47 protein-coding genes (2 of these 47 cut by a window edge) are annotated in these 57,671 nt (G+C 65.4%); 14 read left to right on the plus strand and 33 right to left on the minus strand.

What is annotated here, in order from left to right; genetic code table 11:
* The 12 genes from MO486_RS14255 to MO486_RS14310 form a co-directional block, all read right to left on the minus strand.
* On the minus strand, positions 1-862 hold the 5' portion of the coding sequence (locus MO486_RS14255; protein ID WP_242909122.1) for a glycoside hydrolase family 47 protein. The gene continues 515 nt to the left of window position 1, outside the view; the window shows 862 of its 1,377 coding nt (coding positions 1-862); the start codon lies at positions 860-862; the stop codon falls past the left edge of the window.
* A complete protein-coding gene (locus tag MO486_RS14260; protein ID WP_242909124.1) occupies positions 859-3,477 on the minus strand; it encodes a glycoside hydrolase family 2 protein in 2,619 nt (872 codons plus the stop codon). The genes MO486_RS14255 and MO486_RS14260 overlap by 4 nt, the downstream gene beginning before the upstream one ends.
* Before the next feature lie 5 nt (positions 3,478-3,482).
* Positions 3,483-4,691 carry an AGE family epimerase/isomerase gene (locus tag MO486_RS14265; RefSeq protein ID WP_242909126.1) on the minus strand — a complete coding sequence of 403 codons (1,209 nt, stop codon included), beginning with the start codon at positions 4,689-4,691 and terminating at the stop codon, positions 3,483-3,485.
* A gap of 19 nt (positions 4,692-4,710) precedes the next feature.
* Positions 4,711-5,709: a carbohydrate kinase gene (locus MO486_RS14270; RefSeq protein WP_242909128.1), complete on the minus strand. Its 999-nt coding sequence runs from the start codon at positions 5,707-5,709 to the stop codon at positions 4,711-4,713.
* A gap of 41 nt (positions 5,710-5,750) precedes the next feature.
* Positions 5,751-7,022: a sugar MFS transporter gene (locus tag MO486_RS14275; RefSeq protein WP_242909130.1), complete on the minus strand. Its 1,272-nt coding sequence runs from the start codon at positions 7,020-7,022 to the stop codon at positions 5,751-5,753.
* A 61-nt stretch (positions 7,023-7,083) separates the two neighbouring features.
* Complete coding sequence (locus MO486_RS14280) at positions 7,084-8,118, minus strand: LacI family DNA-binding transcriptional regulator (protein WP_242909133.1); 1,035 nt, start codon at positions 8,116-8,118, stop codon at positions 7,084-7,086.
* A 105-nt stretch (positions 8,119-8,223) separates the two neighbouring features.
* Positions 8,224-10,629 (minus strand): GH92 family glycosyl hydrolase, encoded by a 2,406-nt coding sequence (locus MO486_RS14285; RefSeq protein WP_242909480.1) that lies wholly within the window; start codon positions 10,627-10,629, stop codon positions 8,224-8,226.
* A gap of 91 nt (positions 10,630-10,720) precedes the next feature.
* Positions 10,721-12,934, minus strand: coding sequence for a family 20 glycosylhydrolase (locus MO486_RS14290; protein WP_242909135.1), 2,214 nt, complete (start codon positions 12,932-12,934; stop codon positions 10,721-10,723).
* A 148-nt stretch (positions 12,935-13,082) separates the two neighbouring features.
* Positions 13,083-16,049 carry a TonB-dependent receptor gene (locus MO486_RS14295; RefSeq protein WP_242909137.1) on the minus strand — a complete coding sequence of 989 codons (2,967 nt, stop codon included), beginning with the start codon at positions 16,047-16,049 and terminating at the stop codon, positions 13,083-13,085.
* Between the two features lie 245 nt (positions 16,050-16,294).
* Positions 16,295-17,449, minus strand: a complete 1,155-nt coding sequence (nagA, locus tag MO486_RS14300; RefSeq protein ID WP_242909139.1) for an N-acetylglucosamine-6-phosphate deacetylase — start codon at positions 17,447-17,449, stop codon at positions 16,295-16,297.
* Positions 17,449-18,495: an SIS domain-containing protein gene (locus MO486_RS14305; RefSeq protein ID WP_242909141.1), complete on the minus strand. Its 1,047-nt coding sequence runs from the start codon at positions 18,493-18,495 to the stop codon at positions 17,449-17,451. The genes nagA and MO486_RS14305 overlap by 1 nt, the downstream gene beginning before the upstream one ends.
* A gap of 6 nt (positions 18,496-18,501) precedes the next feature.
* Positions 18,502-19,251 (minus strand): GntR family transcriptional regulator, encoded by a 750-nt coding sequence (locus MO486_RS14310; protein WP_242909143.1) that lies wholly within the window; start codon positions 19,249-19,251, stop codon positions 18,502-18,504.
* Between the two features lie 143 nt (positions 19,252-19,394).
* Between MO486_RS14310 and zwf the strand changes: the two genes are divergently transcribed.
* Genes zwf through MO486_RS14335 form a run of 5 tightly spaced genes read left to right on the plus strand, consistent with a single transcriptional unit; the run spans position 19,395 to position 24,909 of the window.
* Positions 19,395-20,876 carry a glucose-6-phosphate dehydrogenase gene (gene zwf / locus MO486_RS14315; RefSeq protein ID WP_242909145.1) on the plus strand — a complete coding sequence of 494 codons (1,482 nt, stop codon included), beginning with the start codon at positions 19,395-19,397 and terminating at the stop codon, positions 20,874-20,876.
* Complete coding sequence (gene pgl / locus MO486_RS14320) at positions 20,873-21,598, plus strand: 6-phosphogluconolactonase (protein WP_242909148.1); 726 nt, start codon at positions 20,873-20,875, stop codon at positions 21,596-21,598. The genes zwf and pgl overlap by 4 nt, the downstream gene beginning before the upstream one ends.
* A gap of 26 nt (positions 21,599-21,624) precedes the next feature.
* Positions 21,625-23,451: a phosphogluconate dehydratase gene (edd, locus tag MO486_RS14325; protein ID WP_242909166.1), complete on the plus strand. Its 1,827-nt coding sequence runs from the start codon at positions 21,625-21,627 to the stop codon at positions 23,449-23,451.
* Positions 23,448-24,095: a bifunctional 4-hydroxy-2-oxoglutarate aldolase/2-dehydro-3-deoxy-phosphogluconate aldolase gene (locus MO486_RS14330; RefSeq protein WP_305037378.1), complete on the plus strand. Its 648-nt coding sequence runs from the start codon at positions 23,448-23,450 to the stop codon at positions 24,093-24,095. The genes edd and MO486_RS14330 overlap by 4 nt, the downstream gene beginning before the upstream one ends.
* A gap of 52 nt (positions 24,096-24,147) precedes the next feature.
* The gene (locus MO486_RS14335) at positions 24,148-24,909 is read left to right on the plus strand and encodes a FadR/GntR family transcriptional regulator (protein ID WP_242909168.1); all 762 of its coding nucleotides are present in this window, start codon (positions 24,148-24,150) and stop codon (positions 24,907-24,909) included.
* 100 nt (positions 24,910-25,009) lie between these two features.
* Here the strand turns inward: MO486_RS14335 and MO486_RS14340 are convergent, their stop codons facing one another.
* From MO486_RS14340 to MO486_RS14395, 12 genes are all read right to left on the minus strand, one after another.
* On the minus strand, positions 25,010-26,155 hold the full coding sequence (locus MO486_RS14340; RefSeq protein ID WP_242909170.1) for an alpha-hydroxy acid oxidase: 1,146 nt from the start codon (positions 26,153-26,155) through the stop codon (positions 25,010-25,012).
* 8 nt (positions 26,156-26,163) lie between these two features.
* Entirely contained in the window at positions 26,164-27,393 is a 1,230-nt protein-coding gene (locus MO486_RS14345) for a sugar MFS transporter (protein WP_242909172.1), read from the minus strand.
* A gap of 25 nt (positions 27,394-27,418) precedes the next feature.
* A complete protein-coding gene (locus MO486_RS14350) occupies positions 27,419-27,772 on the minus strand; it encodes an L-rhamnose mutarotase (RefSeq protein ID WP_242909173.1) in 354 nt (117 codons plus the stop codon).
* 10 nt (positions 27,773-27,782) lie between these two features.
* Positions 27,783-28,559 carry an SDR family oxidoreductase gene (locus MO486_RS14355; protein ID WP_242909175.1) on the minus strand — a complete coding sequence of 259 codons (777 nt, stop codon included), beginning with the start codon at positions 28,557-28,559 and terminating at the stop codon, positions 27,783-27,785.
* A 13-nt stretch (positions 28,560-28,572) separates the two neighbouring features.
* A complete protein-coding gene (locus MO486_RS14360) occupies positions 28,573-29,433 on the minus strand; it encodes an amidohydrolase family protein (RefSeq protein WP_242909177.1) in 861 nt (286 codons plus the stop codon).
* Positions 29,430-30,707 carry an L-fuconate dehydratase gene (locus MO486_RS14365; protein WP_242909179.1) on the minus strand — a complete coding sequence of 426 codons (1,278 nt, stop codon included), beginning with the start codon at positions 30,705-30,707 and terminating at the stop codon, positions 29,430-29,432. Before MO486_RS14365 ends, MO486_RS14360 begins: the two co-directional genes overlap by 4 nt.
* Complete coding sequence (locus MO486_RS14370; RefSeq protein ID WP_242909181.1) at positions 30,704-31,552, minus strand: fumarylacetoacetate hydrolase family protein; 849 nt, start codon at positions 31,550-31,552, stop codon at positions 30,704-30,706. Before MO486_RS14370 ends, MO486_RS14365 begins: the two co-directional genes overlap by 4 nt.
* A 12-nt stretch (positions 31,553-31,564) precedes the next feature.
* Positions 31,565-32,305, minus strand: coding sequence for an SDR family oxidoreductase (locus tag MO486_RS14375; protein WP_242909183.1), 741 nt, complete (start codon positions 32,303-32,305; stop codon positions 31,565-31,567).
* Between the two features lie 156 nt (positions 32,306-32,461).
* Complete coding sequence (locus MO486_RS14380) at positions 32,462-33,898, minus strand: alpha-L-fucosidase (RefSeq protein ID WP_242909185.1); 1,437 nt, start codon at positions 33,896-33,898, stop codon at positions 32,462-32,464.
* Entirely contained in the window at positions 33,899-35,230 is a 1,332-nt protein-coding gene (locus tag MO486_RS14385; protein WP_242909187.1) for an alpha-L-fucosidase, read from the minus strand. It abuts the gene before it with no gap.
* A 9-nt stretch (positions 35,231-35,239) separates the two neighbouring features.
* Positions 35,240-35,977: a copper homeostasis protein CutC gene (locus MO486_RS14390; RefSeq protein ID WP_242909189.1), complete on the minus strand. Its 738-nt coding sequence runs from the start codon at positions 35,975-35,977 to the stop codon at positions 35,240-35,242.
* On the minus strand, positions 35,974-36,999 hold the full coding sequence (locus MO486_RS14395; protein ID WP_242909191.1) for a N(4)-(beta-N-acetylglucosaminyl)-L-asparaginase: 1,026 nt from the start codon (positions 36,997-36,999) through the stop codon (positions 35,974-35,976). Before MO486_RS14395 ends, MO486_RS14390 begins: the two co-directional genes overlap by 4 nt.
* A gap of 239 nt (positions 37,000-37,238) precedes the next feature.
* Between MO486_RS14395 and MO486_RS14400 the strand changes: the two genes are divergently transcribed.
* Entirely contained in the window at positions 37,239-38,453 is a 1,215-nt protein-coding gene (locus MO486_RS14400; protein WP_242909483.1) for a sugar MFS transporter, read from the plus strand.
* A 42-nt stretch (positions 38,454-38,495) separates the two neighbouring features.
* Here MO486_RS14400 and MO486_RS14405 read toward each other — a convergent pair whose 3' ends face one another.
* The 4 genes from MO486_RS14405 to MO486_RS14420 form a co-directional block, all read right to left on the minus strand.
* Positions 38,496-40,793, minus strand: a complete 2,298-nt coding sequence (locus tag MO486_RS14405) for a family 20 glycosylhydrolase (RefSeq protein ID WP_242909193.1) — start codon at positions 40,791-40,793, stop codon at positions 38,496-38,498.
* Positions 40,794-40,818: 25 nt separating this feature from the next.
* Positions 40,819-41,820, minus strand: a complete 1,002-nt coding sequence (locus tag MO486_RS14410; protein ID WP_242909195.1) for a glucokinase — start codon at positions 41,818-41,820, stop codon at positions 40,819-40,821.
* A 265-nt stretch (positions 41,821-42,085) separates the two neighbouring features.
* Positions 42,086-44,959 (minus strand): TonB-dependent receptor, encoded by a 2,874-nt coding sequence (locus MO486_RS14415; RefSeq protein ID WP_242909197.1) that lies wholly within the window; start codon positions 44,957-44,959, stop codon positions 42,086-42,088.
* Positions 44,956-46,173 carry a glucokinase gene (locus tag MO486_RS14420; protein WP_242909199.1) on the minus strand — a complete coding sequence of 406 codons (1,218 nt, stop codon included), beginning with the start codon at positions 46,171-46,173 and terminating at the stop codon, positions 44,956-44,958. The genes MO486_RS14415 and MO486_RS14420 overlap by 4 nt, the downstream gene beginning before the upstream one ends.
* A 327-nt stretch (positions 46,174-46,500) precedes the next feature.
* On the opposite strand from MO486_RS14420, the gene MO486_RS14425 reads away from it, so the two are divergent.
* The 4 genes from MO486_RS14425 to MO486_RS14440 all read left to right on the plus strand — a co-directional run bounded on the left by MO486_RS14425 (position 46,501) and on the right by MO486_RS14440 (position 50,471).
* Entirely contained in the window at positions 46,501-47,802 is a 1,302-nt protein-coding gene (locus MO486_RS14425; protein ID WP_242909484.1) for a sugar MFS transporter, read from the plus strand.
* 113 nt (positions 47,803-47,915) lie between these two features.
* Positions 47,916-48,950: a LacI family DNA-binding transcriptional regulator gene (locus tag MO486_RS14430; protein ID WP_242909201.1), complete on the plus strand. Its 1,035-nt coding sequence runs from the start codon at positions 47,916-47,918 to the stop codon at positions 48,948-48,950.
* A gap of 207 nt (positions 48,951-49,157) precedes the next feature.
* Positions 49,158-49,712: an Ax21 family protein gene (locus MO486_RS14435; RefSeq protein ID WP_242909203.1), complete on the plus strand. Its 555-nt coding sequence runs from the start codon at positions 49,158-49,160 to the stop codon at positions 49,710-49,712.
* Between the two features lie 180 nt (positions 49,713-49,892).
* Positions 49,893-50,471: an outer membrane beta-barrel protein gene (locus tag MO486_RS14440; protein WP_242909205.1), complete on the plus strand. Its 579-nt coding sequence runs from the start codon at positions 49,893-49,895 to the stop codon at positions 50,469-50,471.
* Between the two features lie 68 nt (positions 50,472-50,539).
* Here the strand turns inward: MO486_RS14440 and MO486_RS14445 are convergent, their stop codons facing one another.
* The 5 genes from MO486_RS14445 to MO486_RS14465 all read right to left on the minus strand — a co-directional run bounded on the left by MO486_RS14445 (position 50,540) and on the right by MO486_RS14465 (position 53,925).
* Positions 50,540-51,562, minus strand: a complete 1,023-nt coding sequence (locus tag MO486_RS14445) for an NAD(P)H-dependent glycerol-3-phosphate dehydrogenase (protein ID WP_242909485.1) — start codon at positions 51,560-51,562, stop codon at positions 50,540-50,542.
* 38 nt (positions 51,563-51,600) lie between these two features.
* A complete protein-coding gene (gene secB, locus MO486_RS14450; protein WP_242909207.1) occupies positions 51,601-52,110 on the minus strand; it encodes a protein-export chaperone SecB in 510 nt (169 codons plus the stop codon).
* A gap of 150 nt (positions 52,111-52,260) precedes the next feature.
* Positions 52,261-52,698, minus strand: coding sequence for a rhodanese-like domain-containing protein (locus MO486_RS14455; protein WP_242909209.1), 438 nt, complete (start codon positions 52,696-52,698; stop codon positions 52,261-52,263).
* A 322-nt stretch (positions 52,699-53,020) separates the two neighbouring features.
* Positions 53,021-53,434, minus strand: coding sequence for a hypothetical protein (locus tag MO486_RS14460; RefSeq protein WP_242909211.1), 414 nt, complete (start codon positions 53,432-53,434; stop codon positions 53,021-53,023).
* 32 nt (positions 53,435-53,466) lie between these two features.
* Complete coding sequence (locus tag MO486_RS14465; RefSeq protein WP_242909213.1) at positions 53,467-53,925, minus strand: YiiD C-terminal domain-containing protein; 459 nt, start codon at positions 53,923-53,925, stop codon at positions 53,467-53,469.
* 107 nt (positions 53,926-54,032) lie between these two features.
* On the opposite strand from MO486_RS14465, the gene MO486_RS14470 reads away from it, so the two are divergent.
* The 4 genes in view from MO486_RS14470 to MO486_RS14485 are tightly spaced (at most 24 nt apart) and all read left to right on the plus strand, a layout consistent with a single transcriptional unit that may run on beyond the window.
* Positions 54,033-54,833, plus strand: a complete 801-nt coding sequence (locus tag MO486_RS14470; protein WP_242909215.1) for a uroporphyrinogen-III synthase — start codon at positions 54,033-54,035, stop codon at positions 54,831-54,833.
* 6 nt (positions 54,834-54,839) lie between these two features.
* Complete coding sequence (locus MO486_RS14475; RefSeq protein ID WP_242909217.1) at positions 54,840-55,841, plus strand: hypothetical protein; 1,002 nt, start codon at positions 54,840-54,842, stop codon at positions 55,839-55,841.
* Between the two features lie 13 nt (positions 55,842-55,854).
* Positions 55,855-57,105: a heme biosynthesis HemY N-terminal domain-containing protein gene (locus tag MO486_RS14480; protein ID WP_242909219.1), complete on the plus strand. Its 1,251-nt coding sequence runs from the start codon at positions 55,855-55,857 to the stop codon at positions 57,103-57,105.
* A 24-nt stretch (positions 57,106-57,129) separates the two neighbouring features.
* Positions 57,130-57,671: the 5' portion of a hypothetical protein gene (locus MO486_RS14485; RefSeq protein WP_242909221.1), read on the plus strand. It continues 547 nt past the right edge of the window; 542 of the gene's 1,089 nt are visible here — the first part of the coding sequence; its start codon is at positions 57,130-57,132; the stop codon falls past the right edge of the window.

The raw sequence follows: 57,671 nt of genomic DNA on the forward strand, positions 1-57,671 counted from the left end.
CGCGCACTTCATCGGCGAGGTGTTTGTTGACCGCGGCGATGCCGTCTTCCCACATCCACTTGCAGTCTTCGTCACCGAACAGGCGCCAGCACTTGTAGAGGTATTCGTAATAGGAGTCGATGCCGCCGCCGATGTGGCTGTCGCGATCGGTCCACTCGCCGGTCTCCACGTTGATGCCCGCACCGACCAGGCCGAGCTTCGAACGACGGTTGTAGGTTTCCACCAACGCGCGCTTGGCCTTGTCGAAATAGACCGGCTTGCCGGTGAGCTTGCCCAGCATGCCGAACTCGAGCAGCAGCGTGCCGGTTTCGGCTGGATTGCTGACGGCGCCGCGCACCGCGCCGGTGCGCAGGTTGACATGCGTGTACGGCAAGCCGGTTTTGGATTCGAACACCGGTAGCAGGCGCTGGCCGAGATCGTCTGCGAGCTTGAGCAGGCGCTCATCGCCAGTCAGCTGGTAGCCCGAGAGCAGGCCACCGAGCAGGCGGATGGTGACTTCGAAATTCTGCACGTAGATGTCGTGGTTGAACGACAACTCGGTGGCGATCAGTTCGCGGGCTTCTTTCGCTTCCTCGTCCAGGCCCATCAGGATCAGGGTGTCGAGCGCATCCACCGGCGTCATCAGCAACGAATGTGCGTACCAGTCACGCGGCGCCTTGCTCAGCGGCTTGAGCGCGTCGTGCCCCTTGGCGTAGCGCATGTAGCCGCGCCAGGCGTGGCGGGTTTCTTCCTTGACGCGGGCAGCGAGTTTGGTGGCCTGCGCATCGGTGATTGCATCGCGCTTGGCGGTATCGCGGTTGGCGGCGTGGGCCGATGGCAGCGCAAGCGCCAGCAGCAGACAACATGTCGTCAATAGTTTCATTGGTTTTGCCTGGAAGTGAGCGAACGCAGGGTGAGTTGTTGTTGCAAGTCGTCGAGGTTGGCCTTCGATACCAGTCGTAGCGACACAGTTTCACCGGGCAACAACGACAACGCGTTGTCCGAGAGTCCGACATCGAGCTCACCGAAATCGATCCACACCGCGCGTGCCAGCTTGTCGGCGTGCAGATCGAGGCGATAGCCGTCGACGTCGCGCTGCAGTTCGGCGTGCAGGCCGGGGTCGGGCAAGGCGAGTGCTTTTGCAGCGTCGAAGTAAACGATCCGACGCGAGACGGGTGTGTCGTCGACCAGCAGTTCGAACACCGCGGCCGTGCGTACGCGATCGGCACCACGCAACAACTCGGCGTCGGCGTAATTCGCCACGGCCGTCGCGGTGAGCGGCGCCAGCGTGACCGGCTTGCGTTCGTCGCGAAGCACCTTGCCGTCGAAGTCGATCACGCGCAGGCGCAGCTCGCCGGAAACCGATGCCGTCCGGTCGGAGACCAGCGTGACTTCGGTTTTCGCGTCCTTGCGCAGTGCGGCCACCGCGAGCGGCGCGAAGAACCGTCGCGCGTGGAAGTGCAGCGGCTTCCAGCGCCCGTAGTAGTCGATGCTCGCCCACGACGCGCCGGGCCACACGTCGTTGAGCTGCCAGTACAGCGAACCCATCGTGCGCGGACGCGAGGCGCGATGATGCAACGAAGCCAGTTCGATGCCTTCGGCCTGCATCACCTGACTGAGATAGACGAAGTCGGCGAAATCCTTCGGCTCGCCATAGCCTTCGCGGATGTACTGCAGCACGCGCGCGTTGCCGTCGCCGGCCATGAATTTCTGGTGCGCGCGGATCACCGGCGACTCGATGCCCTGCTCCGCCTTCGTCGCGAAGCTGTCGATCGTGCGCAGCGACGGCCAACCCTGCAGGCCGAATTCGGACACGAAGCGTGGCGTCTCGGCGAGGTACGCCTCGATCGGCTTGGACTCGGCCCACACGCCCCAATCGTGCTTGTCGCCATTGTTGGAATCGTTGGCGGGGCCGTCGAGATCGTTGCTCGGCGAACTCGACCAGTACGGCACGCCGCCGCCTTCCCGCACCACGACATCGCGCAGGTCGTGGCCGAACAGCTGCACGTAGCCATCCCACACTTGCTTCGCGAACGCCGGATCGGCTGCGGTCAGCGCCTTGCCCTGGCCCCAGTTCTTCCACGCGGTCTCTTCTTCGTTGTTGCCGCACCACAGGACCAGGCTGGGGTGATCGCGCAGGCGGCGGATGTTGTCGCGCGCCTCGGCGACGACATTGGCGCGGAACGCCGGGTCGTAGGCGGGCTGCATGCCGCCGCCGAACATGAAGTCCTGCCAGACCAGCAGGCCGAGTTCGTCGGTCAACTCGAAGAACGCGTCGCTCTCGTAATGACCGCCACCCCAGCTGCGCACCATGTTCATGTTGGCATCGCGCGCGGACTCGAGCACGCGCAGCAGTTGCGCTTGCGTGACGCGCGCAGGGAAGGCGTCGAATGGGATCGTGTTTGCCCCCTTCGCGAACACCGGAATGCCATTGATGACGAAGGCGAAACCGCGGCCCCACTGGTCGCGCTCACGCCGCAGCTCGACGCTGCGCAGGCCGGTCCGGCGGCTGGCCTCGGCTTGCTTGCCGTTGTCATCGACGACGCGCGCAGTGAAGGTGTACAGCGCCTGCTCGCCGTAGCCGGTTGGATACCAGCGTCGCGGACGGTCGATGCGGAGAGGCACGGCGATCTTGTTCTGTCCTCGCACGAGGGTCGCCTGCTGCTTGACGACCGCTGACTTGCCATCGGGATCGCGATGCTCCACTTCGAGCGTGACCGCACCTGCATCGTCGGACTCGATCTCGACCTCGGCAGCGAGTTCGGCGGCGTGTTCGTCCACCTTGTTCTGCTGCACATGGAAGTCGCCGATACGCAACGCGTCCCAGCTCTCCAGCCGCACCGGCCGCCAGATGCCGGCGGTGACGTAGCGCGGGCCCCAATCCCAGCCGGAGTGGTAGGCGGGCTTGCGCGCGAAGTTGACGGTCATCGCGTCTTTCGGCTCGTCGCCGAAGGGCGAGGGATAGTTGCCGGCAAGTTTGTGCGGCATCGCCTGCACCTGCGGCAGCAGGCGGCGGATCGGAGAGTGCAGCACCACGCGCAGCTGATTGCCGCGTGCGCGTAGTTTGCCCTGCACCGGCACGCGCCAGGTGCGGTGCGCGTTGTCGGCCGACAGCAGCTTCGTCTCGTTGAGATAGACGTCCGCGAACGTGTCCAGTCCTTCGAACACCAGATCGGCGTGCGCGCGCTTCAATGTCGCACGATCGACATCGAACTGCGTCCGGTATTCCCAGGTGCCGAGCCCAATCCACTGCAAGCCGGCTTCAGGTGCGCCGACGTAAGTATCCGGGATTGCGCCGTGGGCAAGCAGGTCGGTGTGGACGTAGCCAGGCACCGTCGCCGACCGCCATTGGGTGGCAGTGTCGTGCTCGGTGGCGAGGGCATCGGTCGGCACCAGGCGGAAAGACCACGCGCTATCGAGCTTGCGCGAAGACGGCTGCGCGGCGAACGCTGCCGACGTCGCCAGGCACAACAGCAGCAGGTACATACGCTGGATCATCGCGATTACTCCGTTGGCTTGCGCACCACGTCCAACACTTCGTAACACGCACCCATGGTGTGGTAATCGGTCTTGCCGGCCGGGCTCTTCTCGTCGCTGTACTTGCGGTTGTCGGCATCGAGGATGCGGTACCACGCGCCATGCGTGTGGTCGACGAAATGCTTCCAGCTGTAGGCCCATAACTGGTCGTACCAGCTCCAATACACGTCATCGCCGGTGCGTGCGGCCAGCAGCGCAGCGGCGGCGAGCGATTCGGCCTGCACCCAGAAATACTTGTCGTCGTCGCAGACGGAACCATCCGGCGCGAAGCCGTAATACATCCCGCCGCGCCGCTGGTCCCACGAACGTGCTAGCGCGGTGTCGAACAGGTGCCGCGCGGTCGGCACCAGCCAGTCAGACGCGACGTGGCGGTCGAGGATCACCAACAGCTTCGCCCATTCGGTCTGGTGGCCGGGCTGGAAGCCCCACGGACGGAACAGGTGTTTCGGATTGTCGCGGTTGTAATTCCAGTCGATGTTCCAGTCGACGTCGTAATGCTCCCAGACGAGGCCGTCGGCTTTCGCCGCCTGGCGCCGGGTCATGTTGTCGGCAAGCGTGAGCGCGCGCTCGAGGTAGCGGCGCTCGCCGCTGGCTTCGAATGCGGCGAGCATCGCCTCGCACATGTGCATGTTGGCGTTCTGGCCGCGGTAGCTGCTGAAATTCCAGCCGGCATCGGCTTCGTCCTTGTACAGGCCAGCCGATGGCTCCCAGAAGCGCAGCTGCAGCAGGTCCCAGGTGTCGTCCATCCATTCGCGCGCCCGCTCGACGCCCGCCTTCAGCGCGGTCGAATACGCCAGCAGCACGAACGCCACGCCGTAGCAGTGGTTGGTCGCGTCCTCGACCACGCCATCACGCAGCGTCCACGCATAACCGCCGCTCACCGGATTGCGATGCACGTCGCGCAGATAGCGCAAGCCGTGATGCACGGCTTCGAGATATTCGAGATTGCCGAACTCCCGATACGCCATCGCGTAGTTGAAGACGAAGCGCGTGCTGCTGACGAGGTGGCGATGGCCGGCGTCGTAGACCGTGCCGTCATCCTTGAAGTAATGGAAGAAACCGCCGGTCGGATCGATGCAGCGCGGATGGTAGAACGCCATCGTCTGCGCGATGTGCGTGCGCAGGAAATCGGCGCTGCGGAAATCGGCGCTTCTGGAAACGGGATTCGCACTCATGGGACAAGGCTCCGGGGAATCATGCGCTGCGGCCCAGGGCATGGGCGCCATCGAACAGGGTCTTGACTTCGGCCAGGGTTGGCATCGCCGCGAATGCGCCGTGTTGGGTCACGGTGAGCGCGCCACAGGCGGCGGCGAAACGCAGCACGTCGGCAAGCGTCGCCTCGTCGTGCAACAGCGCGTCGAAGTTGGCCGGTGTCACCTCGCGCGCAGCGAGTTGGTACAGCAAGCCGCCGACGAACGCATCGCCGGCTGCCGTGGTGTCGATCGCGCGCACGACGAATGCAGGCAGGCTGCCGCGACGGTCGCGGCTGCGCCAGTGCAGCGGCGCACTCCCATCGGTGACGACGATCAGGCGCGCACTCGCGGCCCACAACCGTGCGTAGACCGCCTCTTCGGCGCCGACGTCCGCGGCGAGGTAATCCAGTTCGTTACGCGCCAGCTTGACCAGGTCGGCCTGCTCCAATGCACTCCATAGCCGCGGCAACGGATCGACCTGCGGCGACCACAACGATGGCCGCAGGTTGAGGTCGATGCTGACCAGCGCGCCGTGTTCGCGCGCTTGTGTCATGCCATGCAGGGTGGTCTGCGCGATCGCTTCCTCGGTCAGACTGTTGCTGCAGGCGTGGAAGATCGCGGCATTGGCGAAACAGGCGGCGTCGAAATGTTCCGGCCGAAACAGCAGATCGGCGGCGGGCGGGCGATAGAAGCTGAAGCTGCGTTCGCCTTGGCCATCGAGCGCGACGAAAGCAAGCGCGGTCTTGGCCTCCGCGGTGCGGCGTGCATGATGCGTACCGACGCCGTGGCGGGCAAGGCTGTCGATCAGGAAATCGCCGAACATGTCCTCACCGAACATGCCGACGAATTCACTGCGCCCACCCAGCCGGGCGACCGCGACCGCAACGTTGGCCGGCGCGCCGCCGGCGTACTGGGTGAAGGTGCGCGGCGCGTCCGCGTCCTCGCCGGAGCGGGCGAGGAAATCGATCAACGCTTCACCAAAGCAAACGATCCCGTGCATCCGTGCGTCCTTCCTGACTGCTTCGCTCATGCCCGCCGCGCTCATGCCCGCCGTGAGCCGCGCAAGCCGTACCAGACGATGTAGGCGTAGCACAGCGCCGGCAGGATGAAGGCGTACTGCAAGCCGGTGGTTTCGTTGCCAGTGCTGGCGTGGATGAAGTCGACCAGATGACCCTGCACGAACGGAATCACCGCGCCGCCGAAGATCGCCATCACCAGCAAACTGGAGGCCTTGGGCACCAGCGGGCCGAGCCGGTCGATGACCAGGGTGAAAATGGTCGGGAACATGATCGAGTTGAAGAAGCCGATCGCGATCACGCTCCACAGTGCGAGCTGGCCGTGGCTCAGCGTCGTGGTCAGCAGCAGCGCGATGTTGACCACCGCATACAGGCCGAGCAGGCGGCGTGGATTCGCCTTCAGCAGCAATGCGGCGCCGATGAAGCGGCCGATCATCGCCGACCCCCAGTACATCGACACGTACTTGCCGACGTCTTCCGGGGCGATCGCGCCGATATCCGGGCGCATCGCGTAATTGGCGAGGAAGCTGCCGATGGCGACCTCCGCGCCGACGTACAGGAAGATCGCCAACACGCCGAAGCGCACATGCGGATATTTCAGCACCTCGGTAAACGTGTGGCGCTGCGGATCGGCTTTCTCGGTCGCTTCGGCATGCGCAGGCAGCCGGAACAGATAGACCGCGACCGCCAGCACGATCAACGCCAGCGCCACGCCCAGATACAAAGGCTGCACCGTCTGCGCGCGCTGCGCGGCGGGCAATGCCGCGAGCTGGTCGGCACTGAGCGCGGTGGTGGCAAAGATCAACGCACCGCCCACGGCGGGGCCGATGGTATGCCCGACGGAATTGATCGCCTGTGCGAAGTTGAGCCGGCTCGCGGCGCGTTCCGGTTCGCCGAGCAAGGCGACATACGGATTGGCCGACACCTGCAGCAGGACGATGCCGGTGGCGAGGACGAACAACGCCGGCAGGAACAGATTGTAGGAACCGATCTGTGCCGCCGGCAGGATCAACAGCGCGCCGCCGCCGGCCACCAGCAGGCCGGTCACGATGCCGAGCTTGTAGCCGAGATGCGCGACCACGCGTCCGGCCGGCACGGCCATCACCAGGTAAGCGCCGAAGAAACAGAACTGGATCAGCATCGCCTGCCAGTACTTGAGTTCGAACACCGACTTCAGGTGCGGGATCAGCACGTCGTTCAATTCGGTGATGAACCCCCACATGAAGAAGATCGCGGTCATCGCGATCAGCGCGATGCGCGTGTTCATGGCGGGCTTGTCGATCGTGGTTGTGCTCATGCAGGCAGCCTGGTGGCGTGGAAGGAGGCGCGCCATGTGGCACGCAACGATGAAATGGAAATCAGGACACCGGTGCGCCGCTGCTGCCGCGCACGACGAGCTGTACGGGCGCGACGATGTGGCGTGCCGGCGCGTCGCGGTCGCGCACGCGTTCCAGCAGCAGTTCCGCGGCTTGACGCCCCCGTGCGCGCGGCTCGACCGCGAGCGTGGTCAGCGGGGGGGTGGTCTGTGCTGCTTCGGGGATGTCGTCGAACCCGGTCAGGGCGAAGTTCTGGCCGGGACGCAGGCCGCGCGCGATCAGGCCGAGCTTGAGGCCTAGCGCAACGTTGTCGTTGTAGCAGACCGCCGCGGTGACATCGGTATAACTCGCCGCCAGTTCGGCCGTGGTCCGCGCCGCTTCGACGCGGCTGGGCGTGCATTCGACCAGCCAGCGCGGTTCGGGCGTGATGCCGGCCGCGATCATCGCCTCGATGTAGCCCTGGCGGCGCTCCTGGCAGGAACTGGAATCGGCGTGGCCGCCGAAGAACGCGATGCGGCGATGGCCGAGCGCGAGCAGGTGTTCGGTCGCCAGGCGCGCGCCGCGCCGGTTGTCGAGGGCGAGGAAGTCCCAGTCGGCGCCCGGCAGTTCACGGTTGAACACCAGGACCGCGGTATGCGCGCCGACGAGGCGCTGCACCTGTTCGCCATCGCTGTGTTCGGCCGGCGACAGGATGATGCCGGCCGGGCTGTGTTCCATCAGCGAGGCCAGCACCGCGTGTTGGCGTTCAGGCGATTCGTTGGTGCTGCCGAGCAGGGTGATGTACCCGGCCTCGCCCAGGGCCTCGTCGACGCCGGCGGCGAATTCGGCGAAGAACGGGTTGGACAGATCGTTGATGACGAGGGCGACGCTGGACGAGGTCTGCCGGCGCAGGTTGGCTGCGGCGCGGTTGTAGACATAGCCCAGGCGCTTGAGCTGGGCCTCGACCTTCGCGCGGGTGTCGGCATGCACCAGCGGGCTACCGCGCAGCACCAGCGATACCGTCGCACGCGACACGCCGCTGGCGCGGGCGATGTCGGTGACGGTGACCGGCTTCCTGCCGGATTTGGGTGTGGTCATCGGGTCCTCGTGATCGCAAGCGATCTGCGTCTAATAGATCGATCTAATTTACGTGGTCTGGCGAAATAAAAGCATCCTGCGGCGCAACAATGATGGTTGGACCAATCAGCGTGGCAGGGCGCAAGGTGCGACCGGCAAACTGGCAGCGCCGGTGCCCCAACCCGTGGCAGGCGGTGTGCCGGTCAACCGGAAAGCGATCGTGCCGCCCTGGCGCAATTGCGCCCAATCCAGCCACACCTGCTCGCGCGGGATCCCGTCCACGCTGACGCCGTCGACGTATTGCAGCTGGCGGCCATCGGCGCCCGGCGCTTCGATCGTCAGGCTGCGGCCGTTGCCGAGATCAAGTTCCACCCGTTCGAAGCGCGGCGCATGCAGCAGCAGCTGGCCGGTGCCCGGGACCGCCGGATACATCCCGATCGCACTGAACAGGTACCAGGCCGACATCGTGCCGAGATCGTCGTTGCCGGTGACACCGTTGGGCGCGTTGGTGAACAACGCCTGCGCCGCGCGCAGCACGGTCGCGGTCTTCCACGGCTGGCCGACCAGCGTGTACATCCACGGGCTGTGCAGGTCAGGTTCGTTGTTGGGGTTGTAGCGGTACTGGTTGTAGTAGCTGTACGGGCCGACCACCCAGTGCTTGCGCGCGCCGCCCTGCAGGTCCTTCACCAGTTCGTCGTAGGCGAAGAACGCATCGAGGCGCTTGACCGCGTTGTCCTGGCCTCCCACCGCGGCGAGCAGTCCCGGCACGTCCTGCTGGGTCAGCCACTGGTACTGCCACGCGGTGCCTTCGTGGAAGCCGTGGTTGGAACGCGGGCTGTAGGCACCGTGCGTCGGGGTGTAGAAGTTGCCGTCTTCCATGCGCGGTCGCGGGAAGCCGCGCAGTCCGAGTTCGGCGTCGGCTACATCCGCATCCCAGACCTTGCGCCAGGTGCGACCGCGTTCCTGCAGCGTTGCGGCAGCCGCGGTTTCGCCCAGCGCTCCGGCCATCTGCGACAGCGCGCAGTCGCCCAGCGCATATTCGAACGTAGCCGAACCGCCGTGGTGCTGGTCGACGTCCATGCCCTTGGATGGATACGCGCGGTCGTACGGGACGTAGCCATTGGCGAGGTAGCTGTCGTTGCCCGCGCGACCCTGCGCACGTGACATGGCCGGCGGGCGGCCAGATGCGTTCTGCCACAACGCGTCCCACGCCTGCTGTTCGCGGCCTTCAAGCGCGCCGAAGCGCCACAGGTCGACCAGAAACGGCGTGACTGGATCGCCGGTCATGATGTTGGTGTCGAAATTGGCGTAGCCCCAGCGCGGCAGCCAACCCATCTGCTCGTGGATCTTCAGCACCGAATTGGCGATGTCGCGCGCGCGTTGCGGTTGCAGTATCGCCAGCCACTGATTCTGCGAGCGGTAGGTATCCCACAGCGAGAAGTACTCGTAGTAGGTCCAGCCGTTGGCGACATGGATCTGCTCGTCGTAACCACGATAGCGGCCATCGACGTCACTGCCGGTCAGCGGCTGCAGCAGCGCGTGGTATAGCGCGGTGTAGAACACGCTGCGATCGTCGGCATTGCCGCCGCTGATGCGCACCAAGCCCAGCTCCTTGCGCCACTGCGCCTGCGCCTGCGCGCGCATCGCGTCGAAGCCGAGCAGCCTGCCGTTGCGCTTGCCTTCGGCGTCGAGGTTCCTGCGCGCGCCTTCAGCGTCGACGTGCGAGATCGCGCTGATCGCGGTGACGCTGCGCGACTTGCCGAGGTCGAAGCTGAGCCACGCGCCATTCGGGACTTCCCATTGCGCGCCCATGCTGTGACGCGAACCCGGCGCAGCGCCGTCCTTGTCCCACGTGCCGAAAGCCTTGAACGGGCGGTCGAACTCGAGGCGGAACCAGGTGGTGTATTGCCGTCCGCCGCAGAAACTCTTCGTGACCAGCTTGCCTTCCACCACGCGGTCGCCGACGACGTTGATCACGCTGCCGACGACTTCGTGTTTTTCGTTCGCCTGGCCGACGTTGACCAGCACATGGCCGGTATCCTGGTTCGCCGCGAAGGTGTAACGCTCGGCGCCGGCGCGGGTCAGTGCGGTCGCTTCCGCATCGACGTCGTCGTCATTGGTGTTGGAAGCCGCGGTCAGGCGCACCTTGTAGTAGCCGGCCTGCCCGATCTCGCCATGGTGGGTGAACGCCGATGCGTACTTCTTGTAGTCGAAGGGCTCGGCCTTCTTGTTGTCCGTGTCGAACGTCCCGCCAGGTCCGATCGTGCCCGTCACCGGCAACACCGCAACCTGCCCGCCCTGCTCCCAGCAACCCGCGCCGGAGATGAAGGAATGGCCGAAGCCACGAATCTTCGGATCGGTATAGCGATAGCCGGCGTAGTGCTCGGTGATCGGACTGACCTGGATCAGGCCGAATGGCGCGGATGCGCCAGGAAATGTGTTGCCCTCGTCCTGCGTGCCGATGAAGGTGTTGACCGCCGTGACCGGATCAGCGCCGTCCCGTGCAGCCAGCGCAGGGAGTGCGCACAGCATCGACAACGCGACGACACTGCAACGGCGGAGCATGTGGGACGAGCGTGGCAAGGACTGGGACACGGCGAACCTCGGTGCGAAGGGGGCGTGGTTACTTGACGATGATCTCGTCGGCGAAGAGCCAGGCTTGTTTGCCCGCAGCGGCATGGCCGACAGGCAACAGGCCGTAGCGATCGGCCTCGACGCGCAGGTAGCGTGCGCGCAGCGGCTTCCTCGAGGTGAATTCAATAGTACGGATGGCCGGCGCGGGGTCGAGCGGATCGGCTTCGATCGGCGTCGCCTGCAACGACCGCCAGTGCACGCCATCGGATGAAGCGGACATCCGCACCCTCTTCGGCAGCAGGATCCAAGAGCGGCTGTCCTGCAGGAAGCGCAGGCTCAGCGACTGGAACCGGGTGTCCTGTTGCAGGTCGACGGTCGCGGCGAGATCGCCGTCATCCCAGCCGAGCCAGACGCCATCCCGGAAGTTGTCGCTGCCGGTCAGCCCATCGACCTGCGCCAGCGCGCCAGCGCCCGAATACGTCGGCGACGGTGCCACCGTGTAGCTCACGGTGCTGCCCAGCGCGAGGTGCGACGTCAGCGCATAAGCGCGCGTGGCTGCGTATTGCCGGCCGCGGCGGAACGGCACGACCTTCACCACGCCCGACTGCTCGAGTTCGAGCAGGTCGGTGAATGAAGCCGATGCATCGTCCGGCTCGCTGCCATCGAGCGTGTAGTGCACGACGAGGTCGTCGAAGCCGCGCTCCGCGCGCATCTGCCAACGCTGGCGTTCGGGGCTCCAGGCAAGGGAGTAGGCGACGACATCTTTGTCTTCCGGTCCATACGCGACCTTCCACGCATCCATCAGCGGGTAATGGGCCTGCAGGCGCTGCCAGAAGTCGGCGTAGTCGCGGCCATCGTGGTTCCACAACGATTCCGCCAACGCCTGCAATCGCGGGAACGACATCGCCTGCGCGTTGAGCATGGTGATGTGTTCGGTCCAAAGCGGCGCTTCGGCACCGAGGACCTGGGCGCGGTGCCTGGCGAAGATTGCGGGGTCGGCGCCGCTGTCTGGGTCCCCGCCCACGATCTCAGTGCGATAGACGTCTTCCAGCTTGAGCTTGCTGAGCGATGAATCGAAGTAGTACGGCCCCGCACTGACGACACGGTTGCCATTCGCCAGCGCCTTGGCGCCTTCGGCGTCGCCGCGCCAGACCTCGATGATCGCGTTCCGGTCGGCGCCACCCTCGAGGATCTCGTCCCAGCCCATGAGGGTCTTGCCCTTGCCGGCGAGGTAACGCTGGATGCGCTTGACGAACCAGCTCTGCAACTCGTGCTCGTCCTTCAGGCCTTCGTCGCGGATGCGCTGCTGGCACGACGCGCAGGCCTGCCATTGGTCCTTCGGTACTTCGTCGCCGCCGATATGGAAGTACGGCGCAGGGAACAGCGCGATCACTTCGTCGAGCACGTCCTGCAGGAACGCGAACGTGGTCTCGTCACCGGCGCAGTAGATGTCCTTGTGCACGCCCCAGAATGGCGGCACGTCGATCTGCTGTTTATGGCAGGACAGGAACGGATACGCCGCGATCGCCGCGCTCGAATGCCCCGGCATCTCGATCTCCGGGATCACCATGATGTTGCGCAGCCGTGCGTATTCGACCACGTCGCGGATTTGTTCCTGCGTGTAGAACCCGCCGTATCGTGAGCCGTCGGCTTCGGTGCGCCACGCGCCGACTTCCGTGAGCTTCGGGTATTTCTTGATCTCGATGCGCCAACCCTGGTCTTCGGTCAGGTGCCAGCGGAACGTGTTGAACTTGTAATAGCTCAGCAGATCGATCTGCTGCTTCAGGAAGTCGACCGGAAAGAAATGTCGGCCGACATCGAACATGTGGCCTCGATAGCCGAACTCCGGCGCGTCTTCGATGCGGATGGCGGGGATCGTCATCGTGTTTGCGCGTTGCAACGGCAGCAGCTGCCGCAACGTTTGCACGCCCCAGAACAGACCCTTGTGCGTCGATGCGGCGACGGTGATCCGCTTCGGCGCAACTTCCAGCCGGTAGGCTTCCTCGCCTGCCACTGCGCGATCGAGGCGCAGTTCGATGCGACGGCCCTTGCCTGTTTCGGCAAGCGCAATGCCGGTCTGCTGCATGATCGCCTCATGCAGGAACCTGGCGATCTCTTGCGAGCGCGCATCGGCGGGCGCGTGCAGCGACACCTGTGCGTCGAGCGCAAACGTGCCCTCGCGTGTTTCGATGTGTTGCGGCTTCGGAATCAGCGAGTGCGCATTCGCCGGCCCTTGCAGGCATGGCAAAAGCAGAGCGGCCAACAGCGCTGCGACAATCCTGGGATACAACAAAGCCCGCCTCCTGTCATTGCGACCCTGCGACCTCTCGTCGCCAATCACCGGCCTGCATGGAGAAGGGCCCGGCCGAAGCCGGGCCCTCTCAATATTCCCTGAAAATGCGAACCAAGGATCAGTCGAACTTGTAGACGATCTCCGCTGAAATTTCACGGCCGACCGGATCATCGACGCAGTAGGCGAAGTCGCCGCACCACTTGTCGCCGTAGATCTTGTCGAAGATGTTGCTCACGTACAGGTTGAACCGCCACGCCTCGTTGAACTGGTAGCCCACGCTGCCGTTGAAGTAACGGCGGGGGGCGCGGCGCTCATAGTGGCGGGCCGAGGTCTCGCCGAAGGTGGGACTGTTCGGGTCGGTGTCCTGGCAGGTCGTATCGTTGATGCGCGTGTGGTCCGAGAAGCCGTCCGACAATGGTTCGCACCCGCCCCAGCGGTTATCGCGACCACCGGACTTCTGGTACATCATCAGCGTCGCGTTCCAGTCGTCCTTGATCCAGTTCACGCTGGCGGTGATCTTGGTGCGCGGGTTCTTCTCCTTGCGCGTGTTTTTCAGCTCCTCGGTCGGGAATCCACGCGACTTGTAGGTCAGCATGTTGGTGTAGTTGAGACCGAAGCTCCAGTCGCCCAGCTGCGTTGCGGGCAACCGGTACCGTGCGGTGACATCCACGCCACTGACCTGGGTTTCGGCACGATTGATCGGATTGATGCCGATGGAGACGGAACCCGCCACGCTGCCAGGCACTCCGGGCGTCCGCTGGATCCGGCGGGCCACCTCGGCGCACCACTCCGCAGTCGGCGGAACCGCACGGACCGAGCCATCCGGGGAGAAGCCGTTCGCCTGGCAATAGGCTTCGTCGCGCAGCAGCTGCTCCTCCGAAATGTCGTCGATCAGGTTCTCGATGCTGACGTCCCAATAGTCCGCCGAGACCGAGAAGTTGGTGAAGGCGTCCCAGACAAAGCCGACGGTATAGGACTCACCCTCTTCGTACTTCAGGTCCGGCGTGCCACCGCGGTTGACGGTCGCGTCCTCGATCTTGAAGGTGTCGCGCGGGCACTGCTGGTTCGGCCAGCCACCCTGGGCGCAGGCGAGGTAGTCGGTGAAATCCGAAATGCCCGAGCTTGGTAGTGCATAGGTGTAATGCATGTCCGGCGCGCGGAACGCGGTGCCGTAGCTGCCGCGCACCAGCAAGCTGTCGGCCGGACGCCACTCCAGGCCCAGCTGGTAGGTATTCTTCGCGCCGTCGCGCACCGCGTCGTACTTGTCGTAACGCGTGGCGGCGCTCATGGTCAGCTTCTTGAGCAGCGGCACCCGGAATTCGACGCCCGCTGCGTAATGCTTGCGCTCGCCGCCACCCTGTTCGATGTTGCCGAACGGGGTATACCAGCCGTCCTCGTCCTGGTTGAGGATCTTGGGATCCGGCGTCAACCGGTAGCCCTGTTTGCTGGCCTCGAGCACGCCGGCGAAGCCGATCGGTCCGGCCCAGCCTTCGAAGAGGTCGCCATTCACGGTGAAACTGGCCTGGGTCAGCCAGGAGCGTGCCTTTTTGTGGCCACGGTCGGTGAATCGTGCGACATCGTCAGGCGAAAGCGGATTCCACACCTTGTTGTAGTCCGGCGCGTAGGTGCCGCCACCGAGGTCCGGCCCCATGAAGAAGTCGAACATGTCGCCCTGGTTGTACGTCGGGAAGCTTTCCTTCACTTCGTACTCGGCACGGCCGACCATCGCTTCCCAGTCGAAGCGATCGTCGATCATCGTGCCGCGCAGGCCGGTGCTGAAATCCACCGCCAGCTCGCGCGATTTGGTCAGCAGCTTGTCCTCACCGCCCCATTCCTGCGGGGTGATGTGCTTCAGGATGAAGCGGTTACCGCCGGCGCCGTTGTTTACGGTCGGATCGAAGAACGTGCCGCTGGCGAATCCGTCGAGGAAGGTATTGAAGTCGCCCGTGGACTTCCACACGCCCAGGCTGGCCCAGCCTTGCAGGTCGTCGGTGAAGTTGTAGGTGCCGTAGAGGTAACCGGAGTTGTCTTCGCTACCCGTACGCAGTGCCCAGTTCTGGAACACACGCTGGGCGCAGTACTGGCCGGTGGAGGTGGCGACGCCGGTATTGCGGTCGTAGGCCCAGCGTTCGGCGAGGTACATGAGGTCACCGTACTGGTCGCAGGCGCCAGCCGGGGGCGTCATGCGCCTGCCGCCGTTGTCCTGGTCGCGCACGTAGTTGCCCGGGTACGGGCGCAGGGGCGCGACGCCGAGCGCGCGCTCACCCGGATTCCAGGTGTCGAAGTGCTTGTCTTCCTCGCCGTCCATGAACGGACGTTCCTTCGCCAGCAGCACGCCGCGGTCGAAGTGCTGCAGGTTGTAGACCAGGTTCCACTTCTCGCCGGACACGCCGCCCGAGAACACCAGGTCCAGGTTCTCGCGGCCACCACGGGTGGCTTCGCCGTACTTGACGCGCACCGTCTGGCCTTCGGCATGCTCCTTCAGGACGACGTTGACTACGCCGGCCATCGCGTCGGAACCGTAGATGGCCGACGCGCTGCCCGACAGCACTTCAATGCGGTCGACGATGCCGGTCGGGATGTTGTTGTAGTTGGCGAAGTTGCTCTTGCCCTGATAGGGCATCGGGTAATCCGCAACCCGGTGGCCGTTGATCAGTAGCAGGCTGCGGCCGGGGCCGAGGTTGCGCAGGTTCAACGGATAGGCATTGACGCTGGTCTGGCCCCAGTCGTAGTCGTTCTGCACGTTGCCGATCGCTTCGGTGAGCGTCTGCAGAGCGTCATAGACCGTCGCGAAGCCTTCCTTCTTCATCTGCTCGCCAGTGATGACGGTCACCGGCGCCGGGCCTTCGATCTCGGCGCGCTTGATGCGCGAACCGGTGACGACGACGGTATCCAGCGTGTTGGTTGGCTTCTTCGCGGTGTTGTCTTTTGCTGCCTGCTCGTCCGGCGTCAGCTCATCAAGCCTCTGCTCTTCCGACTGATTCGCAGGCGTGGTTTGAGCTTGCGCTTGCGCTGCGATCGGCGCGAACAGCACTAGCGCGAGTGCGCTGGCTAACGCATTGCGATGGAACTGGGAGTTGGTCATTACGGCGTTCTCGAGTTGGTGGTCTTCGGCGGATACGCGTACTGCAGCTCCAGTATTAGATCGATCTAAATTTCAGGCTAAAGATCGATCCAAATTTCCGGCAGACCAATCCAAATAGATCGATCTCCTCCCCGACTGGATCGATCCAATAAAACACACCGCAGGACGCGTTGCATGACGCACCGCAACAAAAAGTTAACAAGGGTCAACCACTTGCCCCGGACTGCCGACCCCGGCGCGCGCTCTTAGGCGGGCAATCGCGCTCCGGCGATCCACGTGGCACGAACCTCGAGCGCGGCATCCAGCTCGACCAGGTCGGCGCGACAACCGGGGGCGATGCGGCCATGCGTGTGGCCGAGGCCGAGGAAATCGGCGGGATAGGTCGCGGCCATGCGGCACGCTTCGTCCAACGGCAAGCCAAGGGCGACGGTGTTGCGCACGGCGCTGGCCATGTCGAGGGCTGAGCCGGCGAGGACGCCATCGGGGGTGCTGCAGCGACCGTCGCTGCACTGCATCGGCTGGCCATAGAGTTCGAACTCGGTGCGCACTCCGCCGACCGGCGGCATCGCATCGGTGACCAGCATCATCTTGCCGCGGGATTTGGCAGCGACCGCGATGCGGATCGCAGCAGGATGTACGTGGAAGCCATCGACGATCAGGCCGCACCAGCTGTTCGGGTCGTCGAGTGCGGCGCCGACACCGCCGGGCTCGCGGCTTTGCAGCGGTTGCATGGCGTTGAACAGATGGGTGACGCCGGTGACGCCCGCGGCGAAGGCATCGCGCAATTGTTCGTAACTGGCGGCCGTGTGGCCGGCACTGAGGATCACGCCGCGTGCGACGAGGGCTCGCAGCGCGTCGGGATTGAAACGTTCGGGCGCGATCGTCAGCAGCGTCTTGCCGTTGTCGAGCGAAGCGATCAGGTCGAGTTCGCCGGCATCGGGCGTATGGAATTTCTCCACCGCGTGCACGCCTTTGCGTGCGGGTGCCAGGTACGGCCCTTCGAGGTGGATGCCGAGCACGCCCGGCACGCCCTGCGCGATCGCGTCGCGTACCGCGGCGATGGCCTGCTGCATGACCACGACGTCGTCGCTGATCAAGGTCGGCATCAGGCCCGTAGTGCCGTAGCGACGATGCGCTTCGGCGATGCGGCGGATGCCATCGACGGTCGGCGCGTCGTTGAACAGTACGTCGCCGCCGCCGTTGACCTGGGTGTCGATGAAGCCGGGAACGAGGGCCCGTTCGCGCAGGTCGACCGCCTCGAAACCATCGTGAGGCATCGATGCCGGTTGCACCGCGATGATGATGTCGCCTTCGATCAGCACCGCGACATCGGATTCGAATCCGTGCGTGGTGAGCACGCGGCCATTGACCAGGGCACGGCGGTTGTTCGGAGCGTCCATCACACCGTTTCCGTGACCTTGTTGAGATGCGGCGGCAGGTCCGGATTGTGGCCGCGGCGCAGCGCCAGTGCATTCACCGCGCGGTAGAAGCTCTGCACCGCCAGCAGCGGTGCGCAGGCCGGATCCGGCGCATCCACCAACGGCAATTCGCCCGCCGCATCGGCCAGCCAGACATTGGCGCCACGGCTGCGGAATTCATCCGCGACCGCGCGCGTGCCGGCACCGGTTTCGTCCGGTTGCGCCAGGCACAGCAACGGGAATCCGGGGCCGATGATCGCCATCGGCCCGTGCTTGACCTCGGCCGAGCTGTACGCCTCGGCATGCAGGCCGCAGGTTTCCTTGAGCTTGAGCGCCATCTCCTGCGCGGCACCCAGGCCGAGGCCGCGGCCGAGCACGAACAGGTTGCGCGCATCGACAAGCCCATCTACCAGCGGCGACCAATTCGCCTGCCACGCCTGGCGCAGGGCCTGCGGCAAGCGCGACAGCGCCTCGAGCAACTGTGCATCCCCGCGCCAATGCGCGGCGAGTTGCAGCAGCGCCGCCAACGAGCACAGATAACTTTTGGTTGCAGCGACGCTGCGCTCGGGCCCGGCGCGAAGCGGCAGCACGGTGTCGGCCAACGCCGCCAGCGGCGAGTCTTCGGCATTCACCAGCGCGACCACATGGGCACCGGCGGCACGCGCGGCTTCCGCATTGCGCAGCAGGTCGGGACTTTTCCCCGATTGCGAGATCAGCACATACAACGCGCCATCGAGATGCTGCTGCGCCGCATACACCGAACCGACCGACGGCGACGCCGAAGCGGTGACGAAACCGAGCCGGGTTTCGAACAGGTACTTGCCGTAAGTGGCGGCGTGGTCGGAACTGCCGCGTGCGCAGGTGACGACGAAGCGCGGCGGCGTGCGGCGCAGACGTTCACCCAGCGCCGCGACCACGTCGGCGTTATGCGCGAACTGCGCGGCGATCGCATCGGCGGCTTCGGCCGCTTCGCGGAACATCAGGGTGTCGGTGGCGGCCGGCAGTGATGAGGTGTGCTGTGATGGCATGGGTGCTTATTCGCTCTGCAGTTCGGCGACGAAGTCGTAGGCGTCGCCGCGGTAGAAGGAACGGGTGTACTCGACCACGCGGCCGTCGCCGAGGAAGGCGCGGCGTTCGATCAGCAATCCCGGGCTGTGCGGCGGTAGTTGCAACAGGCGCGCCTGGTCGGCGTCGAACGCCACCGCGCGCAGGTGCTGCAATGCGCGGCGCGGACGATGGCCGTAGCGACCGAGCGCTTCGTACAGTGAATCCTCGACGGCATTCGGATCCGGCAACAACGCATGCGGCACGACGCTGCGTTCGATCGCCAGCGGCTGCTCGCCGCCATAACGCAACCGATACAGACGCACCACGCCACTGCCGGGCGACAAGTTCAGCGCCATCGCCTCGTCCGGGGTGACCTCGCCGATGCTGCGTTCGAAGAACAGCGAACGTGGATTGAGTCCGCGCTCGCGCAGGTCGTCGCTGAAGCTGGTCAGGCGCGAGAACGACTTGACGATGCGTTCGGCCACGAAGCTGCCGGCGCCGTGGCGCTGCACCAGCAGGCCGTCCTCGACCAGGTCGGCCAGCGCCCGCCGCACCGTAACCCGGGACAAGCCCAGCTCCTGCGCCAGGTCGCGTTCGCTGGGCAACGCCTGCCCCGGCGCCAGCCGGCCGCTGTCGATGAGCGACCGCAATGCCTGGCCGAGGCAGCGGTAGGCAACCACGCGCAGGCCAGCCTCGGCGGCCAGGCGTTGGTATTCGGCGGAGAGCGCACTTAGCATGGTTTCAAAAGATACCAGTCAGATACCAGTTATGCAATCGAATGCAGGGCACATGGTTGAATTTATCACGATCTCGGGCGTAGTATGCGGCCTATGCACTCCTATGGTATCTCACTGGTATTAGTGACCCTGAGGCCCTCCTCGTGACCGCGCACCTAGCCCCTGTTGCACCCTTCGACCTCGTCATCTTCGGCGGCACCGGCGACCTGGCCCTGCGGAAACTGCTCCCGGCCCTGCTGCGGCGTTATGCCGACGGCCAGATCAGCCACGACAGCCGTATCTACGGCGTGGCCCGCCAAGCCGAATCCGATACGAGTTACCGCGCCACGGTCGGCGCGGCGCTGGCGCGCGCAGTCGGCGACGACCCGGTGCTGCAAGCGCGCATCGCGTCCTTCCTCGAGTTGGTTGCCTATCGGACCATCGATGCCACCGGCGACGCCGGCTGGGCGGAGCTGGCCGCGGAATTGCTCGCGCACGGCGAGGCGCGCGTGCGGGTGTTCTACCTGTCGACCAGCCCGCAACTGTTCGTCGCCATCTGCAAGCACCTGCGCGATACCGGTCTGAACGGTGGCAACGCACGCGTGGTGCTGGAAAAGCCCATCGGCCACGACCTCACCAGCGCCGCGGCGATCAACGACGCCGTCGGCAGCGCGTTCACCGAAAACCAGATCTTCCGCATCGACCACTACCTCGGCAAAGAGACGGTGCAGAACCTGCTCGCGCTGCGCTTCGCCAACGCACTGTTCGAGCCGTTGTGGAATGCCGGCCGCATCGACCACGTGCAGATCACCGTGGCCGAAACCGTCGGCCTCGAACAGCGCGCGTCCTACTACGACGGCGCCGGTGCGCTGCGCGACATGGTGCAGAACCACTTGCTGCAGCTGCTGTGCATGGTCGCGATGGAACCGCCGGCGGCACTGCACGCCGATGCCGTGCGCGACGAGAAGTTGAAAGTGCTGCGTGCGCTGCGTCCGATCACGGGCGACAACGCGGCCGTGGCAACGGTGCGCGGCCAGTACCGCGCCGGCGCCGCCAGCGGCAAGGCGGTCGCCGGTTATCTCGACGAACTCGGCAACCGCGATTCGCGCACCGAGACCTTCGTGGCGCTCAAGGTCGAAGTCGACAACTGGCGCTGGGCCGGCGTGCCGTTCTATCTGCGCACCGGCAAGCGTTTGGCCGAACGCGTGTCGGAAATCGTGGTGACGTTCCGCGAAGTACCGCATTCGATCTTCGACGAAAGCGCCGGCCGGATCACGCCGAACCAGTTGGTCCTGCGACTGCAGCCCGACGAGGGCGTCAAGCTCGGCCTGATGCTGAAGGAACCCGGCCCCGGCGGTTTGCGCCTGCGCCATGTCCCGCTCGACATGAGCTTCGCCGAGGCCTTCGGCGGTCATCAGCCGGAAGCCTACGAGCGCCTGCTGATGGACGTCGTGCGCGGCAACCCGACCTTGTTCATGCGTCGCGATGAAGTCGAAGCGGCGTGGCGCTGGATCGACCCCATCCTGTCCGCCTGGAAGGACATTCGCGAAGCGCCCAAGCCCTACACCGCAGGTTCCTGGGGCCCGAGCGCCGCGGTCGCGCTGATCGAACGCGATGGCCGCACCTGGCACGAGGACACGCTGTGAACGCGAGCCTCGCTACGCCATCGCGTTGCATCGAGCTGCGCGAATTCCTGTCGCCAGACGCCTTGGCCACGGCGCTCGCGCGGACGGTCGCGGCCAAACTGCAGTCGGCGTTGCACCTGCGGGAACAGGCCGTGCTCGCGGTTTCCGGCGGCAAGACGCCGAAAGCATTGCTGCGCGAATTGGCGCGGCAGCCGCTGGAATGGACGCAGGTCACCATCACCCTGGTCGACGAACGCTGGGTGCCGCTCGCGCATCCGCGCTCGAACGAAGGCGCGTTGCGGGCCGCGCTGCACGGCCAGCCGGCCGCGGCGGCACGGATCGTCTCGCTGTACAACGGCGCGGCGACCCCGGAGGAAGCCGTGCCTGAAATCGAGGCGCGGATCTCCGCATTGCCGCCATTCGATGCCGTGGTCCTTGGCATGGGCACGGACGGCCACACCGCCTCGTTCTTCGCCGACGGCGATCGGCTTGAAGCCGCGCTCGATCCGCACGCCTGTGCCACGGTGGTCAGCATGCGCGCGGCCAGCGCAGGCGAGCCACGCATCAGCCTGAGCCTGTCACGGCTGATCGATGCGCGCGCGCTGTACCTGCATATCGAAGGCGAATCAAAACTCGACGTGCTGGAACGCGCACTATGCGGCGATGATGTCGGCGTGCAATACCCGATTCGTGCCGTGTTGACGCAGACGCGATCACCACTGATCGCCTACTGGTGCCCTTGAGCGGAGCATCCTTGAGAGAAGCTGTCATGTCCCTGCATCCCGTCATCGCCGCTGTCACCGAACGCATCGTCGAGCGCAGCCGCCCGCGACGCACGGCCTATCTCGCCCGCATCGACGCCGCTGCCGATCGCGACCCGCATCGGCGGCGCCTGTCCTGCGGCAACCTCGCGCACGGCTTCGCCGCTTGCGCGGCCGGTGACAAGGCCGCGCTGCGCGGCGGCATCGCGCCCAACCTCGGCATCGTCAACGCCTACAACGACATGCTCTCGGCGCACCAGCCGCTCGAGCGTTTCCCCGAACTGCTGCGGCAGGCCGCGCGCGAAGTCGGCGCCACCGCGCAAGTCGCCGGCGGCGTGCCGGCGATGTGCGACGGCGTCACCCAGGGGCGCGCAGGCATGGAGTTGTCGTTGTTCTCGCGCGACGTGATTGCGCTGTCGACGGCGATCGCGCTGTCGCACGACATGTTCGATGCCGCGCTGTACCTCGGCGTGTGCGACAAGATCGTGCCGGGGTTGCTGATCGGTGCACTCAGCTTCGGCCATCTGCCGGCGATCTTCGTGCCGGGCGGCCCGATGACATCGGGCATGACCAACGACGAGAAGTCGCACGTCCGCCAGCGCTATGCCGAAGGCAAGGCGACGCGCGAAGAACTGCTCGAGGCCGAAGCGCAGAGCTATCACGGTCCCGGTACCTGCACGTTCTACGGCACTGCGAACTCCAACCAGATGCTGATGGAGCTGATGGGCCTGCACCTGCCCGGCAGCAGCTTCGTCCATCCGAACACGCCGCTGCGCGACGTGCTGACCAAAGCGGCCGCGCATCGCGCCGCCGCGATCACCGCACTCGGCGACGATTACCGTCCCATCGGCCGCATCATCGACGAACGCGCGATCGTCAACGGCGTGGTCGGCCTGCACGCCACCGGCGGTTCGACCAACCATCTGTTGCACCTGATCGCGATCGCCGCTGCCGCCGGGATCGAACTGCGGCTGGAAGACTTCGACGCCTTGTCGCGCGCGGTGCCGTTGCTGGCCCGCGTGTATCCGAACGGCAGCGCCGACGTGAACCATTTCCATGCCGCCGGCGGTTTGGCATTCCTGATCGGCGAGCTGCTCGATGCCGGCCTCGTCCATGGCGATGTCGAAACCATCGCCGGGCCGGGCCTGGCGCGTTATCGCGTCGAAGCCCGCGTGGACGGCGATGGCCAACTCGCCTACGTGCCGTCGACCGCCACCAGCGCCGACACCAACGTGTTGCGTCCGGTCGCGGAACCGTTCCGTGCCGATGGCGGCCTGCGCGTGCTCGCCGGCAATCTCGGCAGCGCGGCGATCAAGGTATCGGCGGTCCCGGAGGATCGCTGGACGATCGAAGCACCGTGCCGCGTATTCGCCGAACAGTCGGAAGTGAAGCACGCGTTCGACAATGGCGAGCTCGGACGCGACGTCGTGGTGGTGGTCCGCTTCCAGGGCCCGCACGCGAACGGCATGCCCGAGTTGCATCAACTCACGCCGCTGCTGTCCGTGTTGCAGAACCACGGCCACCGCGTGGCGCTCGTCACCGACGGTCGCATGTCCGGCGCATCCGGACGCGTGCCGGCCGCGATGCATGCCAGCCCCGAAGCCGCCCGCGGCGGACCGCTGGCGAAGCTGCGCGACGGCGACATCGTCCGCCTGGACGCGGTGGAAGGCACGCTCAATGCACTCGTCGATGCGGACGAGTGGGCGGCGCGCGAACATGCGCAGGTGGACCTCACGACGCATCACAGCGGCCTCGGCCGCGAACTGTTCGCCGTCTTCCGCAACGCGGTGGGCGCAGCGGACGTTGGCGCGGGCATTTTTGGAGTCGAACGATGACGGGCATGGAAGACAAGCAACAGGCGCTCACCCGGTACCTGACCCTGGCGCCGGTCGTGCCGGTGGTGGTGATCGACAATGCCGCCCATGCAGTGCCGCTCGCGCGCGCGCTCGTCGCCGGTGGCATCTGCGCGATCGAAATCACGTTGCGTACGCCCGCCGCGTTGGATGCGGTCCGTGCGGTTGCAGCAGAAGTCGAAGGCGCCGTGGTTGGCGTCGGCACCGTGCTGGCGCCAGAACACTTGCTCGCAGCCGAACGCGCGGGTGCACGCTTCGCGGTGTCGCCCGGAGCGTCAGCGGACTTGCTCGCCGCGGCACGGGACAGCGCCTTGCCGTGGCTGCCCGGTGCCGCCACCGCAAGCGAGGCGATGACCCTACTCGCACATGGTTATCGCTACCTCAAGTTCTTCCCCGCCGAATCCAGCGGTGGCGTCGCTGCATTGCGCGCGCTGGCAGGTCCACTGCCAGAACTGCGCTATTGCGCCACTGGTGGCATCGGCCTGCACAACGCACGCGACTACCTCGCCTTGGCCAATGTGATCGCAGTCGGCGGCTCCTGGCTGACGCCTGGCGAACGGGTTGCCAAGGGCGACTGGGCCGGCATCACCCAACTCGCGCGCGAGGCGGCGGCGTTGCGCGTCTAGGCGGCTGGCTATACTGCGATCGACTCACGGGCACCACCCGATCGCACAGCGCATGCCCATCCAGACCGTCCAGAACCGCCGGCTTTACCAACAGATCGCGGACCAGCTGCGCATGCTGATCGACAGCGGCGAGTATCCGCCGGGCAGCTACCTGCCGACCGAGCGCGAGTTGTCGAAACAGTGCGGCGTCAGTCGTACTTCAGTGCGCGAAGCATTGATCGCCCTCGAAGTGCTCGGCCTGGTCAAGGTCCGCGTCGGCGACGGCGTGATCGTGCAGAAGCCTGCCGCCGCGCCGGACAATAGTCGCCACGTGCTCGACGAAGCGGTGCGACGTACGCCATGGCCACTCGATCCGGAACTCGCGCTGGCCGCGGACTTCGACGCCGAAGTGCCGCCATTCGCGTTGTTGCAGGCACGCCGGTTGGTCGAGCCGGAAGCGGCGGCACTGGCCGCCGAACACGCCACCGAAGCCGAACTCGCCGGGATCGTGACCGCGTACGAGCGCAATATCGCCGACAACCGCGAAGGTTCGACCACCCATCCCGGCGATCGCCTGCTGCACATCCGTATCGCCGAAGCCAGCGGCAATCCCGCTTATGCGTTGTTGATCCGCCACCTGCTCGGCCACCAGTACGGCGCGATGTTCCAGCGGCTACAGGAGCTCTACACCACGCGCGACATGCCGCATCGCTCCGAACGCGAGCACCAGGCCATCGTCGACGCCTTGCGTGCGCGCGATCCGCAAGCGGCACGGCGCGCGATGCGCACGCATCTGGACTCGGTGATCAGGATTTTTTCGCGCGCAGCCCCATAGCGCCCATGAGCGGCGGGGCTCTTGTGGGAGCGACGTGAGTCGCGATCAGGCAGGCACATATCGCGACTCACGTCGCTCCCACAGTGAGAAAGCAGCGGGATCACGGTCGCCACAGCACCTGCGGACCGACTGCTTGCACATCGCGCGTACCCGTCAGCGCCATGCTGACGTCGAGCTCCTTGCGGATCAGATCCAGCGCGGTGGTCACCCCGGCTTGACCCATCGCGCCGAGCCCGTACAGGAACGCCTTGCCGATCATCGTGCCGCGCGCACCCAGCGCGAGCGCCTTCAGGACGTCCTGACCGCTGCGCACGCCGCTGTCGAGCAGCACTTCAGTGCGGGTGCCAACCGCATCGACGACACGCGGCAACACACTGATCGCCGACGGCGCACCGTCGAGCTGGCGACCACCATGATTCGACACCACGATCGCATCGGCGCCGGCATCGACCGCATGGCGCGCGTCGTCCGGATCGAGGATGCCCTTGATGATCAGCTTGCCCGGCCACAGGCTGCGTACCCATTCGACGTCGCGCCAGCTCAGGGTCGGATCGAACTGGCTGGCGATCCATTCCGACAACGTGCTCAGGCCTTTGCCGCCGGCGGGCAGCGCATCGGAGAGGTTGCCGAAACTTTTGTGCGGCGTGCGCAGCATCGCCAGCGCCCAGCGCGGCTTGCTGGCGATGTCGAGCAGGTTGCGCAGGGTCAGTCTCGGCGGCACGGTCAGCCCGTTCTTGAGATCGCGATGGCGCTGGCCGAGGACCTGCAGGTCGGCGGTGAGCATCAGCGCCGAACATTGCGCGGCCTTGGCGCGTTCGACCAGTGATGCGGCGTAGCCGCGGTCGCGCATCACGTAGAACTGGAACCAGAATGGCTGCATCACCGCCGCGCGCACCGCTTCGATGGAGCAGATCGACATCGTGCTCAGCGTGAACGGCACTCCGAACGCCTGCGCCGCGCGTGCGGCGAGGATTTCGCCATCGGCATGCATGATCCCGGTCAGTCCGGTCGGCGCCAACGCGACGGGCATGCTTGCATCCGTTCCGACCAGCGTGGTGCGCAGCGAACGCTGGTCGACATCGATCATCACCCGCTGGCGCAGCTGGATCGCATCGAAGTCGGCGCGATTGGCGCGCAGCGTCGTCTCGTCGTAGGAACCGCGGTCGACGTAGTCGAAGATCGCCCGCGGCGCGCGGCGCATCGCGAGCTGGCGCAGGTCTTCGTTGTTGGTGATGACCTGGGGCATGCAGGACCTTAGTGCTCGTCGAGTTGGTAACCGTAGCGGCCATACCAGGCCACGACGGCGAAACACGCTGCCGGGATCAGGTACGACACCGCGGTACTGTAATGGTCGGCGAGCAGGCCCATGAAATACGGCACGATCGCGCCGCCGACGATGGCCATGATGATGAACGAGGCACCGCGCTTGGTGTGGACGCCGAGGTTCTTGACACCGAGCGCGAAGATGGTCGGGAACTGGATCGACATGAAGAAGAAGATCGCGATCAGCGCGATGACCGACACCAGGCCTGCCCCGGCTACCACGACCAGGGACAACGCAACGTTGATCAGCGCGTACGTCGCCAGCAGGGTCGCCGGCGCGATCCGTCCCATCAGTGCGGTGCCGAGGAAACGTCCGCCCAGGAAGCACAGCATCCCCACCGACAACAGGTAGGAGGCGTTCTGCGAACTGATGCCGTGCGCGTGCTCGGTGACGTAGTTGATGAAGAACGCGCCGACACCCACCTGCGCGGCCACGCAGAAGAACTGCGCGACGACCGCATAGAGCAGGTGCCGCTGCGCGCGCAGCGGCCTGACGCTGACGCCATGCGCCGACACCGTTTCCTCGTGGATGTACGGCATCGGTGTGCGCGCGACCAGCACCGCGATCACCACGACGACCGCCGCGATCGCCACATAGATGGCCTGCACGCCGCCCTGGTTGTTGCCGCCGCCACCGAAGAACACCGCGCCGCCGATGAGTGGCCCGACGAATTGACCGAGACCATTGAACGATTGCGACAGGTTGAGCCGTTGCTCGGAGCGTTCCGGTGGGCCCAGGAAGGTGACATAGGGGTTCGCGGCGGTTTCGAGGCAAGCCAGGCCACTTGCGATGACGAACAACGCGAACAGGAAGAATTCGAACTGTCCCGCTGTCGTCGCCGGGATGAACAGCAGCGCACCCGCCGCGAACAGGAACAGGCCGAGCAGGATGCCGGTCTTGTAGCCCTTGCGGTTCATCAGCGCCGCCGCCGGCATCGCCATCAGGAAATAGGCGCCGAAGTACGCCGCCTGCAGCAGCGCCGATTTGGCGCGACTGACCTGCAGGGTTTCCTGGAAGTGTTTGTTGAGCACGTCGAGCAGTCCGTACGACAAGCCCCACATGAAGAACAGACTGGTGACCAGGAAGAAGGCAAACCGCGTGTTGCCGTTCGCCCGTTCGGCCGTCGCCGTGGCGGCAGAGATGGGTGCATTCAGTGCCATGCGCATTCCCTCGAGAGGTGGTGATTCACGGCGCGCCGGGGACGGCATCGCGCAGGCGGAAGATCGATTGCATCGCAGTCCATTTCGCCCCATCCGGCGTCCACGGCGTCGGCGCCTGGAACTGCCACATCAGCGCTTCCCATTCCCGGATGCGTGGATTGTCGTGCTGGGCGGCAGCCATGCGTTGTGCGTCGAACACGGCGTCGTCGGTGTCCATCAGCATCACCAGGCGCGTCCCGAGGCGGAAGATCTCCAGCTCGCGCACGCCGTGGGCACGCAGGTGCGCAAGCACCTCCGGCCACACCGCGCGGTGGTGGGCTTCGTAGCGTGCGATCAGCTCGGGGTCGTCACGCAGGTCGAGGGCAAGGCAATGGCGCATCGTGCCGTCCTCAGGTCAGCGCGCGATCGAGGTGGGTGTAACCGCCGTCGACGAACAGCCACTGCCCGGTGATGTGCGAGGCCCGCGCGGACAGCAGGAACACGGTCATGTCGGCGATCTCATCGGCGCGGGTCATGCGCTTGCCCAGCGGGATCTTCTGCGTGATCGCCGCCAGTTTTTCCTGCGGGTCCGGGAAGCTCGACAACCACGACTCGTACAGCGGCGTCATCACTTCGGCCGGGATCACCGCGTTGACGCGCACGCCGTCACTGGCCAGCGCCGCTGCCCATTCGCGCGTCAGCGACAACTGCGCGCCCTTCGATGCGCAATAGCCACTGGTGCCGCCCTGGCCCGTCAGCGCGGTCTTCGACGAGATGTTGACGATGGCGCCGCCGCTGGCCTTGAGGTGGGGCACGCAGTAATGCGCCATCACGTAGTAGTGGATCAGGTTCTTCTCGAGCGAGGCGACGAAGGCATCACGGCCGGCGTCGAGGCCGACGTTGTCGTTGACACCCGCGTTGTTGACCAGCCCGTGCAGCGCACCGAATGCCTGGAGCGTGGCGTCGATGGAGGCCTTGCAGGCAGCCTCGTCGGTGAGTTGCAGCTGGAAGAACCGCGCGCGCGGTTGCAGTGCGTGCAGCTCCTGTTCGAACTCCGGCGACAACGCGCTGCGCCCGAAGGCGACCGGGATCGCGCCCTCCCGTGCCAATCCCAGCGTGATCGCGCCGCCGATGCCAGCGCCACCGCCGGTGACGATCACGACCTTGTCGCGCAGGCTCAGATTCATAGGCTCAGGTCCATCACGACACTCCCTTCATGGCCGGCAGGCGCAGACCATAGCAGCGTACGGCGGTGCCGCCCCACAGCGATGCTTGCTCGTCGACACTGAGGCGTGCGGCCCATTGCTGGACGATGCCAAACACTACGGCGTACTCGGCTTTCAGCAGGCACATCGGCCAGTCGGAACCGAACATCAGGCGCTGCGCGCCGAACAGCTCCAGCGCGATATCAAGATAGCGATGCAGGTCGCTGGCATCGACGGCACGATCGCCAACTTCCGTCACCAGGCCGGACAGTTTGCAGGCGACATGCGGCAATGCGGCGAGCTGCCGCAAGTGCTCGCGCCACTGCGCATCGCCATCGCCACCGATCGCCGGTTTGCCCAGGTGATCGAGGACCAGTGCGTGCCTGTCATGGCGCGCACAGAACGCTGGCACGTCGGCAAGTTGCGACGCGCGCACCAGCACCTCGAAGACCTGGCCGCGCGCCTGCAGCGTGGCGACACCGCGATTGAACGCCGCGTCCGCAAGGAACGCAGGCACCTCGACTTCGTCCTGCAGCAGATGGCGGAAGCCGGCCAGCCGGGCTTGTCCCTCCCAACGCGCGAGGCGGTGTTCAAGATCGTCCGCGCGCAGATCGACCGAACCGATCACCGCCGCGATCCAGTCGTGCTTGCCGGCGAGTTCGAGCAGGAAGTCGGTCTCGATCTCCTCCGCGCGCGCCTGCACCGCGATGCACCCGTCGAACCCATGCGCTTCGAGCAACGGCCGCACGTCCTGCGGCAGCCAGTCGCGCCGCAGCACCTCCATGCCATCGCCCATCCACGGGTAATCGGCAGCTCGATAGCGCCAGAAGTGCTGGTGGGCGTCTATGCGGATCATCGTTTGAACTCGTACTCCCGCAACGATTCCGGCTTCATCGTGATCGAGAAGCCAGGCGCCGTCGGCGGCAGATATGCCGCGGCTCGCACCACGCAGGGATCGACGAAATGTTCGTGCAGGTGATCGACGTACTCGACCACGCGGCCGTCGCGAGTGCCGGCGATGCAGATGTAGTCGATCATCGCCAGGTGCTGCACGTATTCGCACAGGCCGACGCCACCGGCGTGTGGGCACACCGGCAGGTCGTACTTCGCCGCCAGCAACAGGACTGCGAGGATCTCATTCACCCCGCCGAGGCGACAGGCGTCGACCTGCACCACGTCGACCGCTCCGCGGGCGATGAACTGCTTCCACAGCACGCGGTTCTGGCACATCTCGCCGGTGGCGACCTGCACCGGCGCGATGCGTTCGCGGATCTTGCGGTGTCCCTCGACGTCGTCAGGGCTGGTCGGCTCTTCGATGAACCACGGCTGCGCAAATTCCAGCTCGCGCACCCACTCGATCGCCTGGTCCACTTCCCAGATCTGGTTGGCATCGATCATCAGCTTGCGTTCTGGGCCGAGCACCTCGCGCGCGATGCGTACGCGGCGGATGTCGTCGTCGCGATCGCGACCGACCTTGAGCTTGATGTGGTTGAAGCCGGCGTCGACCGCTTCCTGGCACAGGCGCCGCAGCTTGTCGTCGTCGTAGCCGAGCCAACCGGCCGAAGTGGTGTAGCAGGGATAGCCTTCGCGCTCGAGCGTCGCGATGCGTTCGGCCTTGCCGGGGTGTTGCCTGCGCAGGATCTGCAGTGCCTCGTCCGGCGTCAGCGTGTCGGTGAGGTAACGGAAGTCGATGCAGCGCAGCAGTGCTTCCGGACTCATGTCGGCGACCAGTCGCCATAGCGGCTTGCCTTCCGCCTTCGCCCACAGGTCCCAGACTGCATTGACGACTGCGCCGGTGGCGAGATGCATCGCGCCCTTGTCCGGACCGATCCAGCGCAGCTGGCTGTCGGCGGTGACGTGGCGCCAGAAGCGGCCCATGTCGACGGCGATCCAGTCGAGGTCGAGTCCAACGAGCAGATGCCGCATCGCTTCGATCGCGGTGCAACAGATTTCGTTGCCGCGACCGATGGTGAAGGTGAGGCCGTGGCCTTGCAGCGTCGGCTGATCGGTATCGAGGATGACGTAGGCGGCGGAGTAATCCGGATCCGGATTCATCGCATCCGACCCGTCGAGCGATTGCGAGGTGGGGAAGCGCACGTCGAGCACGCGCAGATCGGTGATGCGGGTCATGCGGCATCCACCGTGTGCTGCAGTTGCTCGCCGAGACCATCGATGCCGAGGCGCATCGTCTGGCCTGCGCGCAGATACACCGGCTCCGGTTTCAGGCCGAGCCCGACGCCCGGCGGCGTGCCGGTCGAAATCACGTCGCCCGGCTGCAGGCTCATGAAGCGGCTGAGGTACACCACCAGGGCCGGCACCTGGAACACCATCTGGTTGGTGTTGCTGTTCTGGTAGCGATGGCCGTCGACTTCCAGCCAGATGCCGAGCGCGTGCGGGTCGGCGATCTCGTCGGCCGTCACCAACCACGGGCCGATCGGGCCGAACGTGTCGCAGCCTTTGCCCTTGTCCCAGGTGCCGGTGCCTTCGAGCTGGTAGTGGCGCTCGCTGACGTCGTTGACGATGCAATAGCCGGCGACGTGATCCATCGCTTGCGCTTCATCGATGTAGCGACCGGGCTTGCCGATCACAACGCCGAGCTCCACTTCCCAGTCGGTCTTGCGCGCGCCAGGCGGGATCTCGACATCATCGTTCGGCCCGCACACCGCGCTGGTCCACTTGTTGAAGATCACCGGCTCCGGCGGAATCGTCATGCCCGATTCGGCGGCGTGGTCAGCGTAGTTCAAACCGATGCAGACGAACTTGCCGATGCGGCCGACACACGCACCGAGGCGCTGCGGACCTTCGACCAGCGGCAGACTGTCCGGCGCCAGAGAGCGCAACACCTGCAGGCCCACGGGTGTCAGCGATTCACCGGCGATGTCGTCGACGACGGCAGACAGATCGCGAATGCGGCCCTGCGCATCGAGCAAACCGGGTTTTTCCTGGCCTTTGGGGCCGTAACGCAGCAACTTCATGCCTGTCCTTTGTCAGCAGATCCAGCCGCCATCGATGACGTGCGTGGTACCCGTGGTGAACGTCGATTCGTCACTCGCGAGATACACCGCCAACGCCGCGATCTCCTCTGGTTTGCCCAGGCGGCCGCTCGGTTGCCGCGCGATGAAACTCGCATGGGCTTCGTCGAAAGTAGTGCCGCGAGCTGCAGCCATTGTCGCCATGCGCTGGCGCAGCGATGGTGAATCCACGGTGCCCGGACAGATCGCATTGCAGCGGATGCCCCGGGCGACGAAATCCGCCGCAATCGCCTTGGTCATGCCGATGACCGCGGCCTTGCTCGCGCCGTAGGCGAACCGGTTCGGCACGCCCTTGATGCTGGAGGCGACCGACGCGGTATTGATGATCGAACCGCCACCACGTTCGAGCATGCCCGGCAGGAAGGCGCGGATCAGGCGGTACATCGCGGTGACATTGAGGTCGAACGAGAAACGCCACGCGTTCTCGTCGCAATCGAGGATGCTGCCGTCGTGCACGTAGCCGGCGCCGTTGAACAGCACATCGAGCGTGCCCAGTTGTGCCGGCAGCGCGTGGATCGCATCGGCATCGGTCACGTCCAGCTGCAGCGTCTGCATGCCGGTCAGCGAAGCGAGAGCCGCAGCATCCAGATCGGCCGCGATCACCTCGGCACCTTCGCGCGCGAACGCTTCCGCGACGGCCCGCCCGATGCCTGCGCCAGCCGCCGTCACCAGCGCGCGTTTGCCCTGCAATCGCATGAACGCCCTCCTGCGGAGCGAGGTGGTCGGCGCATCCTACGGCCGCGTTTCGGCCGTCTTGGAATCCGCTTTATGGTCTAATGGTTGGACCAATAGTAGCTTACTGCTCCCGCCTTGGACACTGCCGCCCATCAAGTGACCAACCGACCGACGTGATTACTTGCGGATCGCCGCGATCCTGATCGCCCACGCATAGGCGCCGGCGACCTGCTTGCCCACCGCGGCGGGGATCTCGATCACGACACCTGCGCCTGCGCGCTTCCAGGCAAGCGGTGCGTCGGCCCCGAGCAGCCGCAGTTCGGCGCCATCGGCTGGTGCCAGGCCTTTCAGCACGATCTGCGCCGGCGGTTGCTGCTCTTTTTCGTCGGCCAGGTAGATCGCGTAAGTCGTGCCGTCGCGCAACGTGGTGAAGCGCAGCTTGCCGTCGCGATACGGCGCGATCGCGCGCGAGGCGTAGATCGCTTCGCTGTTGACCTGCATCCACCCACCGATGTCGCGCATGCGTTCCAACGCCGTGGGCGGCAACGTACCGTCGGGCGCGGGGCCGACGTTGAGCAGGAAGTTGCCGCCCTTGGCGACCACGTCGACCAGCTTGTGCACCAGTTCGCGCGATGGTTTGTATTTGTCGTTGGGCACGTACGACCACGAGTCACCCATGGTCATGCAGGTTTCCCACGGATACGGCAATTCGGTCTCGGGAATGTGCTGCTCGGGCGTGCGGTAGTTCTCGTACGGACCGCCGACCGCGCGATTGACCACGATCAGGCCCGGCTGGTTCCTGCGCGCGAGCTTGACCAGTCCCGGCATGTCGATGTCCTGCGGCCACGGCACTTCGCCGCTGATCGGCTTCGCGTTCGGGTTGGGCGTCGAATCCACCCAGCCACCGTCGAGCCAGAGGATGTCGAGGCGTCCGTACTGAGAAGTCAGTTCGTTGATCTGCGCGTGGGTGAAGTCGACGAACTTCTTCCAGCGGTCGGGATGTTTGCGCGTGTCGTAGTTGGTGTTGCGATCGGGCGTGGCCCACTCCGGCGCCCAATAGTCGTCGTGATGCCAGTCGGGTTTGGAGAAATACGCGCCGACGCCGAACGCCTGCGCGCGGAAGGCGTTGAAGATTTCCCTGGTGATGTTGGCGCGCGGATGGCTATGGAACGGCACGTTCGGCGCGGTGATGCGGTAGTCGGTCTGCTGTGTGTCGAACATCGAGAAGCCGTCATGGTGCTTGGTGGTGAACACCACGTACTTCATGCCGGCCTGCTTCGCCGCCCGCGCCCACTGGTCCGGGTCGAACTTCACCGGATTGAACGTCGTCGGCAGTTGTTCGTACTGCTTGACGTAATCGACGTAGGCGACACCCTTCGGCCGCTGGCACCAGCCCACGTCCTCGGAACACAGCGACCACGACTCGACGATGCCCCACTGGCTGTACGGACCCCAATGCATCAGGAACCCGAACTTCCAGTCCTGCCATTGCTCGAGCCTGGCGAGCACCTTGGGATCGGTTTCCGGCACGTAGGGATTTTTTTCTTCTGCTGCCACCGGCAGCGCGAAGGCCAGGGACAGCATTGCGGACAGCAGTACGCGGGAGGGTTGCATTCAATTGCTCTCGATGGCTTTGATTTCTTCGCGATACAGATCGACCGGCCCGTCCAGCAGCAACGCGATAACCGTCACCTGCGGATCGAGCACCGCCTCCGGTACATCGATGTAGAGCAGGCCCGGCACCTGGCTCCAGTACGCCTTGCCGAGCACGGTGCTCTTGAGCTTGGTGCCGTTGCCGACCACCCAGCTGCGATGCACCTTGTTCTTCAGGCCTTTCACCAGCACCGGGCCATTGGGTTTGCCGTCGAGGAACAGGTACAGCAGCGTCTTGTCCTTCGACAATGCGCTTGGGCCGTAGTAGTGGTCTTTCGGGATGCCGGCCTCGCTGCCGTAGATCGCCTCGGCATGCTTGCTGGTCCAGCGCCCCATTTCCTTGAGGACCGCGACCTGTTCTTCCGGAATCGTGCCGTCGGCGCGCGGGCCGATGTCGAGCAGCAGGTTGCCGCCCAGGCTGATCGTGTCGGCGAGCACGCGGATCAACTGGTTCGGCGTCTTGTAGGCGCGATCGTTGGGCTGGTAGCCCCACGAATCGTTCATCGTCAGACACAGCTCCCAATACTGGTCGGCCGGTTTGACGATTGGCACGCCCTGTTCCGGCGTGGCGTAATCGCCGCGGCCGGTCAGGCGTGAATTGAGGATCGTGTCCGGATTGCGCGCCAGCAACATCGCGCGGACCTTGTCGGCCTGCCATTCCTCGGCGCTGTGTTCCCAGTCGCCGTCGAACCAGTACAGGTCCGGGTCGTAGCGTTGCGAGAGTTCCTTCAGCTGCCCCTGGTAGAAGTCGACGAAGCGCGCCCAGCGTCGTGGGTCGTCCTTCACTTCATAGCGCTTCTTGTCGCGCAGGAAACCGTCGTAGTCCGGATACGACCAGTCGATCAATGAGTAATACAGACCGACTTTCAGGTCCTGCTTGCGCAACGCGTCGACGAACGGCCCGACCAGGTCACGCCGCGCCGGCGTGTCCTTCTTCGTGGTGATGCCCTGCTTCGCATCCCACAGCGCCACGCCGTCGTGATGCTTGGTCGTGAGCACCGCGTAACGTGCACCGCTTTGCTTGATCAGTTTGGCCCATTGCTGCGGCTCGTAGCGATTCGCGGTGAAACCCTGCAGCTGCCGCAGGTAATCGTCATGCGAGATGTAGCCGTTGAAGAACGACCATGACTCATCGATGCCGTCGACCGCGTAGATGCCCCAGTGGATGAACACGCCGAACTTGGCGTCCTTGAACCATTGCATGCGCGCGTCGGCATCCGCTTTCGGCAACGGTTCCGCTGCCTGCGCGACGCAGGCAAGACAGCCGAACAGCAGGACGAGCCATCGCTTCATACGTTCCCCTTATGTCGATGGCGCTTGCAGCGCTGCGACCAGCGCGCGCACGGCGTCGGCATCGGTCTGCATCCAGTCCGGTTCCAGGCCCTGCAAGGCCTCATTGCGATGGCGCATCGCCGAAGCGTGCAGGACACGCGCCGAGCCGTGGAATTCGCGTGCGCCGCTGCGCGCGACCAGCGCCGGCAGGTTCGTCTTGGTGACGCCAGCGCCCACGAGGATGCCGATGCGCTCGCCTGCCTGCCGTACGTGGGCGGCGATCGTGTCCACGCCTTCCAGCGCGCTGGTCGCAGCCCCCGAAGTTAGGACGCGGCTGCAGCCGAGCGCGATGATGGCTTCGAGCGCTTGCACCTGGTCGCGCGCGGCGTCGAAGGCGCGGTGGAACGTCACGCTCATCGTGCCTGCCGCAACCATCAGCTCGCGGCAACTGGCCTGGTCGATATTGCCATCGGCGTCCAGCGCGCCGATCACCACGCCGTCGCAACCGAGCCGCGCGCAGGTTTCGATATCGCGCTTCATTACCTCGAGCTCACCGGCGTCGTACAGGAAGTCACCGCCACGTGGGCGCACCAGTACGAACACGGGAATGCGCAGGCGCTCGCGCACGACGGCCAGCGTGCCGTACGACGGCGTGGTACCGCCCTCATGCAGGTTTTCGCACAACTCGATGCGATCGGCGCCACCGGCCTGTGCGGCCAGGGCCGAGCCCACCGAGTTGGCGGCGATCTCCAGCAGCAATGCGCTCATGCCGGTTTGCCGGTGTAAACCGAGCGCGACTCGAGCAGCGCATCGCACTTGCCGGCATCGCAGACTGCGTAGACGAAGCCCTTGTGCAGCGCGAATGCGCCGACTTCGCCGTGCTTGTTGAGCGCGAGGAAACACACCTGCAAGGTCTTGCTCGCCACCGGGCGCTTGCGCACGACGCGCTCGATCGCCTCGCGGCAGGCGTCCATCGGCGTGCGGCCCTGGCGCATCAGTTCGACCACCAGGAAGCTGGCGGCGTTGCGGATCATTTCCTCGCCGACACCGGACGCGGTCGCGGCGCCGACTTCGTTGTCGATATAGAGACCGGCACCGATGATCGGGCTGTCGCCGACACGGCCGTGCAGCTTCCACGCCATGCCGCTGGTGGTGCAGGCGCCGGCAAGCTTGCCACTGGCATCGAGCGCGAGGATACCGAGGGTGTCGTGATTCTCTTTGTTGCCCGGTTTGACGGCTGCGCGTTCGGCGTTGATCTGCGGTTTGTACTCGGACTTTTTCAACCACTCGCGCCAGGCTTGTTCCGCTTCCTTGGTGCGCAGCTGCTCCTTGACGAATCCCTGCTGCAACGCGAACTGCTGCGCACCCTCGCCGACCAGCATCACGTGCGGGGTGCGTTCCATCACCCGGCGCGCGACCGATACCGGATGCACGATGTCCTGCAAGGCCGCGACCGCGCCGCAACGGCCATCGCCATCCATGATGCTGGCATCGAGCGTCACCACGCCGTCGCGATCTGGATAACCGCAGCGGCCAACGGTGCTGTTGCACAGGTCGCCCTCGGCCCAGCGCGCGCCGGTTTCGACCGCATCCAGTGCCGAGCCACCCTTCGCCAACACCGGCCATGCCGCCTGGTTGGCACCGACGCCGAAATCCCAGGTCGACACCACGCGTGCGCCGTTCGACGTGGCTGTCTTCGCATCGATACCACCGGCCGCCGCGCCGCGCGGCAAGGCCAGCGCAGTCGCCGCCATCAACGAGGTCTGCAGGAACTGTCTGCGGTTGCTCATCGTGAACTCCGGGCTGTCACGGCTGCCCGCAGCCGTGTGGATTGTTCCAGTCTAATCGATCTAAACTCGGACGCAGTGCAAGTTTTTTGCGGCTTGCATCACGCATCGTGGCCGGGCCATGGCACCACGCAGGTCGGCCCGCCATGCTTATCGCTGGACGCTCTGGGAGGGGCCAACGCGTGACCATCAATCGTCAGAACCTGGGTTCGATCGCCATCATCGGCGCGCTGTTCTTCATCATGGGCTGGTTCACCTGGATCAACGGTCCGTTGATCTCGTTCGTGAAACTCGCCTTTACGCTCGACGACGTCGGCGCGTTCCTGGTGACGTTCGTGTTCTACCTGTCGTACTTCGTATGGGCGCTGCCGGCGTCGAAACTCCTCGATCGCACCGGCATGAAGAAGGGCATGGCGCTGGGCTTGTGGGTGATGGCGGCAGGCGCGTTCGCCTTCGGCCAGTTCTGCGTACAGCGCTGGTATCCGGGTGCGCTCGGCGGCTTGTTCGTGCTCGGCGCCGGGCTTGCGATCCTGCAGACCGCGGCCAATCCGTACATCAGCATCCTCGGCCCGATCGAAAGCGGCGCGCAGCGCATCGCGGTGATGGGGATCTGCAACAAGGTCGCGGGCATCCTCGCGCCATTGCTGCTCGGCACCGTGGTGCTGCATGGCATGGGCGATATCGCCGCGCAGGTCGCGGCCGCCGAGGAAGCGGACAAGGCCGCGTTGCTGGATGCCTTCGCTGCCAACATCCATGCGCCGTACCTGGTGATGGCCGGCGTGCTGGCGCTGCTCGGCTTCGGCATCCTGTTCTCGCCGTTGCCGGACGTGCGCACCGAGCACGAGGATGCGAAGACCGCGAGCGGCGAGTCGAAGACCTTGTTCCAGTTCCCGCACGTGTGGCTGGGCGCATTGGCGATCTTCGTCTACGTCGGCGCCGAGGTGATGGCGGGCGATGCGATCGGCACCTATGGCAATGGTTTCGGCCTGCCGCTCGACGAGACCAAGTTCTTCACCTCGTTCACCCTCGGCGCGATGCTGGTCGGCTACGTAGTCGGCTTCATCACCATCCCGCGCTTCATCTCGCAGGAACGCTTCCTCGCGCTATCGGCGGTGCTGGGCGTGGTGTTCACGCTGGGCGCGTTCCTGACCAAGGGCTATGTCTCGGTCGGTTTCGTCGCGGCACTCGGCTTCGCCAACGCAATGATGTGGCCGGCGATCTTCCCGTTGGCGATCCACGGCCTCGGCAAGCTGATCGAACGTGGTTCCGCATTGCTGATCATGGGCATCGCTGGTGGCGCATTGATCCCGCAGCTGTTCGCGATCCTGAAGCAGACGCACGACTTCCAGCTGGTGTTCCTGCTGCTGATGGTGCCGTGCTACCTGTACGTCCTGTACTTCGCGTTGCGTGGTCACAGGGTCGGGCTGAACGCGGCGCCTGCGATGCAACGGGCTTGAAGCGAATCGGCGCGGGCCTTTACCGGCTCGCGCCGCAACCGCTCACGGCGTCGCAGTTGCGGGTAGCAGCTGCACCGCATCGATCGCCCACAATGGATCGGGCGTGCGGCCGGTGAAGTAGAAGCACAGGTCGTGCGCGCCGGCGCTCGTCGCCAGCGCACCCTCGAGCGTGCTCGTCGTGTCGCGTTTGCTGGCTTCGGCCAGCGGCAGCGAGGCAATGCGCGGACCCGCGCAGGTGTCCAGTCGCACTTCCAGTTCGCCTTCAGCCGTCGCCGGTGCGCGCAGCTTCACGCTGTTGATCGCTTCCCCGAGCTGGAAGTTGTACGGCAGGTTGGCGACGGTGGCGCGAATCGCCGTGATGCCATCGAGGCTCGCGTTCTTCCAGATCCAGCAGGCATCGAGGATATCGACCTGCAGCACCGCGCGCGGGCCTTCGAACGGCGCATCGTCTTCCAGCCGCAGGACCAGACTGTTGCTGCACGGCGTCAGTTCTTCGGCTTCGCGCGTACGCAATCCGGCAGCGTCGAGCACGCGTGTACGCGCAATCGCCAGCGGGCGGGTGCCGGCAAAACTCGCGGCTTTCAGCGTGGTCGGCATCGGCAATTCGAGCGGCGCTTCATAGCGCGGCGAAGCCGGTGTCGGATCGCTACCGTCGAGCGTGTAACGGATGTCGCCGAAGGCAGTCTGGTTGGATAGCGTCACGCGCGCCCGGTTTTCGCCTAGCGGCTCGGCTGCGATCTTCACCGCGAACGCGCTGTCGGCCGGCGTGATGCCGAGCTGCCGATATCGATGCAGTTGCGGCGCGAGGCGCTGCAGGAAACCACCGAAATCGCGCTCTGCCTTCGGCGTCCATACCCCTTCGGCCAACGCGGCGAGGCGCGGGAAGGTCTTGTGCTGCACGTTGTCGAACGTGCGGACGTGTTCGGTCCACAGGTTCGCCTGCGCACCGAGGACGTGCTTGCTCTGCTCGGCATCGAGTTCCGGCGGCACCGGCTCGAAGTCGTACACCGCCTTGAGCGGCGTCGGGTAGTCGTGGCTCGACGGCTCGTCGGCTGCATCGCTTTGCATGCGATTGAAATAGGTCAGGTTGCTGGGCGACAGCACCACGTCGTGGCCTTCGCGCGCGGCTTCGACCGCACCCTTGGTGCCGCGCCACGACATCACCGTCGCTTGTGGCGGCAAGCCGCCTTCGAGGATTTCGTCCCAACCGATCAACTTGCGGCCATGCTGGTTGAGGAAACGTTCGATGCGCGCGGTGAACCAGCTCTGCAGCGCCATGTCGTCCTTCAGGCCGAGCTTGCGACGATGCGCCTGCACCGACTCCGAGGCTTGCCATTGGTCCTTGATCGCCTCATCGCCGCCCACGTGGATGTACTGGCCGGGGAACAGCGCCATCACTTCCGTCAGCACGTTCTGCAGGAACTGGAACGTGCCGTCCTCGACGTTGTACAGGTACGGATTGACGCCCCAGTCCGGCGAGACCGGCGGTGCCTTGCCCGTCACGCCGAATTCGGGATAGGCCGCGATCGCTGCCTGCGCGTGACCCGGCATCTCGATTTCGGGGACCACGGTGATGTGGCGCACGGCGGCGTAAGCGACGATGTCACGCACCTGGTCCTGCGTATAGAAACCGCAATAGGGACGCGGCTGGCCTTGCGCAGTGCGGCCGGCCGCACCCGCGGGAATCCGGCAGGCGCCGACTTGGGTGAGCTTCGGATAGCGCTTGATTTCAACGCGCCAGCCTTGATCGTTGGTGAGGCCCCAATGGAAAACATTGAGCTTGTGCTGCGCCATCTGGTCGAGCACTTGCTTGATCTGGTCGACCGTCTGCAGATGGCGCGCGGAGTCGAGCATGAAGCCGCGCCAGGCAAACCGCGGTGCGTCTTCGATGCGTACGCCCTGCAACGACACCGGAAATCCCTGTGCGGTATCGGCGGTCAACAGCTGCCACAGCGTGATGCCGCCGTAGAACAGGCCGGCCGTGCTGCGCGCACGCACGCGGATGCCGGTCGCCGTGACCGTGAGCGCATAGGCCTCGTTGCCGGCGGGCGCGGTGGCGTCACTGGCGAATTCAATCGCCGGTGCCGGCGACTTCGTGTTCGCAATCGCCAAGGTCGCGCCGCGCGTGCGTTGCAGCAGCGTCGCGAAGTACTGCGCCGCCTGCAGTGCAGCGGCATCGCCGGCGGTGACGCGGATCGGCGTGTCGGCCTGCACCACGAATTCGCCTTCCGTCGCCACGACCGACGCCGGCAATGGAATCACCGGCAGCGCGTTTGTGGCGTGGCCTGCAGTACAGACCAGCAATAGCAGGAAGCCGCAACAACGCAGCAGTAAGGGCATAACGGATCCTTGCTGGAAGTTGGAATCAGTCGCTGCCGTAATGTTCCAGGTACCACGCAGCGGCACCGATCAGGCCGAGCTGGCCATGTTCGATCAACCACACCGGCACGCGCGCCAGCACCTCGCCCAATGCGCCCTTGTTGCGATAACGCGCGCTGAAATCGCTGGCGAGCAGGAACGGTTTGATCTGCGCCGGGATGCCGCCAGCCAGGTACACCGCCTTCGCGCCGAACATCAGGGCGAGGTCGCCGGTCAGGCTGCCGAGCAGGCTGCAGAACAATTGCAGGGATTCGACTGCCTGCACGTCGTCGCCGCGTTGCGCAGCGGCGGCGATCTCCGCAGGTGCTTGCAGGCGTGGACTGACGCCATCGATTTCGCACAGTGCGGTATAGGTGTTGAGCAGGCCGGGCCCGGACAACACGCGTTCGTTGTCGACGTGCGGCCAGCGTTGCAGCAAGTGGCGCAGGAGTTCGAGTTCGCGCGGCGTGCCGGGTGCAAGCGACGCATGGCCCGCTTCGGTCGACAGGATCGTCGTCGACGTTCCCGACAACCGCACCGCCGCGCCGAGTCCCGTGCCGGGACCGATCACCAGCGTTGGCCCAGGTGACGTCGCCTGTGTCGGACCGCAGAGCAGGGTGATCTCGGCTGGATCGATGCACGGCGTCGCGCAAGCCACGGCTTCGAAATCATTGATCAGCGCGAGGTGTTGCAGCCCTGCTTCCTGCCAGGTCTGCAATCGTGAGACCGGCCACGGGAGATTGGTGTTGATCAGGCGATCACCATCGATCAGGCCGGCAATGGCGACGGCGGCATGCAGCGGTTCCGTCGCTTCGCACGTTGCGGCAAAGTCGCGCAGGATCGCTGCCAGGCTCGGGTGCTCGGCACAGATGTACTTGCGATACTGCAGGACCGAGACCGAGCTGCAATCCCCTGCCTGCACCAATGCGACGCGGGCATGGGTGCCGCCGACATCTGCGGCAATGAAGGGCTGCGTGCGCAGCATCGCGCTGCCGTGGATGGGTGACATTGGACGGGGGGTTCGCTGGTTGGATCGCGATTATTGCCCAAACAAAGGGCTTGTATCGATCTAATGTGTAAATGGGGCCTTGCAGGGGCAAATCATGACGTGCGAGAGGTCCGGATCATAGTTGCGTTTACGGTTACCGCGGGCACCGCCAAGCCATCCATGCATCGATCCCGCTCGTTTGATTGGTTGCCTTCGCCCTGCACGGCAGCGGGCCCGGAATTGCCGGACCCGCTGCGACCGCATCACGGCAGTTGCAACGATTGCATCAGAACTTGAAGCGCAAGCTCAGGTAGTACTGACGACCGTTTTCGTAGATCGAGCGCGGACGCTCCTTCGACTCGGCGTAGTACTTGGTCTTCGGGTTGTTCAAGTTCATCAAGTCCAAGGCCAGCGAGAAGTGGTCGCTGATCTTGTAACCCAGCGACGCCGAGACGTTGTCGATCTCATCCTGGAAGAACGCCGAGTTGCGGTCCAGGCCGCTGTAGAACTCCGAACGGTAGGTGTAGTTCACGCGTGCGTTGAACCGATCGTTCTCGAAGTAGGCACCCACGTTGTAGGTGTTGTCCGAGGTGCCGAGCATGGGCGAGCCGTCGCCGGTTTCGCCGTCGGCGTAGGTGTAGTTCGCGAACGCGCCGAAGTAGTCGCCGAATGGCTGCTCCCATGCCAGCTCGAAGCCCTTGACCTTGGCGTCGGAGTTGATCGGGGTGGTCACGTCGTAGTCGATCGGGACGATCGAGGCGGTGCCGGTCGTGGGATCGACCCGCTCGGTCATGTAGGTGCGACGGACGTTGCTGAGCGCGACGTAGTTGTCGATGTCCATGTAGAACACGCCGGCGGACAGCAGCGAACGCTCGCCGAAGTACCACTCGACAGTCGCATCGATGTTGTTCGACAGAATCGGTTCCAGGTCCGGATTGCCGCCGGTGCCGGTGCCGATGCCGTTGGGCTCGCTGATCGGCGGCGGAGCCAGGGTGACCGCGGCGGCCAGTGCGGAGAAGTCCGGACGGGTCAGCGTGCGCGAGGCGGCCAAGCGCAGCACCACGTCATCGTTCAACTCGTACTTGAAGTTCGCGCTCGGCAGCCAGTCGTTGTACGTGTGCTCGGTCACGACCTTCCGGTACAGGCCGAAGAGCGAACCGGAGATCGCTCCGGGATCGTTCGGATCCGTGGCCTGGGTGTAATTGGTCACTTCTTCCTTGGTCTGGACGAAGCGCACGCCGACGTTGCCGCTCCAACGCTCGCCCGCCAGGTTGAACTGGACGTACGCGGCGTTGCTGCGCTCTTCCAGGGCGTAGGCGCCGTTGTAGTCGAAGCGGGCCACCGGGTCGCGGTAGGCCATGCGATTGAACGCGGCCAACTGTTCGGGCGTGAAGAACCAGATGTCGCGCGGGAAATTGCCGCCGATGCCATCGGCGAAGTCGCCCGGATAGTTCTGGAAGCCCTGCGGCCAGTTGGCCGGATCGAACGGGGACAGGCTGCCGGGCGAACAGAAGTAGGGTGGCGCGCCCCAGTTCAGGCCGGTCACGGAGCCGTCGGGATTCAGGCAGCCCGGAGCCTGGTTGGTGACCTGGTCGAGGCTGCGCTCGTGCTTGGCGCCACGCACGCCGAACTCGATCGATGCCAGTGCGCCGCTGTCGACGAAGTATTGGCCATCCAGTTTCAGCCAGTCTTCCTTGTCGACCACGTCGATGTCCTGGTAGCCGAAGATCCAGTCGAGGTTGTAGTCCTCGCCTGGCAGCCAGTTCCAGGGGCCGGTGGTGGAAGCGGGCGTACCCGGCTGGCCGGTGACGGCGTTGCCGAGGTGCCAGTCGGCGGCGCCCACGCCATGCATGGACCAGCCGGCGCCGCTGCCGAGGCCCACGTCCCATTCGGCCACGTCCTGGGTCGGGGTTTCGCCGTGACCTTCCGAGGTACCGCCCTGGGCGGTGAACCTCAGCTTGTCGCTGACATCCCACTTGCCTTCGACGCTGAAGAACTCGGTGCTGGACTTGGCGCCCGGGCGCGAGATCTGGTCGTAGATGCCGTACTGGTTGCCGGGAACGGCGGCAAATTCGGCCTGGACGAGGGTGTTGTCGCGCACCACGTAGCCCGGCAGCGGGGCTTGGCCGTTGCCCTGGCTGAGGATGCGCCGGCCCCACAGCATGTAGTTGCGGTTGTAGTTGTCGGCCTCCATGTCGGAGCGGAAGTAGTTCGCCTCGAGCTCGACGGAATCGGTCGGTTTCCACTGCGCGGTAAACATGCCGCCGGTGCGCTTGCGCTCCTGCTCGAACAAAGCCGAACCCATCAGTACCGGATAGAAGACGCCAATCAGATCGGGATTGCTTTGAGCGATGGCAGTAGGCGTGCCATCAGGATTCGTCGCCTTGATCTGCTCGTAACCCAGCAGCTCTTGACCATCGCGGCGCAGGTGGCGCTCTTCGCTGAACACCTGCACGGTCATGCCGAAGCTGCCATCGGTGTTCTTCCAGTTGCCCAGCACCGAGATCTGCGGATCGGTCTTGCCTGGGTTGTCCGCGTAGACCGCGCCCACCGAGCCGAAGATGCTGAAACCGGTGTCGAAGTTGAGCGGGTTGCGGGTGATGATGTCGATGCTGCCGACCGCACCGCCTTCTACCAGCTTGGCCTCGGACGATTTGCGCACAACGACCTTGTCGACCAACTCCGACGGCAGCAGCGAATAGCTGACACTACGGCCGACGGTGCCGGTCTGGTTGAGCACGAACCAGTCGCCAGTGGCGACGTTGTGGCCGTCGATCAGGGTCTGGGTGAAGCTGGGACTGGTGCCGCGCATGCTGACGCGGTCGTTCTCGTCGAACGCGCCTTCGTTGGCGCTGGCGGCGCTGATGTTGACGCCGGACACGCGCGACAGCGAGTCGGCGACGTTCTTGTCCGGCATCTTGCCGATGTCTTCCGAGGTGATGACTTCCACCCGGGTGACTTCATCGCGCTTGCTTTCCAGCGACTGCTCGATCGCTCCACGGATGCCCTTGACGATGATCGTGTCCAGGCTGGCGGCGTCTTGCTGTTGCGGGGCTTGCTGTTCTGGAGCCTGCTGCGCAGCCTCTTGTGCCGTCACGCTCCCGGCCATGCCGAGGGCCACGACGATACTGGCCGATAGTACGGATTTGCGAACTTTCATTGCTCTCCCTCCCTCAGGGCTGTGATGGGCTGCGTCGTATCGATCTGCATCGACGTCGCGATGACTTGCTCGTTGTGGCCAAGCGGCGTGAGCCGTTCCGGCCGTGTTGCTGCCTGCGCGGGGCGATCCCGTTCCTCGCGCAGGTGTTCCAGGTACCAGCTGGCGGCGCCGATGACGCCCAGCTGTTCGTCTTCGATCAGGCGCACCGGCACACGCTCGAGCACGGCGCGCATCGCGCCTTTGTCGAGCAGCCGCGCACGGAAGTCGCTTCGGGGCAGGAAATCCTTGAGTTGCGGGACGATGCCGCCGGCGATGAAGACCGCCTTGGCACCGCTGATCGAGATGAGGTCGCCGATCACGCTGCCGAGCAACGCGCAGAAAATCAGTACCGCCTCGCAGGCAACAGCATCGCCGCGACGCGCTGCATCGGTGATCGAAGCCGGCGCGAGCAGGATCGGTTCGACATCGTCGATCGCACAGATGGCTGCGTACAGGTTGACCAGGCCCGGGCCGGAGACCAGGTGCTCGATCGGAACGTGCGCACCGCGCTGCTGCATCCAGCGCAGGATTTCGATCTCGCGTGCGGTGCCCGGTGCGAACGCGATGTGGCCGGACTCGGTCGGCAGGACCACGGTGCCATCGCGATGCGGGATGCGCACCGCGGCACCGAGCCCGGTGCCCGGGCCCAGTACCAGCACGGGTTCCCGTGCCGCGGCGGCGATACCGGGCGTGAGCAGCAACGATGCATCCGGATCCATGCATTGCACGGCATGCGCGGCCGCCTGGAAATCGTTGATCAATTGCACTTCGCCGAGGCCCAGCTCGCGACGAAGCGCCGACAAAGAAATACGCCAAGGCAGATTGGCGTTGACCACCGCGTCATCGAGCAGCACGCCAGCGCAGGCGATGGCGACGCGGTCGATGCCTGCGCACGCGCTGGTGGAGGCAATGAAGTCGGACAGGATCGCGGCCAGGCCCGGGTAATCAGCGCAGGCGTATTTGCGATGCGCGATGACCGCGATGGTGGATTCACCTCGACCGCTGTCCCGGACCAGACCGATGCGTGCGTGCGTGCCGCCGACATCGGCGGCGATGAAGCAGGCATTGGACGCCGCGGCGGACGGCACGGCGTTCACCACGGGGATCGACGAACGCACGTGGTGTGCGCGCCCGCATGGCGATTGGATCGGCTTGGCGCGTCCTTCGAATCCCACTGCATGCACCCTCCACCTGGCGGCTGGCCCCCCGCCAGCGCGGCCGAGATTGCTCTCAGAATGACAACGTTGTCAACATGCCGGCATGAATTGGCGCCGCAATCAACCAAACCGCTAGAAAAGGCCTATTTGTGTTGTCGCAGTGCAGCATTTTCCAGCGAGGCCGGCGTGGTGGAGATTCGCCGCTTTCGCGCAAATGTCTGGCTTACAGGACAAAGTTGTGACAACGTTGAGCCAACAGGATGTCGTGTGAGTCATTCACGCACGCCATGACGTTGACGCCGGCGGGGCGCTCCCGCATTCCTCGGGAAGGGAGTTCGCATGTCCATGCCAGCCACCGGCGCGCAACCGCGCCACCTCGGCTCGATCGCCATCATCGGCGCGCTGTTCTTCATCTTCGGTTTCGTCACCTGGCTCAACGGGCCATTGATCTCGTTCGCCAAGCTCGCTTTCGATGTAAGCGACAGCTATGCGTTCCTGATCCCGAGCGCGTTCTACATTTCCTATTTCTGCCTGGCGTTGCCGGCGTCTTTCATCCTCAAGAAGACGGGCATGAAGAAAGGCATGGCGCTGGGCCTGTTCGTCATGGCGATCGGCGCGGCGGTGTTCGGCGAGTACACGACGCAACGCTGGTACCCAGGCGCGGTCGGCGGCATCTTCGTGATCGGCGCGGGGCTGGCGATCCTGCAGACAGCAGTGAATCCCTACATCAGCATCCTCGGCCCGATCGAGGGTGCCGCACAGCGCATCGCAGTCATGGGCATCTGTAACAAGCTGGCCGGCATCTTCGCGCCGCTCGTGATCGGCGCCCTGGTGCTGCATGGCATGGGCGATCTGTCCGCGCAGGTGGCCAGCGCCGATGCAGCGACCAAGGATGCACTGCTCAATGAATTCGCTTCGCGCGTCCACGGCCCCTATCTGGGCATGGCCGCACTGATGGTGCTGCTCGCGATCGGCATCCTGTTTTCACCGCTGCCGGAAATCCGGGCCGAGCAGGTCAACGCGGGCAGTGGCTCGACCGACCATCGCTCCAGCCTGCTGCAGTTCCCGCACGTGTGGCTGGGTGCGCTGTGCATCTTCGTCTACGTCGGCGTCGAGGTCATGGCGGGCGATGCGATCGGCACCTACGGCCAGGGCTTCGGCCTACCGCTCGACCAGACCAAGTTCTTCACCTCGCTGACGCTCGGCGGCATGTTGCTCGGCTACATCGTCGGCCTGGTCGCGATCCCGCGCTTCATCTCGCAGGAGCGTTATCTCGGCTTGTCGGCGATCCTCGGCATGCTGCTGGCGCTTGGCGCATTCCTGACCCATGGCTACGTCTCGGTCGGCTTCGTCGCGGCACTGGGATTCGCCAACGCGATGATGTGGCCGGCGATCTTCCCACTCGCGATCCATGGCCTCGGCCGCCTCACCGAGTACGGTTCAGCGCTGCTGATCATGGGCATCGCTGGCGGCGCGGTGATTCCGCAGGCTTTCGTGCTACTGAAGCAGCATTACGATTTCCAGCTGGTGTTCGCGCTGCTGATGGTGCCGTGCTACCTGTACATCCTGTATTTCGCGAAACGTGGGCATCGCGCCGGCCAGACCAGTCCCGCAGCAGCAGGCGCAGCGGCCGTGCAGCACGGCTGACGGGCCCATGCGCTGGCGCATGTCATTTCCTTCACACCCCACGATGGTTAGGCTAGTTGCTTCACCGCTGCGCCGATCGGCGCAGCGGAGGTGTCGGCTTCCACGAGGCTTCGGTGCGTAGACCCACAATCAAGGATGTTGCCGAGCGCGCCGAGGTGTCGCTCAAAACGGTCTCGCGCGTCATCAATGACGAACCGAGCGTGCAAGCGCGTACGCGCGATCGGGTGCACAAGGCCATCGCCGAGCTGGGTTACCAGCCGGATCCCTCGGCGCGCAGCCTGCGCAGCGCGCAGCCGCGGACGCTCGGGCTGGTCTACGACAATCCCAACGCGCACTACGTCATCGCCGTGCAGAACGGCGTGCTGTCGGTGTGCCGCGAGACCGGCTACGAGTTGCAGATCCATCCTTGCGATTCGTCCTCGCCCAACCTCACCGCCGAGCTGCTCGACTTCGTGCAGCGCTCGCGCCTGGCGGGCGTGGTGCTGGCGCCGCCGATGTCCGAACGCAACGAGCTGGTCAACGAACTGATCGCGCATGGCATTCGCTTGGTCCGCATCGTGTCCGCGGCGGCCGATCCGCTGGACGGCAGCGCGTGCGTCTACGTTGACGATCGCGACGCCGCCTACGACATCACCGAGCACCTGATCCAGCTCGGCCACACCCGCATCGGTTTCCTGTGGGGCGGCAAGTCGCACGGTTCCAGCTGGGAGCGCTACAAGGGTTACGAAGATGCGTTGCGCGAATACGGAGTGGAGCTGGATCCGGCGCTGGTCGCCGAGGGCGATTACTCCTTCGACGACGGTTTCCGTGGCGCGCGGCGGCTGCTGGCCTTGCCCGATCGCCCGACCGCGATCTTCGGCAGCAACGACGAGATCGCCGCCGGCGTGCTGGCAGCTGCGAAGTCCAGCGGCATCAACGTGCCGCATGACTTGTCGATCGCCGGCTTTGAGGACAGTCCGTTCTCCAAGCAGAGCTGGCCGGCACTGACCACGGCCAAGCAGGCGACCCAAGAAATCGCCCAGCACGCCGCGCGCCGGTTGCTGCAGGAAATCCGCGAACCCGAGCCTGCCAAGCCGTTGCCGAACGAGGGCTTCAGTCCGCAATTGGTGGTGCGTGGTTCGACGGCGCCGCCGCGACCGAAGTCGTAACGCGGGTCAGCGGGACACCCTGCGGCCGACGCTCCAGATGATGTTTTTTCCAGCTCATGCCGGGCACGACTGATTCGCGCCTGAAAAGTTCCTGTACCGGCGAGTTCTATATTCAGTTTCGGTTGTGAAGGCGTGAGGACAATGGCGCCACCGGTTAGCCAAGCCTTAACAAATGGCACCCGGCCCATAACCAGAACGAGGTTCTTCATGAAGCGTTCCTTGCTTGCCCTGACCCTGATGGCTGCCCTCCCGTTCGCTGCTTCGGCCGCCGACGGCGTTTCCTACAACTTCATCGAGGGCGGTTACGCCGCCACCAACACCGACGCCGGCGATGCCGACGGCTTCGGCGTGACCGGCTCGGTGGCGATCCATCCGAACTTCCACCTGTTTGCCGGCTACAGCACCCAGGAAATCGAAGACACCGACATCGATTTCGACCAGTCGCGCTTCGGCGTCGGCTACAACCACCAGATCGCCCCGGCGGCGGACCTGGTCACGCGTATCGCCTATGAGAAGTTCGATGCCGGCAGCGGCCTGAACTTCGACGGCTACAGCGCCGAAGTCGGCGTGCGTGGCGCCTTCGCCCCGAGCTTCGAGGGCTACGCGATGGCCGGCTACGAAGACTTCGAACAGGCCGACAGCGAGTTCTACGGCCGCGTCGGCGCGCAGGTGAAGTTCAACCAGAACTGGGGCGTCAGCGGCGACGTCAAGTTCATCGACGGCGACACCCAGTACTTGGTCGGTCCGCGCTTCACCTGGTAAGCCCGGTTGTAACAGCGTCCACATCGCGACAGTTCCCTCCCCCTGACTTCGCGATGGGAAGCCCGGCCGCAAGGCCGGGCTTTTTTATACCGATCCAATAAGCGTGAAGATTTTGTTAATATTAGTGGGCCGCCATTGCGGCTGGACCTAAGTATTTAACGGAATTTTTACGAGGATTGCATGAAGAAGTCTCTGACGCTGGCTCTGTTGCTGGCTGCTGCACCGCTCGCTGCCTCTGCTGGTGAGTTGAGCTACACCTACGTCGAAGCGGATTTCAACCGCACCAATGTCGATCTCGACACCGTCGACTTCGATTTCGACGGCGCCGCCCTGCGCGGTTCGGTCGAGTTCGGCCAGTCGGCGGTCTACGCGTTCGGCGGTTATGCCGCGAGCACCAACGATGACCTCGGCGTCGATATCGATCTGAACGAGGGCCAGATCGGCCTGGGCTACCACCACGAAGTGTCCGACAACGCCGATTTCCTCGCGGAAATCAGCTACGTCAACGTGGAAGCGAAGGTCGCGGGCGTCAGCGAAGACGCCGATGCCTACCGCGCTTCGATCGGCTTCCGCGGCGCAATCGCCGAGAGCCTGGAAGGCCAGATCAAGGTCAACTACACCGATGGCGACGGCAGCGACGAGTTCGCCCCGAGCTTCGGTGCGCAGTGGAAGTTCAACCAGACCTGGGGTCTTGTCGGTGAAGCCGAGCTCGGCAGCGACACCAATCGCTATCTGGTCGGCGTCCGCGCCAGCTTCTGATCATCGCTGCAACGCAATAAAAAAGCCCGGCAATTGCCGGGCTTTTCTTTATCCGAACAATACTTCCCTCAGCCGAACAGGCCTTCTGGATATTCCGGTTTCTGCTCGCGCGCCAGCAACTGACGCAGGCCATCGGCAGGCGTCATTTCACCGTGGAGCACGGCGCGGACCGCGCTGGAGATCGGCAATTCGACGCCATGGCGCTCGGCCTGACGCATCACTTCGTCGGCGGTCTGCACCGATTCGACCACTTGGCCGATTTCGCGCACCGCGTCCTGCAATGACTGCCCGCGGCCGAGGGCAAGGCCGAGCCGGCGGTTACGGGAGAGGTCGCCGGTGCAGGTCAGCACCAGGTCGCCGAGGCCGGCCAGCCCCATCAGGGTTTCGGCCTTGCCACCGATCGCGGCGTTGAGACGCAGCATTTCGTTGAGGCCGCGGGTGATCAGGCCGGCGCGGGCGTTCAAACCCAGTTGCATGCCATCGGCAACGCCGGTGGCGACGGCAAGGACGTTCTTCATCGCGCCGCCGAGTTCGGCACCGAGCATGTCCTCGCCGGTGTAGGCACGGAATGCCGGGCCGTGCAGGGCATCGGCTACATGCTGTGCGAAGACGGGCTCGGAGCCGTGCACGGTCAGCGCCGTCGGCAGGCCGGCGGCGACTTCCTTGGCGAACGAAGGACCAGTGACCACCGCCAGCGGCACGTCGGCGCCCAACACCTCGATGGCGACTTCGTGCAGGAAGCGACCCGAGCCGGGCTCAAAGCCCTTGGTCGCCCAAGCCACGCCCGTGCCGGCGCGGTGATATGGCGCCATTGCGCGCAGGGTTTCGGCAAAAGCATGCGAAGGCACCACCACCAGCACCAATCCGGCATCGCGCATGGCGACGGCCATGTCGCTGGTGGCATGCAGCGTGTCCGGCAAGGTAATGCCGGGCAGGTAGCGGGGGTTTTCGTGGCGCTCGTTGAGCGCCACGATCATGGCCGAATCGCGGCCCCAGAGCACGGTCGGGTGACCGTGCCGGGCGATCAGTGCGGCCAGCGCGGTGCCCCAGGAGCCTGCGCCGAGGACCGCGACGGGAGGCGTTGCCGCCATCGTCATGGCCGCTGTCGTCATGGATCAGGCGGCCTTGATCAGGCGTTACCAGCCGTCTCCGCACCGGCCAGATCGCCGCCGGCGTTCGCCTGCGCAGCGCGCTGGCGGAGGTTTTCGGCATACAGCGCATCGAAGTTGATCGGCTGCATGAAGAACGGCGGGAAGCCGCCGCTCTGGATCAGGGCGCTGATGGTCTGCGCGGCGTACGGATACAGCACGTTCGGGCACTGGGTGCCGAGCATGGCGTCGATGCCAGCGTCCTCGAAACCCGCCATGGCGAACACGCCGGCCTGCTCGACTTCCGCCAGATAGGCGGTCTTGCCGTTGAGGTTGCAGGTCAGGGTCACGCCCAGCACGACTTCGAAGGCGTTGTCGTTGAGGCGCTGCACCTTCTGGTTGAGGTTCAGCTGCAGCTCGGGCTGGCCCTGCTCGTTGAACACCTGGGGCGCATTCGGCGCTTCGAACGAAACGTCCTTGATGTAGATCTTCTCGACCGTGAAGGTCGCAGCCTGCGGCGCGGCGGCGCCGTTAAGGGTTTCTTCGGACATTTCGTAACTCCGGATCAAAAACGAAAGGGGGTAAGTATCGCACCAATCCTTTGGGCGGCCTGGGGCAAAGCAAGGGCTGGAAGCGTGGCCCGCGTCGTAGGGCGGGTCTTGACCCGCCGCACGCCGCCCGATGGCGGGTCAAGACCCGCCCTACGAACGGCCTTTGACCAGCGGCAAATCGGCCTGCTGCCATGCCGCGATGCCGCCGTCGAGCCAGTACACGTGTTCGAAGCCGGCTTTCTGTAGCCGCTTGGCGGCATCGGCCGAGGCTTGGCCGGTCCGGCATACCGCCACCACCGGCAGCGCCTTGGCGGCGACCAACTGCGCGTTTTCGGGATCGAACTGGCTGGGCGCGACGTTGCGGCTGCCGGGGATGTGGCCTTTCTCGAATTCGCTGCTCGAGGACAGATCGATCACCAGCGCGTTGTCGCGGTTGATCAGCGCGGTCAGCGCCGCTGGGCGCAATGCCTTGTAGCCGCGGAACAGGCGTGCGACCTCGGTGTAGACGATGGCGAGGGTCAGGCCGGCGAAGGCCAGCGACAGGTAGGGATGGCGGCTGGCGAAAGCCAGCAGGTCTTCAAGGGTCACGGGGATTCAATGCAGCGAGCGGGCGGCGATTGTCGCCCAGCGGCTGTGGCGGCGCAAAACTAGGGCCTGTTAACGCTATCCAGATAGGTCGCGCCGGGCCTGAGGGCGTGCGAGGCAAGGAAGAGCGAGGGCGCGCATGTCGATACGCAACTGAGCGATGACGCGGCATCGTCCTCAGGCCCGGCCCTTCGGGTTGCTCCTCCGTGGCTGCCAGGCGCCGCCGCGCGCCTTGACCTTGCAATCAGCAAGGCGCTGCGCCGCGCAACACCACCTGGCAGCCACGGAGGAGCAACGCGACCTATCTGGATAGCGTTAACAGGTCCTACTGCCCGTTCCAGAAATCCGGCAGGCCCACGGTCAGCCACCAGGTCTTGGCTTCCGGGTCGTAGCGCCAGCGCTCGGTGTAACGGGTGCTGCGCTCGGCCAGGGTATGGCGATTGATCACCCCGATTTCGATCTCACGCATCGCCAGGCCGTCGGGCGTGGTTTGTGCGCCAAGGTCGCGGTAGGCGGAGATCTGCACCTGCTTGTAGCGCTCGAACTCGATCTCGCTCATCGGATGCGCTTCGCGGTACTTGGGGTCGACCAGCAGCCAGGCGCCTTCGAAATCGCCCCAGCGGATCGCCGCCGAATATGCGTACTGCACCTTGTCCAGTGCGTTCACCTGCCCGCTGCTGGCACAACCGGCAAGCAGCATGGCGAGCAACAGGAACAATCCGATCTTCAGTGTCCGCATCGCGCGTATTCCCGGCGTGGCCAGCCGGCATCCTAACCTTTGGCGAACGCGACGTAACGCGCCGAGAACTCCGCGGCCACCCCGCCGTCCGGCAACGGCACACGGGCCACGAGGTACGTGCGAGCGCGACCGCGCTGGCGCAACGTGGCCAGGAAATCGTCCCAGGACGCATCCACATCGAGCTCCGCTTCGGCTTCGAGGTCCGCGTAGAGCGGCGCGCGATAACGGATCTCGCTATCGGCGACGTACACATCTGCGGCGATCCCCGCCTTCTGCAACCGCAACGACACCAGTCCCCACGCGGCCAGCGTCATCAGCGAACCCAGGCTGCCGCCGAACGCGCAACCCTTGTCGTTGACGTTGGCAGCCAGCGGCGCGCTCAAGCGCAGGCGGTCGCCGTCGTAGCCGACGATCGCCACGTGCATCGCGGCCACCGGCGGCATGGACTGGTAATGGGCATCGAGGTGGGCGAGGGCGTCAGTGTGGGGCATGCGTTCGTCGTCGGTAGCGCGTGCAGGAATTGTCGCAGCGTGCGTCGCTTTTCGCTCGTTCCAACCACCACGAACCGCCAACCCGCTGTTATGCCAAGCTCGCGTCCATGCCAACACCTGCACCACTCGCCGGCTCGGTCGTGGTCTCGCTGCGTCCGCGCGGCCAGCATGCAACGCTGCGTCGTGCCGCTGCCGCGCTCGGCGCGCGGGTGCTGGCGTTGTCGCCGCTGCGGATCGAGCAGCGCGACGACGATGCGACCCGCACCGCCTTGCGCGCCGCACTCGCCGCGCAACTGGTGATGTTCACCAGCCCGAACGCCGTGCGCGCGGCGTCTGCGCTGCAGCGCCTGCGTGCACGCCGCGGGCAGACCTGGTTGGCCGTTGGCGAAGGCACCGCGGTGGCCTTGCGCCATGCCGGCATCGCCACCGTCGTGACACCGCAACGCATGGATAGCGATGGCCTGCTCGCCTTGCCCGAACTGCAGGGCGTGCGCGGACAAACGATCGGTCTGGTCACCGCGCCAGGCGGCCGTGATCGCCTCGCGCCGGCCTTGCGCGCCCGCGGTGCACGGGTGTTGCGCGCGGAGGTGTATGCCCGCATCGCCATCGCAACGTCGCCACGTGCCGTAGCGACGCTGCTTGCGCTCGATTCGCCGCTGCTGCTGGCCTTGAGTAGTGGCGAGGCCCTGGAATCGTTGCTTGCGACCCTTCCCGGCGACGCACTGGCCAAGTTGCGCCGTGCCCGCGTACTCGCCGCAAGCGCACGCCTGGCAGAACTGGCGTCCACGCACGACTTCGTCGACATCGCCATCGCGGCCAGTGCGCGACCGCGCGACCTGCTGGCCGCCGCCTGCGCCCCAGGACGATCACGCGCTGTATTGCGCCGGTCGCGACCGCGCATCCGGTAGCATGCAGTGCCCCTCGCGCACGCCGCCGCCGTGACCGAAACCGACTTCCCAGAATCGCCGTCGCCACCCCCCACCCGCAACCGATCCGCGCTGTGGTTGCTGGCGTTACTGCTGCTGGCCCTCGTCGGCTGGCGCGGCTGGGTCTGGTGGTCGGCAAAGGCGTCCGCCGCACACGCCGCCTTCAGCGATGTCGAACAACGCATCGCCGCGCTCGAGTCACGCCTGGATTCGTTGCGCCGCGACCAGCGCGGCCAGGGCCAGCGCCTGCAACAGGCCGACGCGACCAATCGCGTGCTGCGGGACGAGTTGCTCGGCATCGGCCAACGCGCCGCGTTGCTTGAAGACAGTGTGTCCAAGCTCGCCGATCCCGACCGCCACGGCGCGCAAGCGTTGCGACTGGACGAAACCGAATTGCTGCTCGTCATGGGCCAGCAGCGCTTGCTGCTCGCGGCCGACCTCGACGGCGCCCGTCGCGCCTATGCCCTCGCGGCCGGCGTGCTCAGTGGCATCGAAGACCCCGCATACCTGAGCCTGCGACAGACACTCATCCAGGAACGCGCCGCACTCGATGCACTCGGCATCGATCCGCGCGTGCAGGCGCAACTCAAACTCGATGCGTTCGCGCGGACGTTGCAGACGGCGCCGCATGAACCGCTCGCGCCCGGTGCGCGCAGGCCGTGGTGGCAACGCCTGCTTGGCTCCCTGGACGCCGAGCGCACCGAGGAGCGAGCCGTACTCGACGCCGGCGCCGATCGCGCGACCGCACAGGCCGCGCTGCAACTGGAACTGTCGCTCGCCCGCGCCGCTGCCGAACGCCGCGACGCGGCCGCCTATCGCGCCTCCCTCACCCGCGCCGATGCATGGCTGCAACGCTTGTGGCCGCCATCACCGGGACTGCAGCGCCAACGCGCGCAACTGCAGGCACTGGCCGCGATGCCGCTTTCACCTGATCTCGCCACGCTCGGTAGCACCCTGCAGCAACTGCGGCAGCAACGCGCTGCGCGTTAGGAGCTAGGCCTGCATGAAATTGTTTCGCAATGTGCTGTTCTGGATCGTGCTCGCGCTGGTCGGCGCGCTGGTCGCACAGCTGCTGTTACAGGATCCCGGTCATGTGCTGATCCGCTACCACGGCTACCGCTACGAGAACACGCTGGCCGCGGCGCTCTTGCTCGCTGCCGCCGTGCTGCTGGTGCTGTGGTTGCTCTGGTCGATGCTGGCGTTGCCGTTCCGCGGCTGGCGCAGTTTCCGCCGTCGCCAAACCCAAGCGCGTCTGACGGACGGACTGCTCGCACTGCAACAAGGCCAATGGGCGCGCGCGGAGAAACTGCTGACGCAAGCGGCCGAGGCCGGCGACGCCGAAGCACTGGCACGCACCGCCGCCGCGCAAGCAGCGGATGCGCGTGGCGATGCCGCCACCGCGCAGCGCCTACTCGACGCCCTCGGCGCTCGTCACCCGGGTGCGCACGCACTGGCGCATGCCGAACGCGCTCTGGCACAGGATCGCCCCACCGATGCGCTGGTCGCACTCGACGCGCCCGCTGCACAACCGTTGTCGCCGCGTGGCTTGCTACTACGCGCGCAAGCGCTGGTCGCGGTCGGTCGCAGCTACGACGCTTACGGGCTGCTGGGCGCATTGCGCCAGCAACAGGCACTGCACGCGTCGCAGCTCGACGAATTGCAAGCACGCTGGAGTGAGGCCGCATTGCGCGAAGCCGGCGATGCCAACGTCCTCGCCGAACGCTGGGACAGCCTGCCGAAAGCGTTGAAGAGCGAGCCGGCCGTGGTCGCCGCCTACGCCGACCGCGCCGCTGCGCTGCGTTGGGACGAAGCCGCCGCGAAAAGCCTGGAACAGGCGCTGGATGCACGCTGGGATGAATCCCTCGCCGACCTCTATGGCCAACTCCCCATTGGCCGCCTCGACGCCCGCCGCATCACCGCCGAACGCTGGTTGCAATCCCACCCCGCCAGTCCCGCCCTGCTGCTCGCCCTCGCCCGCCTCTCCCGTGCGCAGAACCAATGGCCGCAAGCCGAAGCCTTCCTGCATCGCGCCCTCGCGCAAGGCGCCGGCAGTGATGCCTGGGAAGAGCTCGGCCACGGCTATGCCGACGCCGGCGACGAAACCCGCGCGCGCCTCAGTTATGCGAACGCGCTGCGCGCGTCACGCTGCGAAACGATCGCCGAACTGCCCGGGCGCGACCTGCGACAGAAGATCTTCGATGAAGCGGTGACCGAAGAACGCGATGAGCATGGGGTGCCACGATTGCGTTCGTAGCTGCTTCACGGGAAGGTAGGCGCCATGGAACTGAGGCGCATCGTCGTCATCGCGTTACTGGCAGGATTATGGGCAGCGGCTTGGACCGCGGCACCCTATCTGCTGTATCTGCCGCTGGACACACAGGTCCGTGCGTCGGCCATGGAACTGCTGCAGATCATCGGTATTGGGCTGGTGCGTGTGTTGCACCTGCCATGGATGAATGCATGGATTGCGCCGTTCCTGCTTGTATTCGTGGTTGCAGTTGCGATGACTGCAGCAATCGGACTGCTGGTGCGCGCCTTAGATCGCGCACAGATTTCAAGGCGTGCTGCCGCCTGGAGTCTGCGCACCATCCCTTGCCTGCTGATCTGGAGTGGCGGCCTGTCCTTGTGTCTGAGCGTTGGAGTTTGGCTTGACGGAACGATGGGTACCGATGGCTACGCCGGGTTGCTTTTCCCCTTGATGTATCTGTTGTCTTTGCCATTCTTCTCCTTGCGTACAGACATCGTCGCAACCGATCGCCCACCTCTGGTTTGGAGCCCTGCCTGGCCCGGCAGCGCTGCGGCGGTCATTGGATTCGCTGC

It is taken from the genome of Lysobacter sp. CFH 32150 (genome assembly GCF_022758295.1).
Classification (GTDB): domain Bacteria; phylum Pseudomonadota; class Gammaproteobacteria; order Xanthomonadales; family Xanthomonadaceae; genus CFH-32150.

What these genes read in the sequence shown, in the direction of transcription:
- MO486_RS14375 (WP_242909183.1), bottom strand. Translation starts at nt 32,305, where the DNA reads ATGCGATTGCAGGGCAAACGCGCGCTGGTGACGGCGGCTGGCGCAGGC.
- MO486_RS14355 (WP_242909175.1), bottom strand. Translation starts at nt 28,559, where the DNA reads ATGAATCTGAGCCTGCGCGACAAGGTCGTGATCGTCACCGGCGGTGGC.
- MO486_RS14410 (WP_242909195.1), bottom strand. Translation starts at nt 41,820, where the DNA reads ATGTCACCCATCCACGGCAGCGCGATGCTGCGCACGCAGCCCTTCATT.
- MO486_RS14335 (WP_242909168.1), top strand. Translation starts at nt 24,148, where the DNA reads ATGCCCATCCAGACCGTCCAGAACCGCCGGCTTTACCAACAGATCGCG.
- MO486_RS14405 (WP_242909193.1), bottom strand. Translation starts at nt 40,793, where the DNA reads ATGCCCTTACTGCTGCGTTGTTGCGGCTTCCTGCTATTGCTGGTCTGT.
- MO486_RS14435 (WP_242909203.1), top strand. Translation starts at nt 49,158, where the DNA reads ATGAAGCGTTCCTTGCTTGCCCTGACCCTGATGGCTGCCCTCCCGTTC.
- MO486_RS14305 (WP_242909141.1), bottom strand. Translation starts at nt 18,495, where the DNA reads ATGCCATCACAGCACACCTCATCACTGCCGGCCGCCACCGACACCCTG.
- MO486_RS14415 (WP_242909197.1), bottom strand. Translation starts at nt 44,959, where the DNA reads ATGAAAGTTCGCAAATCCGTACTATCGGCCAGTATCGTCGTGGCCCTC.
- MO486_RS14470 (WP_242909215.1), top strand. Translation starts at nt 54,033, where the DNA reads ATGCCAACACCTGCACCACTCGCCGGCTCGGTCGTGGTCTCGCTGCGT.
- MO486_RS14445 (WP_242909485.1), bottom strand. Translation starts at nt 51,562, where the DNA reads ATGGCGGCAACGCCTCCCGTCGCGGTCCTCGGCGCAGGCTCCTGGGGC.
- MO486_RS14370 (WP_242909181.1), bottom strand. Translation starts at nt 31,552, where the DNA reads ATGAAGTTGCTGCGTTACGGCCCCAAAGGCCAGGAAAAACCCGGTTTG.
- MO486_RS14275 (WP_242909130.1), bottom strand. Translation starts at nt 7,022, where the DNA reads ATGAGCACAACCACGATCGACAAGCCCGCCATGAACACGCGCATCGCG.
- MO486_RS14270 (WP_242909128.1), bottom strand. Translation starts at nt 5,709, where the DNA reads ATGCACGGGATCGTTTGCTTTGGTGAAGCGTTGATCGATTTCCTCGCC.
- MO486_RS14280 (WP_242909133.1), bottom strand. Translation starts at nt 8,118, where the DNA reads ATGACCACACCCAAATCCGGCAGGAAGCCGGTCACCGTCACCGACATC.
- MO486_RS14440 (WP_242909205.1), top strand. Translation starts at nt 49,893, where the DNA reads ATGAAGAAGTCTCTGACGCTGGCTCTGTTGCTGGCTGCTGCACCGCTC.
- MO486_RS14395 (WP_242909191.1), bottom strand. Translation starts at nt 36,999, where the DNA reads ATGAGCAACCGCAGACAGTTCCTGCAGACCTCGTTGATGGCGGCGACT.
- edd (WP_242909166.1), top strand. Translation starts at nt 21,625, where the DNA reads ATGTCCCTGCATCCCGTCATCGCCGCTGTCACCGAACGCATCGTCGAG.
- MO486_RS14400 (WP_242909483.1), top strand. Translation starts at nt 37,239, where the DNA reads ATGGGCTGGTTCACCTGGATCAACGGTCCGTTGATCTCGTTCGTGAAA.
- MO486_RS14330 (WP_305037378.1), top strand. Translation starts at nt 23,448, where the DNA reads ATGACGGGCATGGAAGACAAGCAACAGGCGCTCACCCGGTACCTGACC.
- MO486_RS14285 (WP_242909480.1), bottom strand. Translation starts at nt 10,629, where the DNA reads ATGCTGTGCGCACTCCCTGCGCTGGCTGCACGGGACGGCGCTGATCCG.
- MO486_RS14365 (WP_242909179.1), bottom strand. Translation starts at nt 30,707, where the DNA reads ATGACCCGCATCACCGATCTGCGCGTGCTCGACGTGCGCTTCCCCACC.
- secB (WP_242909207.1), bottom strand. Translation starts at nt 52,110, where the DNA reads ATGTCCGAAGAAACCCTTAACGGCGCCGCCGCGCCGCAGGCTGCGACC.
- MO486_RS14465 (WP_242909213.1), bottom strand. Translation starts at nt 53,925, where the DNA reads ATGCCCCACACTGACGCCCTCGCCCACCTCGATGCCCATTACCAGTCC.
- MO486_RS14310 (WP_242909143.1), bottom strand. Translation starts at nt 19,251, where the DNA reads ATGCTAAGTGCGCTCTCCGCCGAATACCAACGCCTGGCCGCCGAGGCT.
- MO486_RS14425 (WP_242909484.1), top strand. Translation starts at nt 46,501, where the DNA reads ATGCCAGCCACCGGCGCGCAACCGCGCCACCTCGGCTCGATCGCCATC.
- MO486_RS14460 (WP_242909211.1), bottom strand. Translation starts at nt 53,434, where the DNA reads ATGCGGACACTGAAGATCGGATTGTTCCTGTTGCTCGCCATGCTGCTT.
- MO486_RS14350 (WP_242909173.1), bottom strand. Translation starts at nt 27,772, where the DNA reads ATGCGCCATTGCCTTGCCCTCGACCTGCGTGACGACCCCGAGCTGATC.
- MO486_RS14260 (WP_242909124.1), bottom strand. Translation starts at nt 3,477, where the DNA reads ATGATCCAGCGTATGTACCTGCTGCTGTTGTGCCTGGCGACGTCGGCA.
- MO486_RS14385 (WP_242909187.1), bottom strand. Translation starts at nt 35,230, where the DNA reads ATGAAGCGATGGCTCGTCCTGCTGTTCGGCTGTCTTGCCTGCGTCGCG.
- MO486_RS14340 (WP_242909170.1), bottom strand. Translation starts at nt 26,155, where the DNA reads ATGCCCCAGGTCATCACCAACAACGAAGACCTGCGCCAGCTCGCGATG.
- MO486_RS14360 (WP_242909177.1), bottom strand. Translation starts at nt 29,433, where the DNA reads ATGATCCGCATAGACGCCCACCAGCACTTCTGGCGCTATCGAGCTGCC.
- MO486_RS14345 (WP_242909172.1), bottom strand. Translation starts at nt 27,393, where the DNA reads ATGGCACTGAATGCACCCATCTCTGCCGCCACGGCGACGGCCGAACGG.
- MO486_RS14480 (WP_242909219.1), top strand. Translation starts at nt 55,855, where the DNA reads ATGAAATTGTTTCGCAATGTGCTGTTCTGGATCGTGCTCGCGCTGGTC.
- nagA (WP_242909139.1), bottom strand. Translation starts at nt 17,449, where the DNA reads ATGGACGCTCCGAACAACCGCCGTGCCCTGGTCAATGGCCGCGTGCTC.
- MO486_RS14380 (WP_242909185.1), bottom strand. Translation starts at nt 33,898, where the DNA reads ATGCAACCCTCCCGCGTACTGCTGTCCGCAATGCTGTCCCTGGCCTTC.
- MO486_RS14390 (WP_242909189.1), bottom strand. Translation starts at nt 35,977, where the DNA reads ATGAGCGCATTGCTGCTGGAGATCGCCGCCAACTCGGTGGGCTCGGCC.
- MO486_RS14295 (WP_242909137.1), bottom strand. Translation starts at nt 16,049, where the DNA reads ATGACCAACTCCCAGTTCCATCGCAATGCGTTAGCCAGCGCACTCGCG.
- MO486_RS14265 (WP_242909126.1), bottom strand. Translation starts at nt 4,691, where the DNA reads ATGAGTGCGAATCCCGTTTCCAGAAGCGCCGATTTCCGCAGCGCCGAT.